Here is a 55,891-nt window from a genome sequence, read left to right on the forward strand (position 1 = left end):
TTGACCTTGTCGAGCTTCGTGACGCCGTCGACCAGCAGCGCCACCTCGCCGCCGAAGTCGGCGCGCATCTGGTCGAGCGTGTACTCCGTGTCCTCGATGGTGTCGTGCAGCAGCGCCGCCACCAGCGTCGTGCTGTCCATCCCCAGGTTGGCCAGGATCGTCGCCACCGCGAGGGGGTGGGTGATGTACGGGTCACCCGACTTCCGGTACTGGCCGGAGTGCCACCGGGCCGCCGTGTCGAAGGCGCGCTGGAGCAGCCGCGCGTCGGCCTTCGGGTGGTTCTCCCGGTGGGTGGCGATCAGCGGCTCCAGCACCTCGCTGACCTGCGAGGACTGCCAGGGCGCGTTGAACCGGGCCAGCCGCGCCCGGACCCGCCGTCCGGTGGGCGCGTTCGACAGCGCGAACCCGCCGCTCGGGGAGGTGTCGGGCGAGGCACCGCGAATCGGGACGACGACACCCTCGCTCCCGGCGGTCGCGCCGGGGCGGATGGCGTCCGTCGTGCCGGAGGCGTTGCCGGGGCCCGTCACCCGGGCGTCACCGTTCCGGTCGGTCACCGAGCCGTCGCCTGTCGGGTGCACCGTGCCCTCCACCGGAGGGGCGACATCGTGGGACACCGGCCTCCTCACCGCTCGCCGGAAATACGCCGGCCGTGCGGCCGACGTCGTGTACAACCGGCCGCCGGGCCGGTGTTGTTCCCCGCCGGCCCCGGGCCGACGTCCGCCGGACGGTCACCCGTCCGGTCAAGCAAAGGGCAATGCTACCCGCACGCACGGTGCCCCGCCGCTCCGCCGGACGGACCGCGCCGGGTCCGCCCGACGGTTGTGGTGCTCAAACAGTCAACAGGGCATGGACCGGACGCGGGGCCAGCCGCTCCCGGCCACCGAGAAAGCCCAGCTCCAGCAGCACCGTGAAGCCGGCCACCGTGCCGCCCGCCCGCTCGACCAGGTCGAGGGTGGCCTCGGCGGTGCCGCCGGTGGCGAGCACGTCGTCCACCACCAGCACCCGGTGCCCCGCGGTGAAGGCGTCCTGATGGACCTCCAGGGTGGCCTCGCCGTACTCCAGGGCGTAGGAGGCCGAGTAGGCGGGGCGGGGCAGCTTGCCCGCCTTGCGCACCGGCACCACGCCGACCCCGGCCGCGTACGCGATGGCCGCCGCGATCACGAACCCGCGCGCCTCGATCCCGACCACCGCGTCGAACGAGTCCCGCCCGTGGTGACGGATGATCCCGTCGATCACCTCGCGGAACACGTCACCGTCGGCGAAGAGCGGCATCAGGTCCTTGAACATGACGCCCGGCTTCGGGAAGTCGGGCACGTCCAGCACCCGGCTGGCCACCAGCTGGGCGACCTCGTGGCCGCTGTCTCCCCGTACCCGGGTGCTGTGGGTCTCCGTCACGGCAGTTTCCGTTCCCTTCCACGACGACGGCGTCCTCCCTGCTGCTCGCACAGCATGAAGGACGCCGTCGGACCGGTCTGCGCCGGGTCAGCGCCGCTTGCCACCCGGACGGTTGCCACCGCCACCGGCGGGACGCCCGCCCCGGGCGCCGGACGGCCGCTTGCCCGCCGGCCGCGCGCCCACCTTCGGTGCCGCGCCGGCCAGAGCCGCCGCCTCCGGGTCGACCGCCGCGTCGGTGCCCTCCACCGACCGCGGTGCGCCCTTCGGCGTGACTTCACCGCGCTCGATCGCCGCCCGGCGAGCCAGGACGCGCTTGTTGTGCGCCTGGATCCGCGGCTCGAAGTTCTTGAGCAGCACCAGCAGCGGGGTGGCCACCAGGATCGAGGTCAGGAACGCCACCGCCATACCGACGAACAGCACCAGGCCGAGGTCCTTCAGGGTGCCCGCGCCGAGCAGGCCGGCACCGATGAACAGCAGACCACCGACCGGGAGCAGCGCGACCACCGACGTGTTCAGCGACCGCATCAGGCTCTGGTTGATCGCCAGGTTGGCCGCCTCGCCGTACGTCTGGTTGTTGTTCGCGGTGATGCCCCGGGTGTTCTCCTGGACCTTGTCGAAGACCACCACGACGTCGTAGAGCGCGAAGCCGAGGATCGTGAGGAAGCCGATCACGGTCGACGGGGTGACCTCGAAGCCGACCAGCGAGTAGATGCCGGCGGTGAGGATCAGGTTGATGACCAGCGAGGCGACCGCGGAGACCGCCATCCGCCACTCGAAGCGCAGGATCAGGTACACCGTCACCAGCGCCACGAAGATCAGCAGACCGAGCAGCGCGCGCTGGGTGACCTGGCTGCCCCACGCCTCGCTGACCTGCGTGTAGCTGATGTCGCTGGTCGGGATGCCGAACTCGGCGGCCAGCTCCCCGGTGACGGCGGTCGCCTCCTCCGGCGAGAGCTGAGTGGTGCGCATCTCGTAGACGGTGCTGCCGGTGCCGCCCACCTGCTGGGCGGAGACCACCTCGGCACCGCCACCCTCGGTGGCGAGCGCCGCTTCGACCTTCTCCTCGGCCTGCTCCAGCGTGCCGACGCTGGCCGGGACCTGGAACGAGTTGCCGCCGGCGAACTCGATACCGAGGCTGAAGCCCCGCACCGCGAAGCTCAGCACCGCGATGAGGATCAGGGTCGCGGCGACCGTGAACCACAGCTTGCGGCGCCCGACGATGTCGAGACCGGCCTCACCACGGTAGAGGCGGCTCGCGAGACCACCACCAGCCATCTCAGGCCTCCTTCACGCGCGGGTTGCGCGGCTTGGCCGGCTCGGCGGTCCGTGCCGGGAGCGCCCGGCCGAGACCGCTGACCCGTGGGGACAGGAACGCCCGGGTGCGGGCGAACATCGTCATGATCGGGTGCCGGAAGAGGAACACCACCACCAGGTCGAGCACCGTGGCGAGGCCCAGCGCGAAGGCGAAGCCCTTCACGGTGCCGACCGAGACGATGTAGAGCACCACCGCCGACATGAGGGTGATCGCGTTGGCCGAGATGATCGTCCGGCGGGCCCGGATCCACGCCCGCGGCACCGCGCTGCGCGGGCTGCGGCCCTCGCGGATCTCGTCCTTGAGGCGTTCGAAGTAGATGACGAACGAGTCCGCCGCCACACCGAGCGAGACGATCATGCCGGCGATGCCGGCGAGGGTGAGGGTGAAGCCGATCTGCCGGCCGAGCACCACCAGCGCACCGAAGACCAGCAGCGCCGACAGCACCAGGCTCAGGAAGATCACCGAACCCAGCAGCCGGTAGTAGAAGAACGAGTAGATGATGACCAGCAGCATGCCGATGCCGGCGGCGAGCAGGCCGGCCCGCAGGTGGCTGGCGCCCAGGGTGGCGGTGACGTTCTGCGACTCCGCCTCCTCGAAGGTCACCGGCAGCGCGCCGTAGCGCAGCGTGCTGGCCAGGTCGCTCGCGTCCCGCTGGGTGAAGTTGCCGGTGATCTGGGAGTTGCCGGTCAGCACACCCTGGATCTCGGGCGAGGAGACCACGTCGTTGTCCAGCACGACGGCGACCCGGCACTTGCCGCTGTCACCGAGCGCGGTGGCGTCGCAGGCCTGGCCCTCGTTGTTGAAGGACTCGCGGGTCAGGTTGGTCCACTTCTCCTGGCCGGGGCCGGTGAAGTCGAGGCTGACCACCCACTGGTTGGTCTGGTCGAGCACCGCGTTGGCGTCGTCGACGTCGGTGCCGAGCACCTTGGCCTGGTCGAGCAGGTACTTGAGGGCGCCGTCCTCGCAGGCGACGACCTGCTGGTCGGGAGCGGAGATCGACGCCGGCGGGCGGTCGTCGAGCTGCGCGCAGGTGATCTGCGGGACGTTGAACTGCATCTGCGCCGGCAGCACCGCGACCTCGCGGCCGCTGAGCGACGCGAACGGCTTGAGCTTCTCACCCAGCGACGGGTCGGTGGTCAGGTCGGCCGGAGCCTGCAGGCCGCTGGCGGCGGCCCACGCGGCCGCACCGACCTTCCGCTCGACCGCCTTGCGCTGCTCCTCGACGCTCGCCGGGACGGGCTGGGCGCTGCCGCTCGGCGACGGCGCGGCGGCGCTCGGCGTGGCCGACGCGGTGGCCGACGGGGTGGCGCTGGCGCTCGGCGCCGGGGCGCCGCCGCCCTGGCCGCCGCTCGGCGACGGGGTCGCCTTCACGCTGGACGACGGGGTCGGCGTCGCGCTGCCCGAGGGGGCGGGTGAGGCGGTGCCGGACGGGGTGACGGTCGGGCTCGGCGCCGGGGCCGCGGCCGCACCGCTGCCGTCGGCGACCTTGAGCACCTTGCGGAAGCGCAGCTCGGCCGCGCTGCCGACCTCGGTCAGGTCCCGGTTCTCGCCGGGCAGGGAGACCACGATGTTCCGGTCGCCCTCGGTGACCACCTCGGCCTCGGCGACACCGAACGCGTTGACCCGGTTCTCGATGATCTGCCGGGCCTCCTCGAGGTTCTCCGCGGTCGGCGGCTGCCCGTTGACCGTGTTCGTCGCCTCAAGCGTGAGCCGGGTGCCGCCGACGAGGTCCAGGCCGAGCTTGGGCTCGAGCCGGTCCTTCCAGCTGCCGCTGGCACCGCCCGCGAAGAACACCAGAAGGTAGAGGACGACGAAGATGAACCCGAGCACGGCCAGTTGCCGTCCGGGGCGCATCTGTCCCTGAGGTGGTGCCACGGCTGTCCTGTCTCCCTGTGGGTCACGCCGCCGCTGCGGGCGGCGGGTGTCGGCCGGCCCTCCCGGCCGATGAGCTGCCCGAGCCGGTACGCGCGACCGGCACACGGGCCACGGCAGCACGCGCCGGCCCAGGCGTACCGGCGCCGCGCGCCGACCCGGCTATCCACTTGTCACGTCGCGAGCGCCGCCCCGGTGCTCACCGGGGCGGGCGACGGTGTCACTCCTTGACGACGTCCGCGTCGTCGGCGGCCGACTCGGCCGGACGCTCCGCCTTGGTGACCACCCGCGCGATCGCGGGGCGGGCGTAGCGGGTCTGCACGCCGGGGGCGACCTCGAGCAGGACGGTGTCGTCGTCCACGCCGGTGACCGTGCCGTAGAGCCCGCCGATGGTCACGACCTCGTCGCCCGGGCCGAGGGTGGACTGCATCGCCTCCGCTTCGCGGCGCCGCTTCTGCTGCGGACGGATCATCATGAAGTACATGACGCCGAAGAGCAGGGCGATCATGAGGATGGGCGTGAAGCCGCCGGCGCCGCCGGCCGATTGTGCGTAAAGCACGGTGGTAGACCTTCCCATTGGCCTCCGGACCGGCACGGGTGCGCCGGAGCGGAGGCGGATTCTCACGTCCTGTACAGACCGCGGCGAGTCTAATCCCTGCACCTGGGAACGCCGAATGCGGCACAGATCACGTTCACATCACGGCTGATCGGGCTCCACGGAGAACAGATCGGGCACGGGAGGGGCATCCGTGCCAAATGTACCATTCGGTGGCGTACGCCCCAGGTGCCGCCAGGCGGCCTCGGTGGCGACCCGCCCCCGGGGCGTACGGGCGAGCAGGCCGGCGCGCACCAGGAACGGCTCGCAGACCTCCTCCACCGTGTCCGGCTGCTCCCCCACCGCCACCGCGAGGGTGGACAGGCCCACCGGCCCACCACGGAACGAGTCGACCAGCGCGGTGAGCACCGCCCGGTCCAGCCGGTCCAGCCCGAGCGCGTCGACGTCGTACACGGTGAGGGCCGCCCGGGCGGTCTCCACGGTGACCACACCGTCGGCCCGGACCTCGGCGAAGTCCCGGACCCGGCGCAGCAGCCGGTTGGCGATCCGCGGGGTGCCCCGGGACCGGCCGGCGATCTCGGCGGCGCCGTCGTCGGTGATCGGCACGCCGAGGATCCGCGCCGAGCGGTGCAGCAGCGCCTCCAGGTCGGCCGGGGCGTAGAAGTCCAGGTGCGCGACGAAGCCGAACCGGTCCCGCATCGGGCCGGTGAGCAGGCCGGACCGGGTGGTCGCGCCGACCAGCGTGAACGGCTCCACGTCGAGCGGGATGGCGGTCGCGCCGGGGCCCTTGCCGACGACCACGTCGACGCGGAAGTCCTCCATCGCGGAGTAGAGCAGCTCCTCCGCCGGCCGGGCGATCCGGTGGATCTCGTCGATGAACAGCACGTCGCCCTCGGCGAGGCTGGTCAGGATGGCGGCCAGGTCGCCCGAGCGCTCGATCGCCGGGCCGCTGGTCACCCGGATGCCGGTGCCCAGCTCCGCGGCGACGATGTTGGCCAACGTGGTGTTGTGCACGACGAAGTCATTGACAGTGAAGGTGTGATCGCCGTCCACCGTCAGACACCGGCACTCGTGCAGACCGGCCTGCTCCACCGATACCACCCGGTCGGCCGCGAGCCGCTCCTCGAAGCGGTCGCGACGTGGCGCCCACTCCGCGAGTCGCATGCCCCGCTCGCCGATGACTGTGATCCGCTCGACGAACCTGGCCACGTCGTCCTGGCTGGTGATGCTCAGCCGCCACGACTCGTGGGATCTGCCCTGGTAACGACCCCGCTTCAGCTTCAACCGCGACTGGATCCCGAGTCGGAGGAGAAGATGCTGCACGTCGGCGAGCAAGTCACGCGAGACGCTGTAGTACTCGACCATGACGTCGTAACGGTCCCGCCCGCGGCGGCTGACCGAACCGTCGCAGGCGAAGTAGGCACCGAGGAAGGCGCCCACCTGCCAGCTGTCACCACGGTAGACGAACTCGGGTACGCGCTTCTGCCAGGCGTTCTTGTCGAGCAGCCCGTGCTCTTCCAGCCAGGGCCGGAGCCCGGAGATTCTGACTAGGGAGCTTCTGGCGCTATTGGGCCTGGTGTTGTGGGTGTATCCAAGCCGATCACACGTCGACCGGAAGTCGGCGAGAACATCCTCGTCGCCACCCGTGAAGGTCACCTGGTTGGTCGTGCACCCATCACCGACGAGATACCCGGCAAGCTTGTACTCATCGAGCGCCTCGGTGCCGTCCACAACGAGATTCGGACCCAAGACGTTGGCAAGGAAGTCCCGTTCCGTCAGGTCCCCCGCCTTGGCCCAGCCGTCTGGTGTCCAGAAGGGGTGATCCGGTGCGGCGACCACCTCGCGACCGCTCGCAGTTCGGATCCGGACGGACTCGAGTTCCCCCTGTTCGTGTACGGCGGTCACGGTGGCGCCGCCGCCGGTACGGGTGATGACACGGTCTCCCACGACGATGTCACCCAGCCGCCGCCGCATGCCGTCCTCGAGCAGAACCAGGGCATCGACGGACACGGGCTTACCGAGGCCAGGTGGCCCGGACAGCAGGATGTGGTCCGGCGGGCTGCCGCGCCGCATCGCGCCCTGCAACAGCAGGTCGAGCTGGTCGCGGACCCGGTGCTGGGCGATGAACTCCCCCAGCCGCTTCGGCCGGACGCTGGCCTCCGCGTCCCGCTCCGCGTCGCTGACGTACGCCGAGACCAGGTTGTCCCCGCTCACCGGGTGCGGCCCAGCAGTCGGATGGCCTGCTTGAGCAGGACCGGCACCGGCGGGACGTCCCCGTCGAGGGTCTCCGCCACCGCGGCGACCGCCTGGTCGGCCTGACCGGCCGTCCACCCGAGACCGACGAGCGCCTGCCGGACCTGCTCCGGCCAGGCGCCGGTGGTGACGCCGGCCGCGCCGTCGACGCCCACCGGGATTGGGCCGATCCGGTCGCGCAGCTCCAGCACCAGCCGCTCGGCACCCTTCCTGCCGATGCCCGGCACGCGGGTCAGCGCGGCGGTGTCGGCGTTGGCGATGGCCTTGCGGACCGCGTCCGGGGTGTGCACGGCGAGCACGGCCTGGGCGAGCCGCGGGCCGACCCCGCTGGCGGTCTGGAGCAGCTCGAACAGGGCCTTGGCGTCGTCGTCGGCGAAGCCGTAGAGGGTCAGCGAATCCTCGCGGACGACCAGGCTGGTGGCGAGCCGGGCCGGCTGGCCGACCCGCAGCTCGGCGATGGTGCCCGGGGCGCACTGCACCGCCAGGCCCACCCCGCCGACCTCGATCACGGCGTGGTCGGGACCGGTCGCGGTCACCACGCCCCGGACGCTGGCGATCATCGAACTCCTCCTCGTCGTACGCGATCGGCCGCGGCGGCCAGCTTGGAACGGGTGCCACCGCGCCACACGTGACAGATGGCCAGGGCCAGCGCGTCGGCGGCGTCGGCCGGGCGGGGCGGCTCGGGCAGCCGCAGCAGCCGGGTCACCATGGCGGTCATCTGGGCCTTGTCGGCCTGACCGGAACCGGTCACCGCCGCCTTCACCTCGCTCGGCGTGTACGTCTGGACCGGCAGGCCGGCGCGGGCGCCCGCGAGCACCGCGATCCCACTGGCCTGCGCGGTGCCCATCACCGTGCGCACGTTGTGCTGGCTGAAGACGCGCTCGACGGCGACGCTGTCCGGACGGTGCTCGGCGACCAGGTCGGTGAGCGACCGGTCCAGGTGCAGCAGCCGCACCGGCAGTTCGTCGGCCGGGTCGGTGTAGACGACGTAGTAGGCGACCAGCGTGCAGGGCCGCCCGGGCACGCCCTCGACCACGCCGACCCCGCAGCGGGTCAGGCCCGGGTCGATGCCGAGCACGCGCACGCCGCCCCCTCCCCGACCGTCAGCAGTACGTGTGTTCGACACCCTACCGATGCCGCCACCGCACCGCGCCACGGGACACGCCGCGCCCACGCGACAGGCAAGCGTCAGCGGCGGGTCGGGTCGACCTCGATCGTCACCGTCACCGGGTCGCCGTCGTCCTTGCCGGCCCGGATCCGGGCGGGCACCGGGAGCAGCCAGCCGGCCTTCCGGTCCCGCCAGACGCTGGTCGACCAGGTGCGGCCGTCCACGGTGGCGGTGACCGGCACCCGGCCGAACGGTCCCGCCGTGGCGGGTGCGTGCTGCGGCGGCACCGGGGCGAACACCCACCCGCCGGCACCCGACCACCGCACCAGCGTCGCCTCGAACGTCCCGTCGACCCGCTCCACCGCCGCCCCCGTCGCACCAACGCGGCGAGCCTCCCACCACCCCCCGACACCTCGGCCGGACGCGGGTCGATCAAACCGGCCGGCGCGCCGCCGCGCGACAGCGTGGTGGACAGGCCAGCACGCGGGATGTCCCGCCGGGCCACACACAGTCCGGGTCGAGTATGTGTCGCCGGCCCATGTGCGCCCGGCCACACAGCTCGTAGTTTCTTGCGCCATGACGGCAGAACCCGTGGCGGTCCCCCACGTCGTACGCGTCGACCTCGCCGGTCGTACCGCCCTGGTGACCGGGGGCGGCAGTGGCATCGGGCGGGCGTGTGCCCTTCGGCTCGGCGCGGCGGGCGCCAAGGTCCTGGTGGTGGACCGCAACGTCGAGGCGGCGAAGGCGGTCGCCGCCGAGGCCGGCGGGCGCGCCGAGGGGATCGACCTGGCCGACCCGGAGGCGGTGGAGCGGCTCGACGCCGACATCGACGTCGTGGTGAACAACGCCGGCCTCCAGCACGTCGCGCCGGTGCAGGAGTTCTCCGTCGAACGCTTCGAGTACCTGCACCGGGTGATGGTGGAGGCACCGTTCCTGATCATCCGGCGGGCCCTGCCGCACATGTACGCCAAGGGCTGGGGCCGCATCGTCAACATCTCGTCCGTGCACGGGCTGCGCGCCTCGCCGTACAAGGCGGCGTACGTGTCGGCGAAGCACGCCCTGGAGGGCCTGTCGAAGGTGGTCGCGCTGGAGGGTGCGCCGCACGGCGTCACCGCCAACTGCATCAACCCGGCGTACGTGCGCACCGCGCTGGTGGAGAGCCAGATCGCCGACCAAGCGGCCACCCACGGCATCCCGGAGACCGAGGTCGTCGAGCGGATCATGCTGGCCCGCGCGGCGATCAAGCGGCTGATCGAGCCGGAGGAGGTCGCCGAACTGGTCGCGTACCTCTGCTCCCCGCCGGCGGCCTTCATCACCGGCGCGTCGATCGCCCTCGACGGGGGCTGGACGGCCAACTAGTGGCCTCGCGCACAATGTCGCTCATGTCGTCGCCGGTGGAGTTCCTGGAGCTGCTCGCGCGGGAGGCGGCCGCGGTCGAGTTCGAGGGCCCGCTGGTCGCCGCGCGCGCCGCCGGCCTGCCCGCCGACCGGCTGGCGGAGCTGGAGCAGGCCAAGACGGTCGCGTTGCGGGTCCGCGCGCTGCTGGAGCGGCGGCGCCGCCGGGAGACCGAGCTCTCCGGCCTGTACGACACGGCCAGCGACCTGGCGGGGCTGCGCGACCTGGACGACGTGCTGCGGGCGATCGTGCACCGGGCCCGGATCCTGCTCGGCACCGACGTGGCGTACATGACGCTCAACGACGAGGAGCACGGCGACACGTACATGCGGGTCACCGACGGCTCGATCTCGGCGCGTTTCCAGCGACTGCGGCTGCCGATGGGAGCCGGCCTGGGCGGGCTGGTGGCCCAGAGCGGCACCCCGTACGCCACCGCGAACTACCCGGAGGACGAGCGGTTCCACCACACCGGGGAGATCGACGCCGGGGTGGGCGAGGAGGGCCTGGTGGCGATCCTCGGGGTGCCGCTGCGGCTCGGGTCGACCTCGATCGGCGTGCTCTACGCGGCCAACCGCTCGGCCCGGCCGTTCGCCCGGGAGGAGGTCGCGCTCCTGGTCTCCCTCGCCGCGCACGCCGCGGTGGCGATCGACACGGCCCGGCTGCTCGCCGAGACCCGCTCGGCGCTGGAGGAGCTGTCCGCGGCCAACACCACCATCCGGGCGCACAGCACCTCGGTGGAGCGGGCCGCGGCGGCGCACGACCGGATGACCGCCCTCGTGCTGCGCGGCGGCGGGGTGGAGGACGTGGCCGCCGCCGTCACGGAGGTGCTCGGCGGCGCCCTGCTGGCGCTGGACGCCGAGGGCCGGCTGCTGGCCCGGGTGGGCGAGATAGAGGAGCCGGACCGGGCGGACATGGTGGAGGCGGTGGCGGCGTCGCGTACGGAGGGGCGCAGCGTCCGGCGGGGTCCCCTCTGGTACGCGGCGGTGGTCGCCGGCGCGGAGAACCTGGGCGCGCTGGTGCTGCGCCCGGACGGGGAGCTCGTCGACGCCGACCAGCGGATCCTGGAGCGGGCGTCCCTGGTGACCGCGCTGCTGCTGCTGTTCCGGCGGACGGTCGCCGAGGCGGAGGGGCGGGTGCGGGGTGAGCTGCTCGACGACCTGATCGCCCGCCCGCTGCGGGACACCGACGCGTTGCGCAGCCGGGCCCGCCGGCTCGGCGTGGACCTGGACGCCCCGCACGTGCTCGTCTGCGTCGGCGACGACGCGATCGCCGCGACCGGCTCGGCCCGGCAGCGGGTGCTGTCCTGGGCCACCACGTACGCCTCGACCCGGGGTGGGCTGGCGGCGGCGCGGGACGGCCGGGTGGTGCTGATGCTGCCCGGCAAGGACGCGGGCGGCGCCGCCCGTGCGGTGGCGCGCGACCTGTCCCGGGTGACCGGGCGGCCGGTGACCGCCGGGGCGAGCGGCCCGTCCACCGGCCCGGCCTCGCTGGCCGGCGCCTTCCGCGAGGCCGACCGCTGCCTGACCGCGTTGGGGGCGCTGGGCCGGGCCGGGCAGGGCGCCAGCACCGACGAGCTGGGCTTCGTCGGGCTGCTGCTGGGCGCGGTGGGCGACGGCGGTGACAAGGACGTTGCCCGGTTCCTGGACGCCACCGTCGGGGCGGTGGTCGACTACGACGCCCGCCGGGGCACCGCGCTGGTGAAGACGCTGGAGGCGTACTTCGGGGTGGGCGGCAGCCTGGCCCGCGCGGCGGAGCAGCTGCACGTGCACGTCAACACGGTCACGCAGCGCCTGGAGCGGGTGGGGCAGCTGCTCGGGGCGGACTGGCAGCGGCCCGAGCGGGCCCTGGAGGTGCAGCTCGCGCTGCGTCTGCACCGCCTGCGCCACCCGGCGGGCTGACCCCCGGCGGCCGCACCGTCAGCGGGGGCGGATGCCCTCCAGGACACCGTCGACGATCTTCTCGGGCAGGGTCGCCTCGTCGAGGTCCGGGTGCCAGCGCAACATCCGCTGGACCAGCATCGGCCCGGTGAGCATCGCCAGGGTGACCTCGATGTCGAGGTCGGCGCGCAGCTCGCCGGCGCGGACCCCGCGCCGCAGCACCTCGCGCATCAGCTCCCGGCGGGGCTCGATGATGTTCTGGTAGAGCTCGTACTGCTCCGGGCTCCGGTTCACCGCGGGCACCAGGCAGGGCATGATGCGCGCGGCTCGGGGGTCGATGTTGTGGCCGACCGCGCCGAGCAGCAGCATCAGGTCGTCGCGGACCGAACGGCCGGAAAGCTCGGGCTGACCACCCTTGAGCGTCCGCAGCGCGTCGCGCAGCAGCGCGTCCTTGCCCGGCCAGCGGCGATAGATCGTCGCCTTGCCGACCCCGGCCCGGGCCGCGATGGCCTCGACGGAGATCGCCTCGATCGTGTTGCCCTCGGCGAGCAGGTCCAGCGTGGCGTCGATGATCGCCTCGTCCGCGCGGACGCTCCGCGGTCGCCCGGGCGACCGCGGAGCGTCGGCGGTGGGAGTCATGGCGGACATTCTCCCCGAACCTAGGCCGCCCCGGCCAACTCGGGTTCGCCGGCCGGCAGCACCGCGGGCGTCTCCGTGCGGCCGGGCATCCAGCGCAGCACCACCAGGATGCCGACCGCGGCGACCACCGCGGCGAGCGCCGCCGCCCAGTGCATGGCCGAGACGAAGGCGTCGTTGGCCACCGCGATCAGCTGCGGCGCCGCCGGCCCGAGCTGGCCGGCCGCGGCGTACGCCCCGGAGATCGACTCACCGGCCGCGTCCCGCGCGCCGCTCGGAAGGTCCCCGAGGGTGGTGGCGACGTCGGCCCGGTAGGCCGCGGAGAGGACCGAACCGAGCACCGCCACGCCGAGCGCGCCCGCCACCTGACGGACGGTGTTGCTCACGGCGGAGCCGACTCCGGCCTTCTCCCGAGGCAGCGCCGACATGATCGACTCGGTGGCCGGCGGCATGATGTTCGCCATTCCGGTGCCCTGGAGGAAGAAGAAGACCAGCACCACCCAGATCGGGGTGGTCTCGTCGACGAACGCGAAGGCGCCCAGCGCCAGCACGGTCAGCGCCAGGCCCACCGCCGAGACGGCCTTGCCGCCGTAGCGGTGGACCATCGCCGCGCTGCGCGGCGCGAAGAACAGCTGGGCCGCCGCGAAGGGCAGGAAGAGCAGGCCGGTCTCCAGCGGGCTGTAGCCGCGGACCAGTTGCAGGTAGAAGGAGCTGAAGAACATGACGCCCATCGCGGCGAAGAAGACCAGCCCGACCACCGCGACCGGCGCGGCGAAGCGCGGCACGCGGAACAGGCGGACGTCCAGCGAGGGGTGGTCGCTGCGCCGCTCGTACGCGACGAACCAGGCCAGCACCACCAGGCCGGCGATGATGGCGGCCCAGACCAGCGGGCGGTCGAACCCGTGCTCACCGCCGTCGATGATGCCGTAGGTCAGGGCGACCAGACCGACCACCGAGAGCAGCACGCCGAGCACGTCGACGCGCCCCGGTCTCGGGTCCCGGGACTCGGGCACCAGCAGCGCCACCAGGACCACGCCGAGCGCCACCACGGGCACGTTGATCAGGAAGACCGAGCCCCACCAGTAGTGCTCGAGCAGCGCGCCGCCGAGGACCGGCCCGATCGCCACCGCCAGGCCGACCGCCCCGGCCCACACGCCGATGGCCCGGCCCCGCTCCCGGGGGTCGAACACGTTGGAGATGATCGAGAGGGTCACCGGCATGATGGCCGCGCCGCCGACCCCCATCAGGGCGCGGGCCGCGATCAGCTGGGCCGGGCTCTGCGCGTACGCCGACAGCAGCGACGCGAGCCCGAAGAGGACCAGCCCGATCAGCAGGAAGCGCCGCCGCCCGGCGCGGTCGCCGAGCACGCCGAAGGTGAAGAGCAGCCCGGCGAAGACGAGCGTGTAGGAGTTGATCGACCACTCCAGCTCGCCCTGGGTGGCGCCGAGCCCGTGCACCGGGTCGGCGAGCGTACGCAGGGCGACGTTCAGGATGGTGTTGTCGAGGACGACCACGAGCAGGCTGATCACCAGCACGCCGAGGATCGCCCACCTCCTCGGGTGTCCGGTGTTCTCGTGTGGTGGCATCTGCGGCTCCCCCGGTTCCCGTTTTCGATACGGGTCAGACTCGTAACTGGGCTCAGCCTAGGCGCCGGATTAACGATACGGAACCGGTCCGTTTCGATTGTGGCGACGGTCACGACCGCGCGCTCGTCGCGAGACAGGCGGCCACGGCGTCGGGGGTCGGTGACGAGCGCGGCGACGCGATTGCCGTCCAGGTCCTCGGCGGCCAGCGCGAGGCGCTTGCGCGCACGGCGTCGGCCGGCATCGGAGCGATCAGCACCTGACGTACCCCCGGGTAGACGGTTCCTACCCGGGGGTACGTCGGGAGGGCGCGGTCCGGATGCGCCCTACGCGGGATTCACCTGCGGCGGGATGCCCACCAGCGCAGGGCCAGCGCGGAGGCCGTCCCCCAGATGCCGCGCCGGAACAGCAGCACGACGAGGACGAAGATGCCGCCGGTCACCAGCCCGATCGCCTCGAAGCCGGAGAACGACAGCCAGTCCTCCAGGCGGACCACGATCGCCGCGCCGAGCACGCCGCCCCACAGCGTGCCGATGCCGCCGAGCACCACGACGATCACCGCCTTGCCGGAGGTGGTCCAGTGCAGGACCTCCAGCGAGACGAAGCGGTGGCCGACGGCGAACAGTCCGCCGCCGAGGCCGGCGATGAAGCCGGAGAGCACCAACACGGTCAGCTTGTAGCGGTGCACCGGGTAGCCGAGCGCGCGGGCGCGGGCCGGGTTGTCCCGGATGCCGACCAGCACCCGGCCGAACGGCGAGTGGACGATCCGCCAGGCGCCGGCCAGGCCGAGCAGCACGATCGGCAGGATCGCGTAGTAGAAGTAGTAGTCGTCGCTGAGGTCCAGCCCGAACAGTTCGCGCGGCACGCCCTGGAGGCCGTTCTCGCCCTGGGTCACCGAGCGCCACTCGTTGGCGACGTAGTAGACCATCTGCGCGAACGCCAGGGTGACCATGGCGAAGTAGATGCCGGTGCGCTTGACCGCCAGGTACCCGATCGGCACGGCGAGGACCGCCGCGGCGAGCGCCCCGGCGAGCACGGCCGCCGGGAACGGCAGGCCGGCGTGGATCGCCACCAGGCCGGTCACGTACGCCGACGCTCCCCAGAACGCGGCGTGCCCGAAAGACATCAGCCCGGTGAAGCCGAGCAGCAGGTCCACCGCGACGGCGAAGAGCGCCCAGCAGAGGATGTCCACCGCGACCGCCGGGTAGAGACCGTTGGGCAGCCAGAGCGCCACCAGCAGGGCCACCGCGAGCAGCGCGTACCGGATCCAGCCGGGGGCGCGGGCGACGGTGACCAGCCCGGACGGTACGGCCGGACGGGAGGCGTCCGCCTTGGTGTCCACGGTGCTCGTCATGCCGGTGCCTCCTCACGGCCGAACAGCCCGGCCGGGCGCCAGAGCAGCACGACGGCCATCACGATGAAGACGATCGTCTGGGACACGATGGGGAACGCGGACAGGTACGCCTCGCCCCACGCCTGCACCAGGCCGATGCCGAAGCCGGCGGCGACCGAGCCGAAGATCGAGCCCAGCCCGCCGATCACCACCACGGCGAAGACCACGATGATGAGGTCGGCGCCCATCAGCGGGTTGACCGCCCGCATCGGCGCGGCCAGCACGCCGGCCAGTCCCGCGAGCCCGATGCCGAAGCCGAACACCGGGGTGACCCAGCGTCCGACGTTGATGCCGAACGCGCGGGTCAGCTCCGGCCGCTCGGTGGACGCGCGGACCACCATGCCGACCCGGGTGCGGGTCAGCGCCCACCACACGCCGACGCAGACCGCCACGGCGAAGCCGAGGATGAACACCCGGTACGTCGGGAAGTCGAAGAGCCCGAAGTCCACCGACCCGCTCAGCGCGGACGGGGTCTCGTACGGGCTGGACTGCACGCCGTACCGGAGCTTCACCAGGTCCTGGAGGATCAGCGTGAGGCCGAAGGTGAGCAGGAAGTTGTAGAGCGGGTCGAGCCGGGTGAGCCGGTGGATGAAGGCCCGTTCGAGGGCCATGCCGAGCAGCGCGAGCCCCAGCGGCATGATCACCAGTGCCGCCCAGAACGGCACCCCCGCCTCGGTCAGCAGCACGTACGCGCCGAACGCCCCGAGCATGTAGAACGCGCCGTGGGCGAAGTTGACCACCCGGAGCATGCCGAAGATGACCGCGAGCCCGAGGGCGAGCAGGGCGTAGAACGCCCCGCTCACCAACCCGTTGAACGTGTTCTGGAGAAAACCGGTCACAGCTTGCAGTCCGGGGACGGGGTGCGGAACGCCTCCGCGGCCGGGATGGTCTTGAGGATCTTCACGTAGTCCCACGGCTCGGTGACCTCGGACTGCGGCTTCACCTGGGCCAGGTACGCGTCGTGGATCACCCGGTGGTCCTCGGCGCGGATCTTGCCGTTACGCAGGAAGACGTCGTTGACCTCCTTGCCCTCCAGTTCCTTGACCACCGTGTCGGCGTCGTCGGTGCCGGCGGCCTGCACGGCCTCCAGGTACTGCATCGCCGCGGAGTAGTTGGCCGCGTGCGCGAACGACGGCCGGGTGCCGGTCTCCTTCTGGAACCGGTCGGCGAACTCGCGGTTCTGCTGGTCGAAATTCCAGTACCAGGCGTCGGTGTACGTGGTGCCGGCCAGCGCCGCCGGGGTGAGCGAGTGGATGTCGGTGATGAACATCAGCCCGACGGCCAGCCCGACGCCCTTGTCCCGGAGCTTGAACTCGTTGTACTGCTTGACCACGTTGACCAGCTCCGCGCCGGCCTGCATGGTGCCGAGCACGTCCGGCTTCGGGTTCAGCGTCGGCGCCTTGAGCAGGAACGTGGAGAAGTCCCCGCTGGTGTTCGGGAACGGCGCGCCGTCCTTGCCGACGACCTTGCCGCCGGCGGCGGTGATCGCGGTGGAGAAGCTCTTCTCCATGTCCTGGCCGAAGGCGTAGTTCGGGTAGAGGATGTACCAGTTCTTGCCGACCTGCTCGGTCGTGGTCTTCCCGGTGCCGTTGGCCAGCATGTAGGTGTCGTACGCGTAGTGGAACGTGTACTTGTTGCAGCTCTTGCCGGTCAGGTCGGTGGTCGCCGCGCCGATGTTGAAGTAGAGCTTCTTCTTCGCCTTCGCCACGTCGGCCACCCGCAGCGCCGCCGACGAGGTGGGCACGTCGAGGATGATGTCGGCGCCCTGGCGGTCGTACATCTCCTGGGCCTTGCTGTTGGCCACGTCCGGCTTGTTCTGGTGGTCGGCGGTCTCCACGGTGATGTCCTTCGCGACCGCCTTGTCGCCGTGCTTGGCCTTGAAGTCGGCGATGGCCATCTCCACGGCCTTGACCGAGTTCTTGCCGGACAGCTCCGAGTACGCGCCGGACTGGTCGTTGAGCACGCCCAGCACGATCTTGCCTCCGGTCAGCTTCTCGTCGCCGCCCGACTGGGGACCACCGCCGCCGCAGCCGGCGACCACCATCATCGCGGCCGCCGACGCGGCGGCCACACCCACCGTCCTACGCATGCTCATCCCTTTCGTCCGCGCGGCGCGCGGGGTCGGTCGTCGGAAGAGAAATCAGATGCCGAGGTACGACAGCAGTTCGCGTTCCCGCGACCGCACCTCGGAGTTGTCCATCGCCTCCGCGATGCGCCCCTCGGCCAGCAGGTAGTGCCGGTCGGCGACGCCGGTGGCGAAGTGCAGGTTCTGCTCGACCAGCAGCACGGTCACGCCGTGCTTCTTGGCCTCGCGCAGGAGGTCGCCGACCTGCTGCACGAGCAGCGGCGAGAGCCCCTCGGTCGGTTCGTCGCAGAGCAGCAGCCGGGCGCCCATCCGCAGCACCCGGGCCAGCGCCAGCATCTGCTGCTCGCCGCCGGAGAGCATGGTGGCGGCCGAGTCGCGCCGCTCGTACAGGGCGGGGAACGCCTCGTACACCCGCTCCAGCGACCACGGGTCCGGCCCCACCGTCGGCGGCAGGGTCAGGTTCTCCGTCACCGTCAGCGTGGCGTAGCTGCCCCGGTCGTCCGGCACCCAGCCGAGCCCGAGCCGCGCCCGCTTGTACGCCGGCAGCTTCCCGACGTCCTTCCCGTCCAGCTCGACGGTCCCCCGTTGACCGCCGTGCAGGCCCATGACGCAGCGCAGCAAGGTGGACTTGCCGGCGCCGTTGCGGCCGACGAGCGTCACCACCTCGCCGGCCTTCACCTCCAGGCCGACCTCCCGCAACACCTGCGCCTCGCCGTACCAGGCGGACAGGTTCTCAATGCGCAGCATCAGCGGCTCCCAGGTAGGCGGTGATCACGCGCTCGTCGGCGCGGACCTGCTCGTACGGCCCCTCGACCAGGACCTTCCCGGCCTGCAGGACGGTCACGGTGTCGGCCAGCCGCCCGACGACGCTCATGTTGTGTTCCACCATGACCACGGTCCGGCCCTGCCGGACCCGGCCGATCAGGTCGACGGTGCGGTCGACGTCCTCCAGGCCCATGCCGGCGGTCGGCTCGTCCAGCAGCAGCACCTTCGGGTCGAGGGCGAGGGCGATCGCGAGCTCCAGAGCCCGCTTGCGCCCGTACGCCAGCGCCTCGGCGGGCGCCTCGGCCAGGTCGGCGAGCCCGACCATGTCCAGCAGTTCGGCGGCCCGGTCGGTGTAGCGGCGCATGAGCTTCGCCGACCGCCAGAACCGCCAGCCCAGCCCGCTCGGGCTCTGCAACGCCAACTCGACGTGCTCGCGGGCGGACAGCTGCGGGAAGAGGCTGGTGATCTGGAACGAGCGCGCCACGCCGAGGCGGGCGACCTGCTCCGGCGCCAGCCCGGTGATGTCCCGGCCGTCCAGCTCGATCCGCCCGCCGCTGGGCGGGAGGAACCCGGTGAGCAGGTTGAACAGGGTCGTCTTGCCCGCGCCGTTCGGGCCGACCAGCGCGTGCACGCTGTCCGGCGCGACGTCGAGGTCGACACCGTCGACCGCCCGGAAACCCCGGAAGTCGCGGGTCAGCCCGCGAGCCGACAGGAGCGCTTGCCCGGCCATCGCCACATCCTCCGCAGTTCTGGCGCGACGTCCGGTTCGGTGACCGTGGTCACAGGGCCGTCGCGTGCAGGAAACCTACGGCCGGGCCGGCGAACGCAGCCATGTTGACGGCCCACATAATCCCCGACCCGGAACCGGGCCCGTCCGCCACCTCGACCACCGACCACGTCATCGAGGGAGGTGACTGTGTGCGCTCCCGGCCCCGCCGGCGTGGGCCGCCCACACCCCGCGCCGGTGACCCGTCACGACGTGCCGGCGGTGCGTCGGCGCTGCGTGACGGCCGAGGGTCACCCCGGCCGCCGGTACGTGGGCGCTGCGTGACGGGCCGGGGGTCACCCCGCGAGGGCGTCGAGGGCCAGGTCGACGTCGTCCGTGGTGGAGTAGAGATGGAAGGACGCCCGGACCCGGCCGGCCCGGACAGCTGCCCGTACGCCGGCACGTTCCAGCTTCTCCTGCGCGCCCGGCACCTCCACGGTGACGATCGCGCTGTCGCCCGGCGGCCGGCCCAGGCCGGTGAGGAACCGGTTGGCCAGCGCCACGTCGTGGGCCTGCACCGCCGGCACCCCGATCTCCGCCAGCAGTTCCAGGGCCGGGGCGGCGCCGACCCAGCTGAACCACGCCGGGGAGATGTCGAAACGCCGGGCGTCCTCGGCCAGCCGCAGCGGCGGCCCGTAGTAGGCGGCGTGCGGGTCGGCACCGGCGTACCAGCAGGCGGCGTCGGGGCGCATCCGGTCGCGCAGCTCCGGCGCGTAGTACGCCAGGGCGACGCCGCGCGGGGCCATCAGCCACTTGTACGCGGCGACCACCACGGCGTCGGCGCGGGAGGCGTCGAACGGGAGCCAGCCGCACGCCTGGGTGGCGTCCACCGCCACGAGGGCGTCGTGCGCGCGGGCGGCGGCCACGATCTCCTCGTACGGGGCAACCGTCCCGTCGGACGACTGCACCAGGCTGAACGCGACGAGGTCGGTCCCGGCGTCGATCGCGTCGACGAGACCGGCCAGCGGGACCGTGCGGACGCGGACCCCCCGCTGCTCCTGCACCAGCCAGGGGAAGAGGTTGGAGGTGAACTCGACCTCGGGGACCACCACGGTCGCACCCGCCGGCAGGGCCGCCGCCACCGGCGCGACCAGCTGCGACGCGGTGCTGCCGACCGCCACGTCCCCGACGGCCACCCCGGCCAGACGGGCGAACGCGGCGCGGGTCCGTGCCGTGGCGATGTCCCAGCTCTCCCACGCCATACGCCCGACGCGCCAGCCGGCCAGCGCCTCCTGCAACGCCTCCCACGCCGGGTCCGGCGGCAACCCGTAGGTCGCCGTGTTCAACCAGCCGGGCTGGGGCTGCCAGAGCTTCTGCGCGTGTTCGATCTCCACACGGCCGACGCTAGCGACCCGGCCGGCGGGACGGGACGGCCAATCCCGGGCTCGCGGCCCGGTTCAGCTCACGTTGGCGGGGCCGAGGACGCTCTTCAGGTCGCCCATCAGCGCGGTGGTGGGCGACACCCGGAACGGGCCGAGCCGCAGCGTGGTCACCTTGCCGCCGTTGAGCAGCTTGACGTGCACCTCGGTGTCACCGGGGTGCAGCACCAGGGTCTCCTTGATGCGTTCCACCAGCGGCGGCGTGCACCGGTGCACCGGGATGGTGAGGGTGACCGGCTTGTTGGCCGGGTTGCTGCTGATGTCCGGCATCGACATGTCCATCGCCATGATCCGCGGGACGTCGTCGCGGCGGTCGACCCGCCCCTTGACCACCACGATCGCGTCCTCGGCGATGTACTGCCCGATCACCTCGTACGTGTTGGGGAAGAAGAGCGTCTCCACGCCGCCGGCCAGGTCCTCCAGGGTGGCGGACGCCCACGCGCGGCCCTGCTTGGTGACCCGGCGTTGCACACCGGAGAGGATCCCGGCCAGCGTGACCACGGCGCCGTCCGGGACGGTGCCCTCCTCGGAGAGCGCGGCGATCGTGCAGTCCGCCGCGGCGCCGAGCACGTGCTCCAGGCCGAACAGCGGGTGGTCGGAGACGTACAGGCCGAGCATCTCGCGTTCGAAGGCGAGCTTGTCCCGCTTGTCCCACTCCCCCTCGGCGATGGTCGGCATCACCGTGGTGCTGGCGGCGGCGTCGGTGTCACCGAACCCGGCGCCGAAGAGGTCGTACTGACCGACGGCCTCCTTGCGCTTCACGTCGGCGTACGCGTCGATGGCGTCGGCGTGCACGGCGAGCAGCCCCTTGCGCGGATGCCCCAGCGAGTCGAACGCGCCGGCCTTGATCAGCGATTCGATGGTCTTCTTGTTGCAGACGACCGCGTCCACCTTGGACAGGAAGTCGTAGAAGTCGGTGTACGCGCCCTTCTCGTCGCGGCAGCGCATGATCGAGCTCACCACGTTGGCGCCGACGTTGCGGATCGCGGCGAGGCCGAAGCGGATGTCCCGACCGACCGGGGTGAACGGCCCGGCCGAGTCGTTGACGTCGGGCGGCAGGACCTGGATGCCCATCCGGCGGCACTCCGACAGGTACAGCGCCATCTTGTCCTTGTCGTCACCGACGGACGTGAGCAGCGCCGCCATGTACTCGGCCGGGTAGTGCGCCTTCAGGTACGCGGTCCAGTACGACACCAGCCCGTACGCGGCGGAGTGCGCCTTGTTGAACGCGTAGCCGGCGAACGGCACCAGGACGTCCCACACCGCCTGGATCGCCTCGTCGGAGTAGCCGCGCTCGCGGCAGCCGTCCCGGAACGGGATGAACTCCTTGTCGAGGATCTCCTTCTTCTTCTTGCCCATCGCCCGGCGCAGCAGGTCGGCCTGGCCCAGGCTGTAGCCGGCGAGGATCTGCGCGGCGCGCTGCACCTGCTCCTGGTAGACGATCAGGCCGTACGTGGGGGCCAGGATCTCCCGCAGCGGCTCCTCCAGCTCCGGGTGGATCGGGGTGATCTCCTGGAGACCGTTCTTGCGCAGGGCGTAGTTGGTGTGCGAGTCGACGCCCATCGGGCCGGGCCGGTAGAGCGCCAGCACGGCCGAGATGTCCTCGAAGTTGTCCGGCTTCATCAGCCGCAGCAGCGAGCGCATCGGCCCGCCGTCGAGCTGGAACACGCCCAGCGTGTCGCCGCGGGCCAGCAGCTCGTAGGCGGGCTTGTCGTCCAGGGGCAGGGCCAGCAGGTCGAGCTTGGTGCCGTGGTTGAGCTCGATGTTCTTGACGGCGTCGTCGATGATGGTCAGGTTGCGCAGGCCGAGGAAGTCCATCTTCAGCAGCCCGAGCGACTCGCAGGTCGGGTAGTCGAACTGCGTGATGATCGTCCCGTCGGCGTCCCGCCGCATGAGCGGGATGTGCTCGATGATCGGCTCGGCGGACATGATGACGCCGGCGGCGTGCACACCGGTCTGCCGGATCAGCCCCTCGATGCCGCGCGCGGTGTCGATGACCTTCTTGACGTCCGGGTCCGACTCGTACAGCCCACGGATCTCGCCGGCCTCGGCGTAGCGGGGATGCTTCGGGTCGAAGATGCCGGTCAGCGGGATGTCCTTGCCCATGACGGCCGGCGGCATCGCCTTGGTGATGCGGTCGCCGACCGCGTACGGGTAGCCGAGCACCCGCGCCGAGTCCTTGATCGCGGCCTTCGCCTTGATCGTGCCGAAGGTGGCGATCTGCGCGACCTTGTCCTCGCCGTACTTCTCGGTGACGTACTGGATGACCTCGCCGCGGCGCCGGTCGTCGAAGTCGATGTCGACATCCGGCATCGAGACACGCTCGGGGTTGAGGAACCGCTCGAAGATCAGCCCGTGCGGGATCGGGTCCAGGTCGGTGATGCCGAGGGCGTACGCGACGAGCGAGCCGGCGGCCGAGCCACGGCCCGGACCGACGGCGATGCCCTGGCTCTTGGCCCACTGGATGAAGTCGGCGACCACGAGGAAGTACGACGGGAAGCCCATCTGGATGATGACGCCCAGCTCGTACTCGGCCTGCTTGACGTGCCCCTCCGGGATGCCCTGCGGGTAGCGGCGGGCCAGGCCGGCGAACGTCTCCTTGCGGAACCAGGACTCCTCGGTCTCCCCCTCGGGCACCGGGAAGCGCGGCATCAGGTTGTGGAACTCGAACATGCCGGCCGGGTCGACCTTCTCGGCGACCAGCAGGGTGTTGCGGCAGCCCTCCAGCCAGATGTCGGAGGTGTCGACGCCACGCATCTCGTCGGCGGACTTGATGTAGTAGCCGCTGCCGTCGAACCTGAACCGGTTGGGGTCGGCGACGTTCGCGGCGGTCTGCACGCAGAGCAGCACGTCGTGCGCCTCGGCCTGCGCCTCGTGGGTGTAGTGCGAGTCGTTGGTGACCACCGGCGGGATGTCCAGCTTGCGGGAGATCTCCATCAGCTCCTGGCGGACCCGGCGCTCGATGCTGATGCCGTGATCCATGATCTCCAGGAAGTAGTTGTCCTTCCCGAAGATCTCCTGGTACCTGGCCGCGGCCTTCAGCGCCTCGTCGTACTGGCCCAGCCGCAACCGGGTCTGCACCTCGCCGGAGGGGCAGCCGGTGGTGGCCATCAGCCCGTCGGCGTGCTCGGCGAGCAGTTCCGCGTCCATCCGCGGCCACTTGACGAAGAAGCCCTCGGTGTACGACCGGCTGGTGAGCTTGAACAGGTTGTGCAGGCCGACCTTGTTCCGCGCCCAGATCGTCATGTGCGTGTAGCCGCCGCTGCCGGAGACGTCGTCGCTCTTCTGCTCCGGGCGGCCCCACCGCACCCGCTGCTTGTGGAACCGCGACTCCGGCGCCACGTACGCCTCGATGCCCAGGATCGGCTTCACGCCGGCGGCCATCGCCTGCTTGTAGAAGTCGTTCGCGCCGTGCATGTTGCCGTGGTCGGTCATCGCGACCGCCGGCATCCCCTGGCGGCTGACCTCGGCGAAGAGGTCCTTGAGCCGGGCGGCACCGTCGAGCATCGAGTACTCCGTGTGCACGTGCAGATGCGCGAACGAATCGCCCATGCGTGGCGCCCCCCGGGTCGGCTTCGTGGATGGTGAGAAGTCGGTCGGCCCACCCTATCCCCGCCCAGGAAGGCACCTCCAGCAGCCGCGCGGACAGATCACCGTCGGGTGGTGTGGATCTCCACGGACGGGTTTCGCGGGCCCGAGGACAGCGTCGTGACACAGCACGTTGTTTTGTCAACCGGCCCGGCACTCACGGGGGTGCCGGGCCGGCGCACGTCCGGTCCGGGCCGGGCGCCACATGATCCACTCGACATCCTGGAAGTCGCGGTGTCCGTACCGCCCGGACAGCCCGACCTCCATGAAGTCGGGTCCCCGCAAGACCGGCGCCGACCGGGTGAGGACTGGCGGCGGGCCGGGACCGACGCCTCGCCCGGCGGCTGCGGATCATCGGCACGGCCTGGCGCTCCCGGGAGACGCTGGGCTGACGCGGACGCGAGACGGGCCCGGCACCACCGATCGGGTGGGGCCGGGCCCGGCGCGGATCGCTGTCGCCGACAGCTCAGCCGACGGCGGCCATGATCTCGTCGCTGACGTCGAAGTTCGCGTAGACGTTCTGCACGTCGTCGCAGTCCTCCAGGACGTCGATCAGCTTGAAGATCTTCCGGGCGCCCTCCTCGTCCAGCGGGACGTTGACGCTCGGGATCAGCGAGGACTCGGCCGACTCGTACTCGATGCCGGCGTCCTGCAGCGCCGTGCGGACCGCGATCAGGTCACCCGGCTCGGACACCACCTCGAACGCCTCGCCGAGGTCGTTGACCTCCTCGGCGCCCGCGTCCAGGACGGCCATCATCACGTCGTCCTCGGTGGTGTCGGCCTTGGGCACGATCACCACGCCCTTGCGGGAGAACATGTACGACACGGAGCCGGCGTCGGCGAACGAACCGCCGTTGCGGGTCAGCGCGGTGCGCACCTCGGTGGCGGCGCGGTTGCGGTTGTCGGTGAGGCACTCGATCAGCAGCGCGACGCCGTTCGGGCCGTAGCCCTCGTACATGATCGTCTGGTAGTCGGCGCCGCCGGCCTCCAGGCCGGAGCCCCGCTTGACCGCACGATCGATGTTGTCGTTGGGGACCGAGTTCTTCTTGGCCTTCTGGATGGCGTCGTAGAGGGTCGGGTTGCCGGCCGGGTCGCCGCCGCCGGTGCGCGCCGCCACCTCGACGTTCTTGATCAGCTTGGCGAACATCTTGCCGCGCTTGGCGTCGATGACCGCCTTCTTGTGCTTGGTCGTCGCCCACTTTGAGTGGCCGGACATCAGTTACCTCCGTTGCTACCCGCCGTCTGCATCGACCGCACCGCACTCGCCCCCGCTCCCGCCGGCGCACGCGGAGAGTGCCGGTCAGCTCTGGTGGAAGCCGTGGCGGGCAGATGGCCCTGCCGAATCTCGGCAATCCTACCGGTGAGAGACGGGCGAGCGTCAGCACCGCACGGCACCGGCCCGCCCCGAGCGGCCCGAACAGGCACAACGGGACGGGCCGGGCGGTCATTCCCCGAAGCCGTACGATCCGACCTCGGTGAATCCGGAGGTGCTCCGTTCCGCACAGCGGTCCTCGAGGCCGGCGCGGTACCGGCGGAACGACTCGAGCCGCGGCAACGGGCCGGGCAGCTCCGGCGCCAGGGCGATGTCGACGAAGCTGCGCCCGTCGTCCAGTTGCAGCGTCACGAAGCGCAGCCCCGCCGGCCGGGTCCGGGCCAGCTCCGCGTAGACGGCACGCAGGAGGGCCAGGTGCGTGCCGACCTGCTCGGGACGGACCCGGTACTGGATGACGATCGTCTCCACCGCGTCACCCCACCAGCTCGGGACGGCGGTCCGCGGCGGCCCCGGCGGCACGGAGCGCGGCCGTCCACGTCACGATCTCGGTCAGCATCGTCGTGAGCGACTGCTCCCGCCCGTCCTCCGGCTTGAGCCGGGCCGGGTGGGTCGGGTCCCCCGGCGGCGCGTCGGCGAAGTCGAAATCGGTGAAGAGCCCCAGCGCCAGCCGCGTCGGTACGACCACGACCCGCACCTCGCCGAGGACGGCCTGGAGGTGGTCGCCGGCCCGGGTGCCGCCCTGCACGCCGTACGTCAGCAACCCGGCGACCTTGCCGTTCCACTCGGCGTACAGGTAGTCGACGGCGTTCTTCAGGGCGGCCGGGATCGACCGGTTGTAGTCCGGGGTGACGAACAGGAATGCGTCGTATCCGCCGATCACGCCCGCCCAGCGCCGGGTGTGCGGGTTGCGGTAGTCCCCGAACAGCGCCGGCACCGGCTCGTCGAGCAGCGGCAGGTCCTGCTCGGCCAGGTCCACCAGCTCGACGACGCCCTCGCCGTCGCGAACAGCCGGGTGCCGGGACGCGACCTGGGTCACCCAGCCGGCGACGGCGGTGCTGCGCCGGCCCGGTCGGGTGCTGCCCACGATCACGCCGATCCGGACCGGCCCGGAGGTCTGTGTGTTCTGCATGGCCTGAGCCTCGCGCCGCGCCGGGTGGGTGGGGAGGCCGTCGTGAGGGTGGCCCCGGCAGGGACACCCTTCATCGGATGTCCGGTGTCAGACTGGGCCGGTGATGGACGGCGAGCTCGGCGCGTTCCTGCGCAGCCGGCGGGAGGCGCTTCCGCCCGGGCGGGTCGGCCTGCCCGAGGGGCCCCGACGCCGGACGCCGGGGCTGCGCCGCGCCGAGCTGGCGACGCTCGCGCAGGTGAGCGTGGAGTACCTCACCCGCCTCGAGCAGGGCCGTGACACCCGCCCGTCGCCGGAGATCCTCGCCGCGCTCGCCGACGCGTTGCAGTTGACGGACGCCGATCGCGAGCACCTACGGCAGCTCGCCGCCGCCAATCACAGCCGGCAGCTCTGCCCGCGCGGGACGCCTGCGGTCGCGCGTACGGTCCGGCCGTCCGTCCGCGCACTGCTGGACGCCGTACGGGACACCCCGGCGCACGTGACCAACCGGCTCGGGGACCTGCTGGCGTGGAACGACCCCTTCGACCGGCTCGCCCGGCCGCTGGGCCTGCTCGACGGCTCCCGCCCCAACCTGCCCTGGTGGCTGTTCACCGATGAACGGGCGCGGGAGGCGTTCGCCGACTGGGCCGAGATGGCCGACCATCAGGTCGCCGAGCTGCACCGGCTGCGCCAGGGCGACCCGGCGACCGACGAGTTCGCCGACCGGCTGGCCCGGACGGTGGGCCTGCCCTTCGCCGACCGGTGGCGACGACGCCCGGTGCCGGCGGCACAGCACGGAATCCGCGCACTGCGCCACCCGCAGGCCGGGCCGCTCCGACTCGCCTTCGAAACGCTGACGGTCGGCGACGCAGGCGACCAGTGGCTGGTCGCGCACCTGCCCGCTGACCCGGCGACGGCCACCCGGCTGGACCAGCTCCTGGGCCGCGCACCCGGCCGGCTGCGCGCCGTCGCCGGCTGACCGAACCCCGCTCGGCGGCTCCCCGCTCCCCCGGCTCCCCTGGCGATCAAGAGGTTTGCGGGTGGGAGAAGGCTCTCCCGTCCCGCAAACCTCTTGATCGACTCCTGATCGCCGGTCGGACGCACCCGGGGTCAGCGCACGCCGCGGACGAGGTTCACGAAGTACGCGTGCAGGCGCCGGTCGCCGGTCAGCTCGGGGTGGAACGAGGTGGCCAGCAGGTTGCCCTGCCGGACCGCGACGATCCGCCCGGCCGCCGGGCCCTCGGTCACCGTGCCGAGCACCTCGACGCCCGCGCCGACGCGCTCCACCCACGGCGCCCGGATGAACACCGCGTGGAACGGGCCGCCGTCGACGCCGGTGACGTCCACCGGCGCCTCGAACGAGTCGACCTGGCGCCCGAACGCGTTGCGCCGGACGGTCATGTCGATGCCGGCGAAGCCGCGCTGGTCGGGCCGGCCGTCGAGCACCTCACCGGCCAGCATGATCATGCCGGCGCAGGACCCGTAGACGGGCATGCCGCCGGCGATGCGCTTGTCGATCGGCTCGCGCAGCTCGAAGATGTCGGCCAGCTTGCTGATCGTGGTGGACTCGCCGCCCGGGATCACCAGACCGTCGACCGCGTCCAACTCCTCGCGGCGGCGGACCGGTCGGACGTCCGCTCCGGCGGCGGCCAGGGCGGCGGCGTGCTCGCGGACGTCGCCCTGAAGGGCGAGCACACCGATCACCGGTGCCGTCACGTGCGCTCCTTTCCAGGGGTGCGGAAGGGGCCCCGGCTGAAGAGGCCCCTTCCTGCACGTCACCAGCCGCGCTCGGCCAGCCGGTGCGGCTGCGGGATCTCGTCGACGTTGATGCCGACCATCGCCTCGCCGAGGCCGCGGGAGACCTTGGCCAGCACGTCCGGGTCGTCGTGGAAGGTGGTGGCCTTGACGATCGCGGCGGCGCGCTGCGCCGGGTTGCCGGACTTGAAGATGCCGGAGCCGACGAAGACGCCCTCGGCGCCGAGCTGCATCATCATGGCGGCGTCGGCCGGGGTGGCGATACCACCGGCGGTGAACAGCACCACCGGCAGCTTGCCGGTATCGGCGACCTCCTTGACCAGCTCGTACGGCGCCTGGAGCTCCTTGGCGGCGACGTACAGCTCGTCGGCCGGAAGCGACTGGAGCCGGCGGATCTCCTTGCGGATCTTGCGCATGTGGGTGGTGGCGTTGGAGACGTCACCGGTACCGGCCTCGCCCTTGGAGCGGATCATGGCCGCGCCCTCGGTGATCCGGCGCAGCGCCTCACCCAGGTTGGTGGCACCGCAGACGAAGGGGACCGTGAAGGCCCACTTGTCGATGTGGTTCTCGTAGTCGGCCGGGGTCAGCACCTCGGACTCGTCGACGTAGTCGACGCCGAGGGACTGGAGGATCCGCGCCTCGACGAAGTGGCCGATCCGGGCCTTGGCCATCACCGGGATGGAGACGGCGTTGATGATGCCGTCGATCATGTCCGGGTCGCTCATCCGGGAGACGCCGCCCTGGGCGCGGATGTCGGCGGGCACCCGCTCCAGCGCCATCACGGCGACGGCGCCGGCGTCCTCAGCGATCTTGGCCTGCTCGGGGGTGACCACGTCCATGATCACGCCGCCCTTGAGCATCTCGGCCATGCCGCGCTTGACGCGAGCGGTACCGGTGACGGGGGTGGCAGTGGTGTTCGGGGAGGTGGTTTCGGGCACGGGTCATCGCTCCTAGAGACGTGCTCGGGGGTGGCTGCGGAAAGGCTACGACGGGGTGAACGCGCGTCCGACAGCCAATCAGACCCACGGTGGCCTGCTCTGTGGCAGCCGTCACGGGGTCGGGCGGGGCCGCGCGCTCAGCCGGCGGGGACGTCGGCGGGTGCGGTCAGCGTCGGGTCGTCGATGTCGAAGTACTGCGGCCAGGGCTTCCGTCGCCCCATCCGCAACAGGCGCACCAGTGGTCGGCCACGTGCCGCGCGGGCGTCGCGCACCAGGTCGGTGTGCACCTGCCGGGCCAACGCAAGCCGCCGGCTCGCGGCGATCACGGCCTCGGCGTCCGGATCGCCCGGATCGAGCTGCACCGCGCGCAGCTGGCGCGTGAGGTCGTTCTCGGCCGCCTCACGCTCGTCGGGGCGGGCGTCCAGCGCGATCCGCGCCGCCGCGTACAGCTCGACACCGTAGCGGCGCTCGGCCAGGACCGCGGCGGCCGCCGCGCGGCGCAGCAGGTGGGCGTCGAGCGCGCGGGCAGCCGACTCCGCCCGCGCCTGCAGCCGCTCGACCCGCCCGGCGGTCCACCCGAGGTACGCCGCCAGCAGCCCGACGACCAGCGTCGCGCCCACCGCCCACCACATGCCCGGCATCGTAGTGTCGCTCCGTTTCCGTCTCCGCCGGCCACGGCCGGCCGACCGCCGGCCTCCCCCGCACCACCGGCCCCGCGGGTCAGCCCAGCCCCACCCACTCCTGGTCGATGACCCGACCGTCGGTGGCCTCGATCGCCGCTGCGTATACCTCCAGAACCCGGCGGGCAACCACGGGCCAGTCGAAATTCGCCACCACCTGGTCGCCGCAGGCGGTCAGCGTGGCCCGCGCGGCAGCGTCGTCGAGCAGGTCGGCCAGGGCGGTCCGCAGGGCCGACGGGTCGCCGGTGCGGAACAGCCGGCCGGCCCGGCCGCCGTCGAGCACCCGGCGGAACGCGTCGAGGTCGCTCGCGACGACCGTGGTCCCCGCCGCGAGGGCCTCGGTGAGGATCATCCCGAACGACTCGCCGCCGGTGTTCGGCGCCACGTAGAGGTGGACGCTGCGCAGCATCCGGGCCTTGTCCGCCTCGGAGACCAGGCCGAGGAAGGTGACCCGGTCGCGCAGCTCGGCCGGGAACTTCTCGTACAGGTCGTCGGAGTCACCCGGCCCCGCGACCAGCAGTCGCAGCCCGGGGCGTTCGGGCGCGAGGTGCACGAACGCGTCCCGGAGCACCGGGAAACCCTTCCGGGCCTCGGTGAACCGGCCGAGGAAGCCGATCGTGCCGCCCCGGCCCGGTGTGCACTCCCCCGGCCAGCCGGGCAGCGGCTCGGCGTCGGTGAACTTCGCGACGGCCACCCCGTTCGGGATCTCCACCGCCCCGCCGTCCATGTGCTCGACCTGCACCTTGCGGGCCAGGGCGCTGACCGCGATCCGGGCGGTGATGCGTTCCAGCACGATCTGGAGCACGCCCTGGGCGGCGGCGAGCACCCGGGAGCGGGTCATCGCGGTGTGGAACGTGGCCACCACCGGCCCCCGCGCGGAGAGCACGGCGAGCATGGACAGGCTCAGCGTCAGCGGCTCGTGCACGTGCAGCACGTCGAAGTCGCCCCGGATGATCCACCGGCGGACCCGGGCGGTGGAGACCGGGCCGAAGGCGATCCGGGCCACCGAGCCGTTGTACGGCAGCGGCACCGCCCGACCGGCCGGCACCACGTACGGCGGCAGCGGCGAGTCCTCGTCGGCCGGGGCGAGGACGCTCACCTCGTGCCCGAGGCCGATCAGCGCCTCGGCCAGGTCCATCACGTGGTTCTGCACGCCGCCCGGCACGTCGAAGGAGTACGGGCACACGATGCCGATCCGCACGTTGGCGCCCTTTCCCTCAGACCTGTCCGGTGGCTGGCGAGGGCTGAGCCGCGCCGTCCGCTGTGGCGTGCCGCTGGTCCAACCACATCCGCTGCAACATGTGCCAGTCTTCCGGATGGCGGGCGATGCCCGCCGCCAGACCGTCGGCGATCCGCTGGGTCAGCGCCCGCGCCCGCACGTCCAGCGGGCCCTCCTCGGGACCGGGCACCGGCAGCGGCCCCTCGATCGAGGCGCGCGCGACCCCCGGCTCGTACCACAACGAGGCGACGTAGAGAGGCGCGCCGGTGCGCAACGCCAGCAGCGCCGGACCGGGCGGCATCCGGGTGCGGCCGCCGAAGAAGTCGACCTCCACGCCGCGGGCCGAGAGGTCCCGGTCGGCCAGCAACGGGACGACGAAACCGGCGCGCAGCCGGTCGACCAGCACGTCGAAGGCCGGCCGCTCGCCGCCGTGGGTGGGCAGGATCTCCATGCCCAGGCCCCGCCGGAAGGCCAGGAACCGCTGGTAGACGCCCTCGGGCTTGAGCCGCTCGGCAACCGTGGCGATCGGCCACCCCATCGCGGCGACCCAGGCGCCGGCGGCGTCCCAGTTGCCGGCGTGCGGCAGGGCCACCACCGCGCCCCGGCCGGCGGCGACGTCGGCGGCGAGCAGCTCCTCGCGGTCGAGGCGGAAGCCGGCGAGGATCTCCGCCCGGCTGAGCGAGGGCAGCCGGAACGCCTCCATCCAGTACCGGGCGTACGAGCGCAGGCCGGCCCGGACCAGCCGGTCCAGCTCGGCCTCGGGAACGTCGGCGCCGACCACCCGGCGCAGGTTGGCGCGCAGTCGGGCCGTACCGGCGCCACCGCGACGGTGGGCGCGGTCGGCGCCCACCTGGAAGGCGGCGGCCGCGACGGGCCGGGGCAGCGCGCGGACGGCGCGCCACCCGGCGAGGTAGGCCAGCTCGGTGAGGGTCACCGGTGCCGGCCCCGCGCCGCCCTCACCCCTGGCCGCCCGGGGCGGTGGGGAGCCGCTGGGCCTGCCGGTACACGTGGGCCATCCGCTGGCCGACCGTGAAGATCGACACGGCGGCGAGGAGCCAGAGCGCGATCTCCAGGGCCGGATCGACGCCGACGCCGGTGAGCAGGCCGCCGACGCCGACGATGAGCAGGCGCTCGGTGCGTTCGGCGATACCCACGTCGCAGGTCATGCCGAGCCCTTCGGCGCGGGCCTTCACGTAGGAGACGAGACTGCCCGCGGCCAGGCAGAGCAGGGCCGCCGCGACACCGGAGTGGTCGCCCTCGGTGGCCAGGTAGTAGGCCACGGCGCCGAAGACGGCGCTGTCGGCGATCCGGTCCATGCTCGAGTCGAGGAACGCCCCGAACCGGGTGGAGCCGCCGCTCATGCGGGCCATCGTCCCGTCGAGCAGGTCGGTCAGCGCGAAGACCGTCACGATCAACGCTCCGGCGACGAGGTGGCCGCGGGCGCCGAAGCCGAGCGCGCCGACGAGCACCCCGAGGGTGCCCGTCACGGTGACCGCGTTGGGAGTGACGCCCGCGCGCAGCAGTCGACGCGCGAGCGGTTCGACGACGCGGGTCATGCCCGCGCGGGCAGTCACTTGGAAGATCTTCGCCATGGCGGTCCCACCCTAACGGTCCCCGGGCCAGCGGCGATACGGCCGGTCAGGTGACCCGCGCGGCGAGGCTTGTGCGGCCCGGGCATCGGGTGTCTGATCGACCCAGGGAAAGGTGAGCCAGCTCACCGGTCCGCCCGTCCCGTTCCCGCTTGGCAGCAGTCCACCGGAGGATATCGCCGCGCACCCGCCCCGGGCCGCTCCCCGTCGCGCGCGGCGGTCGCCACCAACCACCGGCTGAGGGAGGTGCGCCGCATGGCGCAGAAGAGTCAGGAGAAGGGGGTCACCGGCGGCGCGCCGGTGGTGACCGACCCCGGCAGGGTCCGCAACGTGGTGCTCGTCGGCCACTCCGGGGCCGGCAAGACGACCCTGGTCGAGGCGTTGCTCGCCGCGACCGGCACGATCGGCCGCGCCGGAAGCGTCACCGACGGCACCACGGTCTGCGACCACGACCCCGCCGCCGTACGTCAGCAGCGCTCGGTGAGCCTGGCCTGCGCGCCCCTGATGCACAACGGGACCAAGGTCAACCTGCTGGACAGCCCGGGGTACGCCGACTTCGTCGGTGAGCTGCGGGCCGGGCTGCGGGCCGCCGACGCCGCGCTCTTCGTCGTCTCCGCCGTCGACGGGATGGACGCCGCCACCGCCGCGCTGTGGGAGGAGTGCGCCGCCGTCGACATGCCCCGGGCGGTCGCCGTCTCCCGGCTGGACCACCCGCGCGCGGACTTCGACGAGGCGGTGGCGCTCTGCCAGCGGGTCTTCGGCGACAACGTGCTCCCGCTCTACCTGCCGATGCTCGGCGACGACGGCATCTCCACCGTCGGCCTGCTCGGGCTCATCACGCGGCGGGTCTTCGACTACACCGGCGGCCTGCCGGCGGAGGTACGCGAGCCGGACCCGGAGCACCTGCCGGCGATCGCCGAGTCCCGCAACGAGCTGATCGAGGGGATCATCGCCGAGAGCGAGGACGAGACCCTCATGGACCGGTACCTCGAGGGCGAGGAGATCGGCATCGACATCCTCGTCGAGGACCTGGAGAAGGCGGTCGCGCGCGGCCACTTCTACCCCGTGGTGCCGGTCTGCGCGGAGACCGGGGTGGGGCTGGACGCGCTGCTGGAGGTGCTCACCGCCGGCTTCCCGTCGCCGCTGGAGCACGACGTGCCGGCGGTGACCGGCGTGGACGGAGCACCCCGGCCGCCGCTCACCTGCGATCCGGACGGTCCGCTGGTCGCCGAGGTCGTCAAGACCACCATCGACCGGCACGTCGGTCGGGTCTCGCTGGTACGGGTGTTCTCCGGCACGCTGCGCCCCGAGCAGACCGTGCACGTCTCCGGGCACGGCATGGCCGACCGCGGGCATCCCGACCACGACGCCGACGAGCGGGTGGGGCACATCTACTCGCCGCTCGGCGCGACGTTGCGGGAGGTGGGCCTCTGCGTGGCCGGCGACATCTGCGCGATCACCAAGTCGGGCAGCGCGGAGACCGGCGACACCATCTCCGCCAAGGAGGACCCGCTGCTGATCGCGCCGTGGGAGATGCCGGAGCCGCTGCTGCCGGTGGCGATCGTGGCCCGCAGCCGCTCCGACGAGGACGCGCTCGCCCGCAACCTGGCCCGGCTGGTGGCCGGCGACCCCACCCTCCGGCTGGACCGCAACCCCGAGACCCACCAGCTGGTGCTGTGGTGCATGGGCGAGGCGCACGCGGACGTGGTGCTGGAGCGGCTGCGGACCGGCGGCGTGGAGCTGGACACCGAGCCGGTGCGGGTGGCCCTGCGCGAGACGTTCACCGTGCCGGCCAAGGGGCACGGACGGCACGTCAAGCAGTCCGGCGGGCACGGCCAGTACGCGGTCTGCGACATCGAGGTGGCGCCGCTGCCGCGCGGCGCCGGTTTCGAGTTCGTCGACCGGGTGGTGGGTGGCGCGGTGCCGCACAACTACATCCCGTCGGTGGAGAAGGGCGTCCGCGCCCAGATGGAGCGCGGCCTGGTCGCCGGCTACCCGGTGGTGGACCTGCGGGTGACGCTGTTCGACGGCAAGGCGCACAGCGTGGACTCCTCCGACGCGGCGTTCCAGACCGCCGGGGCACTCGCGCTGAAGGACGCGGCCGAGAAGGGCCAGCCGGCGCTGCTGGAACCGGTCGACGAGGTGGTCATCCGGGTGCCCGACTCGTCGGTGGGCGCGGTGATGGGTGACCTGTCCGGCCGGCGCGGCCGGGTGCTCGGCACCGAACCGGACACCACCGCCGAGGGCCGCACGCTGGTCCGCGCCGAGGTGCCGGCGACCGAGCTCCTCCGGTACGCGGTGGAGCTGCGCTCGATGACCTCCGGCACCGGCACCTTCCGCCGGCAGTTCGTCCGCTACGAACCCATGCCCACCCACCTGGCCGACCAGATCCGCAAGGAACACACCTGACCCACCCAGCCCTTCAAGGTTGATCATGAGGTTGGCGGGCGGGAGACGGGCATTTCTCCCCGCTAACCTCATGATCGACGCCGACGGGACGGCCGAGGGGCGGCGGGCGTCGGTCAGGGGCGGGCGGTGGGGAGGGTGGGGCTGGGCCAGTAGGGGCGGTCGGCTTCCCGGAGCGCCGCCGCCCGCAGGGCCGCCAACTGGCGCTCGACCTCGGCGAACTGGTCCGGCGGGAGCGGGCCCCGGGCCAGCGCCGCCGCGTTCTCCTCGACCTGCGCGACGGTACGGCAGCCCGGGATCGGGACGCTGCGCTCGCTGCGCGCCCAGATCCAGCCCAGTGCGCCCTGGGCCAGGGTGCGGCCGTCGGCGGTGAGCGCGGCGCGGACGGCGCTCACCCGGCGCAGCCACTCCGGTGCCGGCCGGCCGCCCCGGAACCACTCCAGCCAACCGGGAGCGTGCCCGCGCAGGTCGTCCCGGGGCAGCGTGGAGCCCGTCGTGTACTTGCCGGTGAGCAGGCCCATCCCGAGCGGGCCCCGGGCGACGCTGGCGAGGTCGTACTTGTCGCAGACGGCCAGCAGCTCGGGGGCGTCCCGCAGCACCGACAGGGTGTGCTGCACGGCGGTGGCGCCCCGGGCGGCCTGCCCCCACGCGGCGGCCCGGTCCGCCCGGTCGGTGCTCCACCCGTACGCGCGCACCAGGCCGTCGGCCACCAGGTCCTCCAGCGTGGCGATCAGGGCCTCCGCGCGCGGCACCGGGAGGTCGCCCAGGTGCAGCTGGTAGAGGTCGATGCGGTCGGTGCCGAGCCGGCGCAGCGAGTCGGTCACCGCCCGCCGCAGGTACGCCGGGGACGCGTCCTCCCCCGTCGCCTGGCGGGCCGCCTCGTCGAACGTGTAACCCCACTTCGTGGCGACGACCGCCTCGTCCCGCCGGCCGGCGAGGGCCCGCCCGAGGATCCGCTCCGAGTGCCCCGCGCCGTACGTGTCGGCGGTGTCGAAGAAGGTCACGCCGAGGTCGAGCGCGCGGCGGACCGCCCGGACGGACTCGTCGTCGTCGACGACGCCCCAGCCCAGCGGCTGGACGCCCTCGGCCCAGGGGCCACCGATCGCCCAGCACCCCATGCCCAGGGCGCTCACCTCGATGCCGCTGCGACCCAGTGTCCGCGTCATGACTGCCATCGACGCATCCTGTCACCCCCGGCCGACCGGAGGGGGGTGATCGCTTCGGGTGTCAGGACGGCCAGGCGCGCGCGAGCAACTCGCGCGTGTCGCCAAGCAACTGCGGCAGGACCTTGGTGCGCCCGATCACCGGCATGAAGTTGGCGTCCCCGCCCCACCGGGGCACCACGTGCTGGTGCAGGTGCGCGGCGATCCCGGCGCCGGCCACGCCGCCCTGGTTCATCCCGAGGTTGAAGCCGTGCGCGCTGCTGACCTTGCGGATCACCCGCATGGCGGTCTGCGTGAACACGGCCAGCTCACCCGTCTCGGGGCCGTCGAGGTCGGTGTAGTCGGCGACGTGCCGGTAGGGGCAGACCAGCAGGTGCCCCGGGTTGTACGGGTAGAGGTTGAGCACCACGAAGACGTGCTCGCCGCGCGCCACGACGAGGCTCTCCGACTCGGGTCGGCCGGGCGCGAGGCAGAACGGGCAGCCGCTGGGCTTCTCGTACCCGCCCTCGGGCCGGTCCTCGCCCGAGATGTAGGTCATCCGGTGGGGTGTCCAGAGCCGATCCAGGCCGTCCGTCATGGCGTCGCTGCTGTCGGTGTGTCCGTCCGCCCCAGTCACAGCAGCGATCCTACGACCCGGTGCGGGGCGTCACCGAACCGCGCCGGCCACCCGTGGTACGGCGGACCGGCGCGGCCCAGGGTCGACACGGCACCGTCTGCCGGAGGGATCCCTTCCTCACGCCTCCGCGGCGGACGGGCCGATGTTGCTGCGCGAGGACACCACGTCGACGACGTGGTTGACCGCCTCGGCCATCGGTACGCCGTTGCGCTGCGAGCCGTCCCGGTAGCGGAACGACACGGTGCCCGCCGCGACGTCGTCGTCGCCGGCGATCACCATGAAGGGGATCTTCTGCTGCTGGGCGGTGCGGATCTTCTTCTGCATCCGGTCGTCACCGGCGTCGACCTGGGCGCGGATGCCCTCGGCGCGCAGCGCGGCGACGAAGCCGTGCAGGTAGTCGGTGTGGTCCTCGCGGATCGGGATGCCGACCACCTGCACCGGGGCGAGCCAGGCCGGGAACGCACCGGCGTAGTGCTCGGTCAGCACGCCGATGAACCGCTCGATCGACCCGAACTTCGCGCAGTGGATCATGACGGGCTGCTGCCGGGTGCCGTCGGCCGCCTGGTACTCCAGCCCGAAGCCCTTCGGCTGGTTGAAGTCGTACTGGATGGTGGACATCTGCCAGGTGCGGCCGATGGCGTCCTTGGCCTGGACGGAGATCTTCGGGCCGTAGAAGGCCGCGCCACCCGGGTCGGGCACGAGCTCCAGCCCGGTGTCCCGGGCACACTGATCGAGCACGGCGGTCGCCGTCGCCCAGTCCTCGTCGGAGCCGACGAACTTGTCCGGCTTGGACTCGTCGCGGGTCGACAGCTCCAGGTAGAAGTCGGTGATGCCGAAGTCCTGCAGCAGGCCGAGCACGAAGGCCAGCAGGTGCTTGACCTCGGCCGGCGCCTGCTCCTTCGTGCAGTACGAGTGCGAGTCGTCCTGGGTGAAGCCGCGCACCCGGGTCAGCCCGTGGATGACGCCCGACTTCTCGTACCGGTAGACCGACCCGAACTCGAACAGCCGCATCGGCAGCTCGCGGTAGGACCGCCCGCGCGACCGGTAGATCAGGTTGTGCATCGGGCAGTTCATCGCCTTGAGGTAGTAGTCCGCCCCCTCGAACTGCATGGGCGGGAACATCCCGTCGGCGTAGTACGGCAGGTGACCCGAGGTGTGGAAGAGGCCTTCCTTCGAGATGTGCGGGGTACCGACGTACTCGAAGCCCTCCTCGATGTGGCGGGCCCGGACGTAGTCCTCCATCACCCGCTTGAGCACGCCGCCCTTGGGGTGGAAGACCGGCAGGCCGGAGCCGATCTCGTCGGGGAAGCTGAACAGGTCGAGGTCCGCGCCGAGCTTGCGGTGGTCGCGCCGCGCGGCCTCCTCGAGGAGCTTCAGGTACGCCTTCAGCTCGTCGCGGGTCGGCCACGCGGTGCCGTACACCCGCTGGAGCTGCGGGTTCTTCTCCGAACCCCGCCAGTACGCGGCGGCCGAGCGCATCAGCTTGAACGCGCCGATCAGCCGGGTGTTCGGCAGGTGCGGCCCCCGGCACAGGTCCGACCAGCAGACCTTGTCCTCGCTGGCCGCGAGGTTGTCGTAGATGGTCAGCTCGCCGCCGCCGACCTCCATGACCTCGTCCGAGTCCAGGCCCTCGCCCTTGACGTCGACGAGTTCCAGCTTGAACGGCTCGGCGGCCAGTTCGGCCTTCGCCTCGTCGAGGCTGTTGAAGCGCCGCCGCCGGAACCGCTGGCCGGACTTGACGATCTCCTGCATCCGCTTCTCGAGCTTGGCGAGGTCCTCCGGCTGGAACGGCTTGTCGACCGCGAAGTCGTAGTAGAAGCCGTTCTCGATCGGCGGGCCGATGCCGAGCTTCGCCTCGGGGAAGACGTCCTGCACGGCCTGGGCGAGCACGTGCGCGGTGGAGTGCCGCAGCACGTTCAGCCCGTCCGGGGTGTCGATGGCCACCGGCTCGACCTCGGTGTCGGCCTCCGGCCGCCAGTCCAGGTCACGCAGCTGACCCTGGGCGTCGCGGACCACCACGATCGCCTTGGGCCCGGTCGTCGGCAGGCCGGCCGTCGCCACCGCGTCGGCCGCCGTCGTCCCGGCGGCCACGACGACGGGGTCGGCCACGACGGGGATACGGGGTGCGGACACGGTGACTCCTCACGGGCAGGCGGTACGGATGCTGCCGATGCTATCGGTCGTCCCGGCCGTCACCCGCTGCGGTGTGCGGAAGGGACCGTTCTCCGGACGACGCGCCCGCGTTGAACCTTTCCGTCCCCGCGTCCGAACTACCAGGTGCGGCCGGAGCCGGTTCCGGCCACGTGGACACGGATGGGGACGACGATGGCGAGGACGCGCGAGGGGCGCGGCCGCCGGGCCGGGGCGGTGACCGCCCTGGTCGCGGGCGCGCTGCTGGCCTGGCCCGGCACGGCGTACGCGGCGGACGTGACGGTCCAGCCGACGCGGGCCCGGCAGGGCGAGGCGGTGAAGCTGGAGTTCGTGGTGCCGGAGGAGCGGGCCGGCACCCGCACCGAGCGGATCGAGGTCCGGCTGCCCGCGGACGCCCCGATCGCCGAGGTCTACCCGATGTCGGTGACCGGCTGGGCGCCCCGCATCGCCACCCGCGAGCTCGACCGGCCGGTCGCCGGCATCCACTCCTCGCGCGTGACCATGGTGACCAGCGCCGTGACCTGGTTCCGCATGCCGGGGTCGGCGGCCGGGCCGGCCCGGCTGACGCTGGCGGTCGGCCCGCTGCCGCAGGTGGAGCGGCTGAGTTTCGAGGTGCTCCAGACGTACGCCGACGGCACGGTCGTCCGCTGGTCGGGCCCGGCGGGCGAGAAGGCGGCGCCCGCGCTCACCCTGCTGCCGCCGGCACCGGGCGCGGCCGGGGGCGGGCACGGCCACGGCGCGGCGCCGGGTACGCCCGGCGCGGGCAACCCGGCGGGTACGGCGGACGCCTCGGAGCCGGACGGCGGCAACACCAACGGGCTGCTCGCCGCCGGCCTGCTCGCGGGCCTGGGCGGCGGCGTCGTGGGCGGCTGGCTGCTCAGCCGCTGGCGCCGCCGGGAGCCGTCAGGCGAGCGGAACGACCTGCGCGCGGTCCTCGACGGCGACCCGCCGGGCGACGAGGTCCGACCGGCGGAGCGGACCACCGCGACGGACGAGGCGGCGCGGACGGACACGGCCGAGGAGGCGGAGCGGACGGACACGGTGGCGCGGAAGGGTGCGGTGGCGGCCCCGACACGCTGACCTCGCTCCACCGGCCCACACTCTCGCCCCCTTTGCTCTGCTTCAACGGACGCACCAGTTCCGGCCGGAATCCATCGCGTGGGTTGAAGCAGAGCAAAGGGGCGAAGGGCCCTGGGTGCTGGCCAACGGGCACGGCCGGCACCCGGCGCACCGCCGGCACCCGCGCACGGCCGGCACCGGCGCACGGCCGGCATCGGCACGGCCGGCACCCGGGCACGACGAGCAGCAGGCCGGAGCCGCGACCATGACGCCTCGGCGTCCGCCGGCGGCGCCACGGTCCGCAGGCCGGCCGGCGCGGCAGTCAGGGGAGCCAGTCGGGCAGCGGCTCGCGGGCGTCGAGCCATTCGGTCGGCACCCCGCCCGGGGTGCCGACCCCGGTGTACGCGGCGACCACCGCCCCGACGATCGCGGCGGTGGTGTCCACGTCACCGCCCGCCTCGACGCAGGCGCGGACCGCCGCCGGGTAGTCGTCCAGGTGGCCGGCGGCGACCCAGCAGGTGAAGGCGACGGTGTCCTGGGCGGTGACCCGGGAACCGTTGCCGAGGGCGGCCACGACCTCCGCCAGCGGCCGGCCGAGCAGGCCGGCGGCCCGCCGTACGCCCCGGTGCACCTCGGTGGCCGGGTCGAGCGTGGCGGCCACGCCGGCGAGCAACCGGCCCGGTTCCGGGCGGTGCCCGTCCAAGCGACCGCGGGCGGACAGCGACGCGGCCACCGCGACCGCGACCGCGCCGGCGACGCCCTCCGGGTGGGCGTGGGTCACCTCGGCCGAGGCCCGGGCCTGCGCCGCCGCCCGGGCGGTCGAGTCGGCGAAGTACGCCCCCAGCGGCCCGACCCGCATGGCGGCGCCGTTGCCGCACGAGCCCTGCCCGTCGAAGGCCGACGCGGCGGCGACCGGCCACGGGGTGCCGGTACGGATCAGCCGCAGGATGGCGACCGCCCCCGGGCCGTATCCCCGGTACGGCTCGCACCGCTCGGCGAACGCGAGGGCGAGCGCGTCCCGGTCGATGCGGCCGCCCTCGGCGAGGGCGGCGACGACGGAGCACGCCATCTCGGTGTCGTCGGTCCACGCCCACGGCGGGGGCGGGAGCCGGCCGGCGGCCAGATCGGCCGGGCGCCGGCCCGGAACGAAGAACTGGGAGCCGAGCGCGTCGCCGACCGAGAGGCCGGCGAGCGAGTCCCGGGCGAGCGCGAGTCGGGTGTCGGCGAAGAGCGTGAAGGACATCGTTGTACCAGCTTGCCGGTTTTGCGGGGGCGCCGCAACGCGATCAACTTGCCACGCCGAGTACCGTCTTGGCGTGGCCACCGTGCTCCTGGTCGAAGACGACCACGTCGTCCGCGGCGCGATGCTGCGTTCCCTCGCCGACCGGGGGCACGCCGTGCACGCGGTGGGCACCGCGCTCGACGCGCTGCGCCGGGTGGCGGCCGAGACACCCGACCTCGTGGTGCTCGACCTGGGGCTGCCCGACCTCGACGGCTCGGACGCGCTGCGCATGCTGCGGGGCATCACCGACGTGCCGATCATCATCGCCACCGCCCGCGACGACGAGCAGTCCGTGGTCCGGCTGCTGCGGGCGGGCGCCGACGACTACATGGTGAAGCCGTTCACCGGCGCGCACCTGGACGCCCGGATCACCACCGTGCTGCGGCGCGCCGGCCGGGCCAGCCGGAGCGTACAGCCGGCGGTGCACGAGGTCGGCGGGCTGCGCGTCGACGTCGGGGAGCGCAGCGCCCACCTCGACGGTGAACCGCTGGCGCTGACCCGCAAGGAGTTCGACCTGCTGGCGTATCTCGCCGCACGACCCGGCCGGGTAGTGTCCCGCCGCGAGCTCTTGGAGGAGGTATGGCGGCAACCGTCGGTCGGCGAGGACCAGACCATCGACGTTCACCTGTACTGGCTGCGTCGCAAAATGGGCGAGTCCGCGGCGAAGCCACGCTACCTGCGCACCGTGCGGGGGGTGGGCTTCCGACTGGTGCCGCCGGACTGAGGCGGACGCTGGCCCTGGTCACGGCCGGCATGTGCACCCTGGTGGCACTCGCGTTCCTGGTGCCGCTCACCTCGAGCCTCGGCGACCGCGCCCGCGAGGAGGCGATCGCCGACGCGGCCCGGCGCAGTGCGCTGGTCACCGGAGCGCTCGCCGTGAGCACCGCCCCGGAGGTGGTCGAGCGGGCGGTCGCGGCCAGCGGGGACGACCCGGCCACCCGGCCGGTGGTCCACGGGCTGGACGTCGACGCGTCCGCGGGCCGGGCCGCCGCCGCGGATCTGGAGCGGGCCCGGGCCGAGGGGCGCTCGCTCGTCGTCGACGTCGACGGTGGTGTGGTACGCCTCGACCCGGTGCTGCTCGGCGACCGGACGGCGGTGGTCGAGGTCTTCGTGCCCGGGTCCGAGCTCGACGGGGGCTCCGGCGACCGGTGGCTCCTGCTGCTCGGCGTGACCGTCGCCCTGGTCGGCGCGGCGGTGCTCATGGTGGACCGGGTGGCGGCCCGCGCCGTGGACGCGGCGCGCGGCCTGGTCCGCGCCGCGGGCGCCCTCGGCGGCGGCGACCTCAACGTCCGCGTGGAGCCGACCGGCCCGCGGGAGCTGGCCGAGGCCGGGTACGCGTTCAACCGGATGGTCGAGCGGCTGGTCGACGCCCGCGCCGACGAGCGGGAGCTGGTCGCCGACCTGTCGCACCGGCTGCGGACGCCCCTGACCGCGCTCCGGCTCGACGCCGAGGCGCTGGAGTCCGACGACACGAGCATCGGGACGTTCAGCGAGGCCGAGCTGGACCGGCGACGCGGGATCCGGCGGATCCGGCAGGCGATCGTCACCCTGGAGGGCGAGGTCGACCAGCTCATCAAGACCACCCGCAAGGCGGTCACCCAGGAGACCGCGCCGGCGACGTGCGACGTGAGCGAGGTGGTCCGGGAGCGGATGGTGTTCTGGTCCGCACTGGCGGGCGACCAGAACCGGCCGCACCGGGTCATCGGCGCGCAGCTGCGCATCCCGGCGCCGGTGCCCCGGGCGGAACTGGCCGCCGCGCTGGACGCGGTGATCGGCAACGTCTTCCGGTACACGCCGCAGGGCACCGCGTTCGAGGTGGCCGTCTCCCGGCGGGACGGGTACGTGGCGATCCGCGTCGACGACGCCGGGCCGGGCATCGCGGACCCGGACCGGGCGCTGCGCCGGGGTGCGAGCGACCGCGGTTCGACCGGTCTCGGGCTGGACATCGCCAAGCGGGTGGCGTTGCAGGCGAACGGGTCGGTCAGCATCGACCGGGCCCGGCTGGGCGGGGCGAGCGTGGTCATGCTGCTGGCCGACCCGGAGGCGACACCCCGCCAGGTGAGCCGGTTCGGTCTGGTGGGCCGGATGGCCCGGGACGTCCGCGACCAGAAGGCCAGCGGCCGCCGGTGGCCGCGGCAGCGCGACACCGGCTGACCCGGGGCGGGCTGTGGGCCGGCGCAAGTCTTGCTTAGATCCGGGTTAACACCGGCGCCGTCCCGACGCGCAGCTGCCAGGATCAAAGGCACGAACCCATCAGTTCCGCCGGCCACCTGCCCCGCGCACCTTCGGCCGGTGGGGCCGTGCGCGCGGCGGGAGAATCGGTCCCCCCACACCGCCTCCCGCCGCGCGCCACTCCCGACACGACGCCGTGATCCGCATGATCAGGCTCGAACATGGAAGTAGTGGCCTTCCCCGCGGCGGGGAGGCCACTACTTCATGGATCGAGCACGATCTCGGCGACACGTACCGGCCGGCGGCCGGGGTCAGCGCGGGGCGGTCGCCAGGTACGCGTCGATCTCGCCGGCGAGGCGCTGCTTCGCGGTCGGGTCGAGGAAGGACGCGGTCACCGCGTTGCGCGCCAGCGCGGCCAGTCCGTCCGGGCCCACGCCGAGGAGGCGGGCCGCCACCGCGTACTCGTCGTTCAGCGTCGTGCCGAACATCGGCGGGTCGTCGGAGTTGATCGTCACCAGGACGCCGGCCGCCACCAGCCGGGGCAGCGGGTGGTCCTCGATCCGCGCCACGGCCCGGGTGCGCACGTTGGAGGTCGGGCAGACCTCCAGGGCGATCTGCCGCTCGGCGAGGTACGCGAGCAGCTGCGGGTCGTCGGCGGCGGAGATGCCGTGCCCGATCCGCTCGGCGCCGAGGTCGCGCAGCGCGTCCCAGACCGTCTGCGGGCCGGTGGTCTCCCCCGCGTGCGGGACCGACCGCAGGCCGGCCGCCCGGGCCTGGTCGAAGTACGGCTTGAACTGCGGCCGGGGTACGCCGATCTCCGGGCCGCCCAGCCCGAAGCTGACCAGCCCGTCGGGGCGCTCCTCCAGGCAGATCCGCAGGGTCTCCTCGGCCGCCGGCAACCCGGCCTCACCCGGGATGTCGAAGCACCAGCGCAGCTCGATGCCGAAGTCGGCCTCGGCACGCTTGCGGGCGTCCTCGATCGCCTCGCAGAACGCCGGCGCCGGGATGCCCCGGTGCACGTGCGAGTACGGGGTGACGGTCAGCTCGGCGTAGCGGACCTGCTGTCGGGCCAGCTCACGGGCGACCTCGTGGGTGAGGATCCAGACGTCCTCCGGATCCCGGATCAGGTCCACCACGCTCAGGTAGACCTCGATGAAGTGCGCGAAGTCGCGGAAGGCGAAGTAGTCGGCGAGAGCGGCCGGGTCGGCCGGGACCGGGCTGCGACCCTCGTGGCGGGCGGCCAGCTCGGCGACGATCCGGGGCGAGGCGGAGCCGACGTGGTGCACGTGGAGCTCCACCTTGGGCAGTCCCGCGATGAAGGTGGGCAGGTCGGTCACAGGTTCTCCTCTGCACGGGCGCCGGTTCGGGCGACGAAGAAGACGCGTCGGAATGGGAAGTACACCTGGCCCTCGCGGGGCGGGTACGCCTCGGCGAGGCGTACGCCCAGCTCGGTCCGGAAGGCGGACCAGCCGGCGGCGTCCAGCGCCGCCCGGACCGGGCGCAGCGCCGTCCCCTCCATCCACGTGAGGACGGGGTGGTCCCCGTCGGCCGGGGCCGGGAGCAGGTGCACGTAGGTAGTCTCCCAGGCGTCCACGGCGCAGCCGGCGGCGACCAGCAGGTGCGTGTAGCCGACCGGATCGTCGACGGGTGCCTCCCGCAGCAGCGGGCCGAGCAGGTCGCGCCAGGCGGGACGGGCGGCGACCGCGCGGAGGGCCCGGTGCGAGGGCGCGTCGAAGTTGCCCGGCACCTGCACCGCGATCACGGCGCCGGCGGGCAGCTCGCGGGCCCAGCGGGTGAGCAGGTCCTGGTGGCCGGGCACCCACTGGAGCACGGCGTTGCTGACGACGACGTCGGTGTCCGGGCCGGGGCGCCAGTCGCGGACGTCGGCGACGGCGAAGTCGACCGGGGCGGCCAGGGCGGCGGCGCGGTGCACCATCTCCGGGGAGGAGTCGAGGCCGGTCACCCGGCTGCCCGGCCACCGGTCGGCGAGGGTGGCGGTCAGTGTGCCGGGCCCGCAGCCGAGGTCGACCACGGCCCGCGGCCGGTCGGCGGGGACGCGGGCGAGCAGGTCGTGGAACGGCCGGGACCGTTCGTCGCCGTAGCGCAGGTACGCCGTCGGATCCCACACGCGAGCCTCCCAAACCGTACGTCCGTCTTGTTAACCGTACGGCCCGACGCGCGGCCCGGCAAGCGGATCACAGTGCGGCGTCCAGGGACGTTGCCAGTGTCGCGGCGAGGTCCAGGCGGCGAGCCGGCAAGGCGGAGTCCGGCCCGGATACCGGTGTTGTATCCGGGCCCGACTCCAACGCCGCCGGTCGTTGTCTGGGCCCGCCGGGGCGCGGCGAACGTTCCTGGACGCCGCACTAGGCTTGGGGCATGGAGCAGCGCACCTTCCCCCGGCTGGGCCGGACCGTCGGCGTGATCGGGCTCGGTGCCTGGCAGCTCGGCGCCGACTGGGGCACCGTCAGCGAGGACGACGCGATGGCGGTCCTCGCCGCCGCCGTCGACTCGGGAGTCTCCTTCCTGGACACCGCCGACGTCTACGGGGACGGCCGCAGCGAGCAGTTGATCGGGCGGTTCCTGCGCACCCGGCCCGACGCGGGGCTCACGGTGGCCACCAAGATGGGCCGCCGGGTCGCCCAGACGCCGGAGGCGTACACCCTCGCGCACTTCCGGGAGTGGACCGACCGGTCCCGGAAGAACCTCGGTGTCGACACCCTCGACCTGGTGCAGCTGCACTGCCCGCCGACGCCGGTCTTCGCCGACGACGCGGTGTTCGACGCCCTCGACACGCTGGTCGCCGAGGAGCGGATCGCCGGGTACGGGGTGAGCGTGGAGACCTGCGACGAGGCGCTCACGGCGATCGCCCGTCCGGGCGTGGCCAGCGTGCAGATCATCCTCAACGCCCTGCGCCTCAAGCCCCTCGAACGGGTGCTGCCGGCCGCGGCCGCCGCCGGCGTCGGGATCATCGCGCGGGTGCCGCTCGCCAGCGGCCTGCTCTCCGGCCGGTACGACGAGCACACCACCTTCGCCCCCGACGACCACCGCACCTACAACCGGCACGGCGAGGCGTTCGACGTCGGCGAGACGTTCTCCGGCGTCGACTTCACGGTGGGCCTGGAGGCCGTCCGCCGCCTCGCGCCGCTGGTCGGCCCGGACCGCACGATGGCGCAGTTCGCGCTGCGTTGGGTCGCCGACCAGCCCGGCGTGACCGTGGTGATCCCCGGCGCCCGGGACGCGGCCCAGGCCCGGGCCAACGCCGCCGTGGCCGACCAGCCGCCACTGTCCGAGCAGGACCGGGCGACCGTCACCGAGGTGTACGACGAGCTGATCCGACCGCAGGTGCACGACCGGTGGTGAACGGGACGGACCCCGGGCGGGGACGGGAGAACGTGATGAAGGGCTGGCTGACGCTCACGGTGGGCCTGGTGGCCGTGGTCCTCGGTGCGCTCTGGACGGTGCAGGGGCTCGGGCACGTCGAGGGCAGCGTGATGACCGGTGTGGACCTGTGGGTCGTCGTCGGCCCGGTCGTCGCGCTCGCCGGGCTGGTCCTGCTCTGGCTCGGCCTGCGCGCCCGCGACCGGCGCTGACGCTCCCGCCCGCGCCACCCCCGTGACACCGCGCCCCGGGGCGACCGACGCCGACGCTCCCGCCGGATCACGGCGCGCCGCGCGCATCCTGACCGGACACAGGGAAAGCCCCGCATCCCGGACGGGATACGGGGCTTCGCGTCGATCCGGGGGGCCGGATCGCCCACTGGCCGGGCTGCCGGCCGGCACCACTCAGAGGGGGCGGACCTGCTCGGCCTGCGGACCCTTCTGACCCTGGGCGATCTCGAACTCCACCCGCTGGTTCTCCTCCAGCGTGCGGTAGCCGCTGGTCTGGATGGCCGAGAAGTGGACGAACACGTCAGCACCCCCGCCGTCGACGGTGATGAAGCCGAAGCCCTTGTCAGCGTTGAACCACTTCACGGTTCCCTGCGCCATGTGTATCTCCTTCTAAAACTGGCGGCCGAGCACGCCGTGCGGCCGGTTGGCCGTTTTCGAGCAGCGGCGCCTGAGGCGGCCCCCGTTGAAGGAGACTTCTCTCAACCCACGCCATCTCTACAACAGCGTGGAACAGCAAACCACGTACGCAAAAACTCTGCACAGCCTACCGGACGAAATTCTCCGACATGTGACCTGTCGGATGCCAGAGATCAGTCCGGTGGGTACCTTCCGACCGGCGAAAGGCCCCCTCGCCGCTGGAGAAATGGCAAGGGGGCCCAGGTCGAGCGCCGCGTCAGTCCGGCCACCGGCCGGTCAACCGGCGTACGCCGATCGCGCCGCCCCGGTCGACGGCGGCCCGCACCACCGCGAAGATGGCCCCCTGCAGCGCCGCCGCCGCGAGGATCTCGCCCCAGCGGCGGTCCTCGTCGGTCGCGCTCGGCGCCTCGCCGTCGCCCGCGGTCACCTTCCACACCTGCCGGAAGATGACGCCCGCGACGGTGCCGGCGGCGATACCCATCAGGACGCCGACCGGCTTGTACGCGGCCTTTCCGATACCCCGGCTCACCGGCGCCTCCCTCGGACGATCATCAGCACGACGGCAGCGGCCAGCGCGCCCGCCGCGAGCGCGGCGAACGGCGCCGGGTTGCCCCGCACCCGCTCACCCCGTTGCCGGGCCTGCCCGCGCACCCGGGCGACCGTCATCGCGGCCTGCTCCCGCATCCGCTCCTTCGCCTGCTCGGTGGAGGACTTGAGGCGCTTCTTCACGTCGGCCTTGGCCGCCAGCGCCTCCACGGTCTCGCCCAACTCGACCCGGGTCCGCCGGATCTCCTCCCGGAGGGCCTCGGTGTCGCTGCCCCGCCCGTTGCCCGTCATGCCCGTCTCCCGTCCTTCACCGCCGCGGTGACGGTGTCGAGGTCCGCGCGGACACTGCGCACCGTGGCCGCCGGGACCGGCGGGACCGCCTGGCTGACCTGCTTCTTGCCGATCAGGGCGAGGATGCCCGCGACCAGGAAGAGCACCACCGCGACGATCAGCGCGGCCGCCCAGGCGGGCAGGACCAGGTCCAGCAGCAGGATCGCGGTCGCGACCAGGGCACCGAGGCCGTAGAGCGCCAGCGCGCCGCCGCCACCGAAGAGACCGATACCGATACCGGCGTGTTTGCCCTTCTGGGTCAGCTCCGCACGCGCGAGGGCCAGCTCGTCGCGGACCAGGCGGGAGACCTGCTCCGTGGCCCGCTGCACGAGCTCGGCGGTGGACGGCTCGCTCCCGGTCCGGGTCGTGCGGGCATTCGCCACGTCAGCCATGCTGTCCTCCTTTCATCATCACCGCGCTGTATGCCCGGAGTCGCCGCCCGTCAATCCTTCCCGGCCGTCCGACCGCCGCGTCCCCGCGACCTACCGGAAGGCGCGGGGTGTCGGGCAGCACGTCCCCGAATATGCGGAAACCAAACCTTCGTGCTCCCCTGCCCGCCCAACGCCGGCCTCGACGCGAGGTCACGCCATGCCGCCCCTTTCCCGCTCGCGATCATGCACATTCGGCCCCCCTTTGGCCCTTTCCGCACTGTTTCGTCCGGGCAGGACGTGCATGATCGGCGCGGATGGCGTCGGGGTGCCGACACGAACGAGCCCCCGGGCGCCGGAGGCGACCGGGGGCTCGTTCGGACCGGGGTCGGGTCAGCGGCGGGCGTCCACCGGTTCGTCGGGGCCGACGAAGGCCTCGCTGCGGGCGTCGCCGTCGTCGCTGCCGCCGAAGACCCGGGCGTCGTCGGGCACGTCGCCGTCGGCGAGCCGGCGGGCGGGGCGCCGGGGCTGCACCCACTGCCACGCCAGGTTGCTGTCGGCGTCGCCCACCTCGGCGCGCATCCGCGGCATGGCGGTCGGTCGCTGGTCCCGGACCCAGGCGACCAGGTGCTCGCGGACCAGACAGCGCAGGTCCCACAGGCTGCCGGCGTCCGCCGCGCTGACCAGGGCGCGGACCTTGATCATGCCGCCGGTCGCGTCGGTGACCTGGAGTACGCAGACCCGGCCGTCCCACAGCTCGCTGCTCTCCACCAGGCGGCGCAGTTCCTCCCGCATCGCCTGCACCGGCACCGACCAGTCCACGTCGAACTCGGCGGTGCCGAGCACCGCCGCCTCGGTACGGGTCCAGTTCTGGAACGGCGTGCTGGTGAAGTACGACGTGGGCAGGATCAACCGGCGGTCGTCCCAGATCTGCACCACCACGTAGCTGAGGGTCAGCTCCTCGATCCGGCCCCACTCCCCCTCGACCACGACGACGTCGTCGAGGCGTACGGCGTCGCTGAACGCGAGCTGGAGGCCGGCGAACACGTTGCCGAGCAGGCTCTGCGCGGCCAGCGCGGCCACCACACCGACCACACCGGCGCTGGTCAGCACACCGGCGCCGATGCCCCGCACGGCCGGGAAGGTCATCAGCATCACGCCGAGGGTCAGCACCACGATCACCGCGATGGTCAGCCGGCGGAGCATGACCACCTGCGTGCGTACGCGCCGGGCGTGCCGGTTGTCCGGCACGTCGACCCGGAACCGGGCGAGCGCCGTGTCCTCCGCGACCACCAGGAGCGCGGCGACCAGCCAGGCGGCGGTGGCGATCACGGCGAGCACCAGCACGTGCAGGAGGACCTGCCGCCACGCGCTGCCGACCGCGTACCCGGTGGTGAACCGGACGGCGAAGTGGACGGCGAGGACGGTGGCCGCGACCTGGAACGAGCGGTGCGCGTGCTGGGTCAGCTCCGTCATGAGCAGCGACCGCCGACCGAGTCGCCGGATCATCCGGTGGACGACCTCCACCACGAACAGGGCGATCGCCGCCGCAGCGAACACGGCGACGATCGTCCCGAGGTAGCTCTGCACAGGTAGTTCCCCTCTTCAACCGGACGTCGAGCGCATCGGGCAAAACCCCAATGGTGCCGGTGGACGGCGGAATCGACCAGTTCAGACCTTCCGGTAGCGGGACTGGAGGAAGCAGAACACGCCGAACGCCGCGATGCCGAGGGCGACCACGGTGAGCAGCACCTGCCCGTACGCCTGCTCGCGCAGCGTCCGCAGCGCGGCGTCGAGGCCGCGGGCCTTCTCCGGGTCGTAGTTGACGGCCGCGACGACCACCAGCAGGCCGGCGATCCCGTACGCGATGCCCTTGGCGACGTAGCCGGCGACGCCGAGCCGGCGGGTGAGCTGGCGGGTCCGCGGGCTCATCTCGCCGGTCCTCAGGTGCTTCTCGAAGCGCTTGACCAGCCCGTAGATCACCAGGCCGACGCCGATCGCGGCGAGGACGAGGCCGGCCAGGCCGACGAGCCAGCGACCGCCGGCGGACTCCATGGCCCGGCCGGTCAGGGCCTCCTGCTGGTCCGCGCTGTTGGCGGAGGCGTCCCTGAAGACCTTGAACGCGGTCCAGGCGAAGTAGAGGTAGACGAGGGTCCGCCCGAGCGAGGCGAGCCGTTCCCAGACCCGTTCCCTGCCCTGCTCGGCACGGTGGCCGACGGCGGCCTCGAGGGCCTGCCAGCTCGCCATGGCCGCCAGGCCGACCGCGATCGTGACGACGAGGACCTTGCCGAGGGGCTGGGCGGCGATGGTCCGCAGCGCGCCGGACTGGTCACCGCCGGCGGCGGGCTTCCCGAACGCGATCTGCAGCGCCAGCCAGGCGAAGAGGAGGTGCACAACCCCGTAGCCGATGAAGCCGGCCCGGGCGAGGAGTTCCAGCCACTTGCTGTTCGCCGTGCGGGCGGCGGTGGCTTCGGCGTTCCGGGTGAGAGACATGGCGGCTCAATCTCCGGACGCGAAGATTTCCAAACGTGGCCCCACCGCCGCCGCCCGGGCTCAGCCGGCGTTGGCCGCCACCTGGATCTTGACCTCCTGGTCGGTCACGCTCTCCAGCGTGACCGCGAAGTCGCCGACCTGGGCGGCCTGCTGGCCGGTGGTCAGCGTCACCTGCTCGCCGGCGATCTCGACGGTCACCTGGTCGCCCTCAGCGCCGACCAGCTTGGCCTCGACGCCGAGGATGTTGGCCGAGGCGTCGACACCCCGGTCGAAGGTGACCGTGCAGGAGCCGGCCAGCGAGCAGTCGGTGGAGGCGCCCTCGGAGCTGCAACCGGCCAGCACGGCCACACCGAGTGCCAGGCCGGCGAGCAGGCCGGCGGCCCGGCGGGCGGGGGTCAGGGGGAGCTTGCGTCGGTTCGTCACGGCGCCAAGAGTACGAGACGCCGGCGACCCGGCCATGATCGTCGGCGGCCGCTAGGGTCCGGTCATGCCGTTCGACATCGCCCGCACCCGGGCCGCGTACCCCGCCCTGACCGAGGGCCACGTCCACCTCGACGGTGCCGGCGGCACCCAGACCGCCGGAGCGGTGATCGAGGCGGTTGCCGACTCGATGCGGACGGCGCTCGGCAACCGCAGCGCCGCCAACCTGCCGGGCCGCCGGTCGCTGGACCTGGTGGACGCCGCCCGGGCGGCGGTGGCGGACCTGGTCGGGGCGGCGCCGGAGGGCGTCGTGCTGGGCCCGAGCGCGACCGCGCTGACGTACACGCTGGCCCGGACGCTCGGCGCGACCTGGCGGCCCGGCGACGAGGTGGTGGTGTCCCGGCTCGACCACGACGCCAACGTCCGGCCGTGGATCCAGGCCGCCGAGGCGGCCGGCGCGACGGTGCGCTGGGCCGAGTTCGACGGGCGCACCGGTGAGCTGTCCGCCGGCCAGTACGCCGACCTGGTCGGCGAGCGGACCCGGCTGGTCGCGGTGACGGCCGGCAGCAACGCGATCGGCACGGTGCCGGACGTGCCGGCGATCGCCAAGACCGCCCACGCGGCCGGTGCGCTGGTCTGCGTGGACGGCGTGCACTCGGTCCCACACGGGCCGACCGACCTCACCACGCTCGGCGCGGACTTCCTGGTCACCAGCGCCTACAAGTGGTCCGGGCCGCACCTGGCCGCCATGGTCGCCGATCCGGCGCGCTGGGAGCGGCTGCGCCCGGCGAAGCTGCGCCCCTCCTCCGACGCGGTACCCGACCGGTTCGAGTACGGCACGCCGAGCTTCCCGCTGCTGGCGGGCGTGGCCGCCGCGGTCGACCACCTCGCGGGCCTGGACCCGACGGCGACCGGGAGCCGGCGGGAGCGGCTGCGGACCAGCCTGGCCGCCGCCCAGGCGTACGAGGAGTCGCTGCTGGCGCGGCTGCTCGACGGCCTCGCCGCGCTGCCCGGCCTGACCGTGCTCGGCTCGCCCACGCGGCGCTGCCCGACGGTGTCGTTCCGGCTGGCGAACCTGTCCCCGGCGGCGACGCAGGAGGCCCTCGGCGCGGCCGGGCTCTGCCTCTCCTCCGGCGACTACTACGCCTACGAGTACTTCCAGACGATGGGGCTGCGGGACAGCGGCGGGGCGGTCCGCGCCAGCATCTACCACTACAACACCGACGCGGAGGTGGACCGCCTCCTCACCGAACTGGACACCCTGACCCGCGCCGGGGGCAGAATGGCCGGGTGAGCACCCTGGTCGAGGACAATCCCGCCAAGCACCGTTTCGAGATCCTGGTCGACGACGCCCTCGCGGGCTTCACCGCGTACGTGCCCCGGGACGGGTACCTGGTCTTCACGCACACCGAGGTGAACGAGAAGTTCCAGAACATGGGCGTCGGCGCGGCGCTGGTCCGGGGCACCCTCGACCAACTGCGCGAGCGCGGCACGAAGATCGTCCCCCAATGCCCCTTCGTGGCGGCCTTCATCAAGCGCCACCCCGAGTACGCCGACCTGGTGGCCCAGGGGACCTGACGCCCGCACCCGGCGCCAGGCGCCCCGACGACGCCGGGCCGGCGCCCGTCAGGCGGCGCCGGTGAGGATCTCGGCGGCGGCGACGCCGGCGGCACGGGTGGCGCCGTGGGTGGCGAGATGCACCCGGCCGGTGACCAGCTCGGGCACGCCCAGCTCGACGACGACCGCGTCCGGACGGGCGGCCAGGGCGCGGTCGACGGCCGCCCGCATCCACCGGTGCCGGTGCAGGTCGCGCACCACCAGGACGACGTGGCGGCCGGCGGCACCGGCCGTCGGATCCCGGGGCACGTCGGCCTCGGCGTACCGGACGGCGGTGGTGCCCGGCAGCAGGTCGGCCAGCGGGGCGGCGACGCCCCACGGCGTCTCCGAGCCGATCGCGATGTTGCGCGGCGGCTCGAACTCGACCACGTGCGCCGGGCCGGCCAGGGGCAGCAGGCCGAGCCCGCCCCGGGCCGTGGTGACCCGCACGGCACGCCGGGCGGCGGCGAAGCCGACGCCGGAGCCCTCGTCCGGCAGCCGGACCGGCCGGTCGGCGCGGGCGGCGACCGTCCAGGCGGCGAGCTGGCCGACCCGCTTCGCGGCCTCGGCGAGCCGTTCCTCCGGCAGGTCCCCGGAGACGACCGCGGCCACGATCGCGTCCCGCAGGTGCCGCGCCGACTCCTCGTCGGCGCGCTCGCCGCCGACGCAGATCGCGTCGGCGCCGGCCGTCAGGGCCCGCACCGCCGCGCCGGCGAAGCCGTACCGGTCGGCGACCGCCCGCATCTCCACCGCGTCGGTGACGATCACGCCGGAGAACCCGAACTCGTCGCGGAGGAGTCCGGTGAGGATCCGGCCGCTGAGGGTGGCCGGCAGTTCCGGGTCCAGCGCAGGTACGAGCAGGTGCCCGGTCATCACCGCCTGGACCCCGGCGGCCACGGCCGCGCGAAAGGGGGCCAGCTCCACGGCGTCCAGCCGCGGCCGGTCACCGGTGATGCGGGGCAGGTCGTGGTGCGAGTCGACCCGGGTGTCCCCGTGGCCGGGGAAGTGCTTGGCGCACGCCGCCACGCCGCCGGTCTGGAGGCCGCGTACCCAGGCGGCGGTGTGCCGGGCGACCAGGGCCGGGTCGGCGCCGAACGAGCGGACGCCGATCACCGGGTTGTCCGCGTTCGAGTTGACGTCGGCGTCCGGCGCGTAGTTCAGGGTGACGCCGAGGGCGGCGAGTTCCGCGCCGAGGTCGCGGGCGACCTCCTCGGTCAGCGCCGGGTCGTCCACCGCGCCGAGCGCGAAGTTGCCCGGCCGCGAGCTGCCCCGGCCGGACTCGATCCGGGTGACGTCGCCGGCCTCCTCGTCGATGGCGACGACGACGTCCGGGCGCTCGGCGCGCAGGGTCGCGGTCAGCGCGGCGACCTGCTCCGGGTCGACGACGTTGCGGGCGAAGAGGACCACCGAGCCGAGCCCCTCGCCGAGCCAGCGGCAGACCCAGGGCGGCGGCGTGGTGCCGACGAAACCGGGCTGCAGGACGGCGGCGGCCAGGGACGCGAGATTCCCCTCGGGCATGGTCACGCTCCCACTCCGGCCTGCTCCTCGATCACATCGCTCATGCGGTCGTCGTCCCCCGTCTCTGCGCGGCCCGGCACCCCCGCGACCGGCGGCGGTGCTGCCATGGTCACACCGCGCGATCAAATAGTCAATAAACCTTACAGTTGCCGTCCCCACATCTGGCGGCGACAGTGCGGGGATGGACACCGTGCTGCTGGCCGAGGCGACGAGCCCGGCCGACGTCCCCGGCGTACGCCTGCTCGGCGTGGTGGTGGGCGGCCTGCTGCTGCTCGCCGCGATCCGCGCAATGTTCCGCCGCTGAACACCCGGACCGCACCGCCGCTCCCGCCCGGCACCGCACGTCGCTCACGCCCACCCTCCGCGCGGGCGCGGCGAACCGCCGCCGAAGCCGGTGCCGCCCGGCGCGTTCTCACGGCGCTCCTCCGGGTACCGACCCGTCGACGGCTTTCCGGCGAGGGGGACGACCATGAGGATCGGCTACTTCCTGTCCACCGAGGAGTTCACGCCGGCCGAACTGCTGGCGCAGGCACGCGGCGCCGAGCGGGCCGGCTTCGAGGCGCTGTGGATCTCCGACCACTACCACCCGTGGACCGACGCGCAGGGGCAGAGCCCCTTCGTCTGGTCGGTCATCGGGGCGCTGAGCCAGGTGTGCCGGCTGCCGGTCACCACCGCGGTCACCTGCCCCACCGTCCGGATCCACCCGGCCGTGGTGGCGCAGGCGGCCGCGACGAGCGCGGTGCTGCACGAGGGGCGCTTCGTGCTCGGCGTCGGCACCGGCGAGGCGCTCAACGAGCACATCCTCGGCGACGTGTGGCCGCACACCGACACCCGGCTGGAGATGCTCGAGGAGGCCGTCGCCGTGATGCGCGAGCTGTGGCAGGGCGGCTTCGTCAGCCACCGCGGCCAGCACTACACCGTCGACCACGCCCGGATCTACACGCTGCCCGACACGCCCCCGAAGGTGTACGTGTCCGGCTTCGGCCCGAAGGCGGTCGACGTCGCCGCGCGCATCGGCGACGGCTACATCAACACCTCACCCGACGCCGAGCTGGTGCAGCGCTTCCGCTCCGCGGGGGGTGGCGACAAGCCGGTCCAGGCCGGCTTCAAGGCGGCGTACGCGGACAGCGAGGACGAGGGCGCGCGGATCGCGTACGAGCGCTGGCCGAACGCGGGCGTACCCGGCGAGCTGTCCCAGGTGCTCTCCTCCCCGCGCCACT

54 protein-coding genes and 2 pseudogenes (2 of these 56 only partly in view) are annotated in these 55,891 nt (G+C 73.0%); 13 read left to right on the top strand and 43 right to left on the bottom strand.

The genetic code is table 11. The annotated features are described in order from the left end of the window. The 11 genes and pseudogenes from HCJ94_RS18190 to HCJ94_RS31215 form a co-directional block, all read right to left on the bottom strand. Positions 1–590 carry the beginning of a RelA/SpoT family protein gene (locus HCJ94_RS18190; RefSeq protein ID WP_309227335.1) on the bottom strand. The gene continues 1,864 nt to the left of window position 1, outside the view, so the window shows 590 of its 2,454 coding nt (coding positions 1–590); it begins with the start codon at positions 588–590; its stop codon lies off the left edge, out of view. A gap of 238 nt (positions 591–828) precedes the next feature. Then, positions 829–1,395: an adenine phosphoribosyltransferase gene (locus HCJ94_RS18195; protein WP_168002221.1), complete on the bottom strand. Its 567-nt coding sequence runs from the start codon at positions 1,393–1,395 to the stop codon at positions 829–831. Between the two features lie 87 nt (positions 1,396–1,482). Beyond that, positions 1,483–2,670, bottom strand: a complete 1,188-nt coding sequence (secF, locus tag HCJ94_RS18200) for a protein translocase subunit SecF (RefSeq protein WP_168002222.1) — start codon at positions 2,668–2,670, stop codon at positions 1,483–1,485. 1 nt (position 2,671) lies between these two features. Continuing rightward, complete coding sequence (gene secD / locus HCJ94_RS18205; RefSeq protein ID WP_168002223.1) at positions 2,672–4,585, bottom strand: protein translocase subunit SecD; 1,914 nt, start codon at positions 4,583–4,585, stop codon at positions 2,672–2,674. A gap of 217 nt (positions 4,586–4,802) precedes the next feature. After that, positions 4,803–5,141 carry a preprotein translocase subunit YajC gene (gene yajC, locus HCJ94_RS18210; protein WP_168002224.1) on the bottom strand — a complete coding sequence of 113 codons (339 nt, stop codon included), beginning with the start codon at positions 5,139–5,141 and terminating at the stop codon, positions 4,803–4,805. 138 nt (positions 5,142–5,279) lie between these two features. Next, positions 5,280–6,302, bottom strand: coding sequence for a Holliday junction branch migration DNA helicase RuvB (ruvB, locus tag HCJ94_RS30315; protein WP_240944323.1), 1,023 nt, complete (start codon positions 6,300–6,302; stop codon positions 5,280–5,282). Between the two features lie 33 nt (positions 6,303–6,335). Continuing rightward, a pseudogene (locus tag HCJ94_RS30320) lies at positions 6,336–7,112 on the bottom strand (LAGLIDADG family homing endonuclease); the annotation flags it as partial. Positions 7,113–7,141: 29 nt separating this feature from the next. Continuing rightward, positions 7,142–7,352, bottom strand: a pseudogene (locus HCJ94_RS18220) (Holliday junction branch migration DNA helicase RuvB); the annotation flags it as partial. Next, positions 7,349–7,951, bottom strand: coding sequence for a Holliday junction branch migration protein RuvA (gene ruvA / locus HCJ94_RS18225; RefSeq protein ID WP_168002225.1), 603 nt, complete (start codon positions 7,949–7,951; stop codon positions 7,349–7,351). The gene ruvA and the pseudogene HCJ94_RS18220, both read right to left, overlap by 4 nt. Further along, positions 7,948–8,475, bottom strand: a complete 528-nt coding sequence (ruvC, locus tag HCJ94_RS18230; protein ID WP_168002226.1) for a crossover junction endodeoxyribonuclease RuvC — start codon at positions 8,473–8,475, stop codon at positions 7,948–7,950. Before ruvC ends, ruvA begins: the two co-directional genes overlap by 4 nt. Positions 8,476–8,579: 104 nt before the next feature. Beyond that, on the bottom strand, positions 8,580–8,861 hold the full coding sequence (locus tag HCJ94_RS31215) for a DUF1905 domain-containing protein (RefSeq protein WP_168002227.1): 282 nt from the start codon (positions 8,859–8,861) through the stop codon (positions 8,580–8,582). A 214-nt stretch (positions 8,862–9,075) separates the two neighbouring features. Here HCJ94_RS31215 and HCJ94_RS18240 point away from each other — a divergent pair, with 214 nt between their 5' ends. Further along, positions 9,076–9,858, top strand: a complete 783-nt coding sequence (locus HCJ94_RS18240; RefSeq protein WP_168002228.1) for a 3-hydroxybutyrate dehydrogenase — start codon at positions 9,076–9,078, stop codon at positions 9,856–9,858. A 14-nt stretch (positions 9,859–9,872) separates the two neighbouring features. Next, the gene (locus HCJ94_RS18245; protein WP_168002229.1) at positions 9,873–11,792 is read left to right on the top strand and encodes a helix-turn-helix domain-containing protein; all 1,920 of its coding nucleotides are present in this window, start codon (positions 9,873–9,875) and stop codon (positions 11,790–11,792) included. Between the two features lie 18 nt (positions 11,793–11,810). On the opposite strand, the gene HCJ94_RS18250 is transcribed toward HCJ94_RS18245, so the two are convergent. The 12 genes from HCJ94_RS18250 to HCJ94_RS18305 all read right to left on the bottom strand — a co-directional run bounded on the left by HCJ94_RS18250 (position 11,811) and on the right by HCJ94_RS18305 (position 26,369). Beyond that, positions 11,811–12,419 carry a TetR/AcrR family transcriptional regulator gene (locus HCJ94_RS18250; protein ID WP_168002230.1) on the bottom strand — a complete coding sequence of 203 codons (609 nt, stop codon included), beginning with the start codon at positions 12,417–12,419 and terminating at the stop codon, positions 11,811–11,813. Between the two features lie 11 nt (positions 12,420–12,430). Further along, positions 12,431–13,993, bottom strand: coding sequence for an MFS transporter (locus HCJ94_RS18255; RefSeq protein ID WP_168002231.1), 1,563 nt, complete (start codon positions 13,991–13,993; stop codon positions 12,431–12,433). 334 nt (positions 13,994–14,327) lie between these two features. Beyond that, complete coding sequence (locus HCJ94_RS18260; protein ID WP_168002232.1) at positions 14,328–15,344, bottom strand: branched-chain amino acid ABC transporter permease; 1,017 nt, start codon at positions 15,342–15,344, stop codon at positions 14,328–14,330. Then, positions 15,341–16,222, bottom strand: a complete 882-nt coding sequence (locus HCJ94_RS18265; RefSeq protein ID WP_168002233.1) for a branched-chain amino acid ABC transporter permease — start codon at positions 16,220–16,222, stop codon at positions 15,341–15,343. The genes HCJ94_RS18260 and HCJ94_RS18265 overlap by 4 nt, the downstream gene beginning before the upstream one ends. Beyond that, the gene (locus HCJ94_RS18270; RefSeq protein ID WP_155332791.1) at positions 16,219–17,478 is read right to left on the bottom strand and encodes an ABC transporter substrate-binding protein; all 1,260 of its coding nucleotides are present in this window, start codon (positions 17,476–17,478) and stop codon (positions 16,219–16,221) included. The genes HCJ94_RS18265 and HCJ94_RS18270 overlap by 4 nt, the downstream gene beginning before the upstream one ends. A 45-nt stretch (positions 17,479–17,523) precedes the next feature. Then, positions 17,524–18,216: an ABC transporter ATP-binding protein gene (locus HCJ94_RS18275; protein WP_168002234.1), complete on the bottom strand. Its 693-nt coding sequence runs from the start codon at positions 18,214–18,216 to the stop codon at positions 17,524–17,526. Next, positions 18,203–18,964, bottom strand: a complete 762-nt coding sequence (locus tag HCJ94_RS18280; RefSeq protein WP_168002235.1) for an ABC transporter ATP-binding protein — start codon at positions 18,962–18,964, stop codon at positions 18,203–18,205. The genes HCJ94_RS18275 and HCJ94_RS18280 overlap by 14 nt, the downstream gene beginning before the upstream one ends. A gap of 332 nt (positions 18,965–19,296) precedes the next feature. Further along, complete coding sequence (locus tag HCJ94_RS18285) at positions 19,297–20,334, bottom strand: aminotransferase class V-fold PLP-dependent enzyme (protein WP_168002236.1); 1,038 nt, start codon at positions 20,332–20,334, stop codon at positions 19,297–19,299. Between the two features lie 63 nt (positions 20,335–20,397). Beyond that, positions 20,398–23,931 (bottom strand): DNA polymerase III subunit alpha, encoded by a 3,534-nt coding sequence (dnaE, locus tag HCJ94_RS18290; protein WP_168002237.1) that lies wholly within the window; start codon positions 23,929–23,931, stop codon positions 20,398–20,400. A gap of 502 nt (positions 23,932–24,433) precedes the next feature. Further along, entirely contained in the window at positions 24,434–25,183 is a 750-nt protein-coding gene (locus HCJ94_RS18295; protein ID WP_168002238.1) for a YebC/PmpR family DNA-binding transcriptional regulator, read from the bottom strand. Positions 25,184–25,411: 228 nt separating this feature from the next. Beyond that, positions 25,412–25,708, bottom strand: a complete 297-nt coding sequence (locus HCJ94_RS18300; protein ID WP_168002239.1) for a hypothetical protein — start codon at positions 25,706–25,708, stop codon at positions 25,412–25,414. A gap of 4 nt (positions 25,709–25,712) precedes the next feature. Beyond that, positions 25,713–26,369, bottom strand: coding sequence for an NADPH-dependent FMN reductase (locus HCJ94_RS18305; RefSeq protein ID WP_168002240.1), 657 nt, complete (start codon positions 26,367–26,369; stop codon positions 25,713–25,715). Between the two features lie 103 nt (positions 26,370–26,472). Here HCJ94_RS18305 and HCJ94_RS18310 point away from each other — a divergent pair, with 103 nt between their 5' ends. Continuing rightward, entirely contained in the window at positions 26,473–27,324 is an 852-nt protein-coding gene (locus tag HCJ94_RS18310; RefSeq protein WP_205801499.1) for a helix-turn-helix transcriptional regulator, read from the top strand. 131 nt (positions 27,325–27,455) lie between these two features. On the opposite strand, the gene pdxT is transcribed toward HCJ94_RS18310, so the two are convergent. The 6 genes from pdxT to pgsA form a co-directional block, all read right to left on the bottom strand. Then, on the bottom strand, positions 27,456–28,061 hold the full coding sequence (pdxT, locus tag HCJ94_RS18315) for a pyridoxal 5'-phosphate synthase glutaminase subunit PdxT (RefSeq protein ID WP_168002242.1): 606 nt from the start codon (positions 28,059–28,061) through the stop codon (positions 27,456–27,458). A 59-nt stretch (positions 28,062–28,120) separates the two neighbouring features. After that, complete coding sequence (gene pdxS, locus HCJ94_RS18320) at positions 28,121–29,038, bottom strand: pyridoxal 5'-phosphate synthase lyase subunit PdxS (protein WP_168002243.1); 918 nt, start codon at positions 29,036–29,038, stop codon at positions 28,121–28,123. 137 nt (positions 29,039–29,175) lie between these two features. Beyond that, the gene (locus tag HCJ94_RS18325) at positions 29,176–29,670 is read right to left on the bottom strand and encodes a hypothetical protein (protein WP_205801477.1); all 495 of its coding nucleotides are present in this window, start codon (positions 29,668–29,670) and stop codon (positions 29,176–29,178) included. Between the two features lie 88 nt (positions 29,671–29,758). After that, positions 29,759–30,919 carry a glycosyltransferase family 4 protein gene (locus tag HCJ94_RS18330; protein ID WP_168002245.1) on the bottom strand — a complete coding sequence of 387 codons (1,161 nt, stop codon included), beginning with the start codon at positions 30,917–30,919 and terminating at the stop codon, positions 29,759–29,761. Positions 30,920–30,935: 16 nt separating this feature from the next. After that, positions 30,936–31,871 carry a phosphatidylinositol mannoside acyltransferase gene (locus HCJ94_RS18335; RefSeq protein WP_168002246.1) on the bottom strand — a complete coding sequence of 312 codons (936 nt, stop codon included), beginning with the start codon at positions 31,869–31,871 and terminating at the stop codon, positions 30,936–30,938. 22 nt (positions 31,872–31,893) lie between these two features. Beyond that, positions 31,894–32,529: a phosphatidylinositol phosphate synthase gene (gene pgsA, locus HCJ94_RS18340; RefSeq protein WP_168002247.1), complete on the bottom strand. Its 636-nt coding sequence runs from the start codon at positions 32,527–32,529 to the stop codon at positions 31,894–31,896. 252 nt (positions 32,530–32,781) lie between these two features. Between pgsA and HCJ94_RS18345 the strand changes: the two genes are divergently transcribed. Beyond that, on the top strand, positions 32,782–34,935 hold the full coding sequence (locus tag HCJ94_RS18345) for an elongation factor G-like protein EF-G2 (protein WP_168002248.1): 2,154 nt from the start codon (positions 32,782–32,784) through the stop codon (positions 34,933–34,935). 113 nt (positions 34,936–35,048) lie between these two features. On the opposite strand, the gene HCJ94_RS18350 is transcribed toward HCJ94_RS18345, so the two are convergent. From HCJ94_RS18350 to thrS, 3 genes are all read right to left on the bottom strand, one after another. After that, positions 35,049–36,107, bottom strand: coding sequence for an aldo/keto reductase (locus HCJ94_RS18350; RefSeq protein ID WP_168002249.1), 1,059 nt, complete (start codon positions 36,105–36,107; stop codon positions 35,049–35,051). 52 nt (positions 36,108–36,159) lie between these two features. Further along, entirely contained in the window at positions 36,160–36,672 is a 513-nt protein-coding gene (locus tag HCJ94_RS18355; protein WP_205801503.1) for an HIT family protein, read from the bottom strand. A gap of 156 nt (positions 36,673–36,828) precedes the next feature. Next, positions 36,829–38,844 (bottom strand): threonine--tRNA ligase, encoded by a 2,016-nt coding sequence (thrS, locus tag HCJ94_RS18360; RefSeq protein ID WP_168002251.1) that lies wholly within the window; start codon positions 38,842–38,844, stop codon positions 36,829–36,831. 192 nt (positions 38,845–39,036) lie between these two features. On the opposite strand from thrS, the gene HCJ94_RS18365 reads away from it, so the two are divergent. Next, positions 39,037–39,942, top strand: coding sequence for a DUF1775 domain-containing protein (locus HCJ94_RS18365; RefSeq protein ID WP_168002252.1), 906 nt, complete (start codon positions 39,037–39,039; stop codon positions 39,940–39,942). 301 nt (positions 39,943–40,243) lie between these two features. Here HCJ94_RS18365 and HCJ94_RS18370 read toward each other — a convergent pair whose 3' ends face one another. After that, positions 40,244–41,164 carry an ADP-ribosylglycohydrolase family protein gene (locus HCJ94_RS18370; RefSeq protein WP_168002253.1) on the bottom strand — a complete coding sequence of 307 codons (921 nt, stop codon included), beginning with the start codon at positions 41,162–41,164 and terminating at the stop codon, positions 40,244–40,246. Positions 41,165–41,237: 73 nt separating this feature from the next. Here HCJ94_RS18370 and HCJ94_RS18375 point away from each other — a divergent pair, with 73 nt between their 5' ends. Both HCJ94_RS18375 and HCJ94_RS18380 read left to right on the top strand, forming a co-directional pair. Beyond that, positions 41,238–41,927: a response regulator transcription factor gene (locus HCJ94_RS18375; RefSeq protein WP_155332820.1), complete on the top strand. Its 690-nt coding sequence runs from the start codon at positions 41,238–41,240 to the stop codon at positions 41,925–41,927. Positions 41,928–41,956: 29 nt separating this feature from the next. Then, positions 41,957–43,357 (top strand): HAMP domain-containing sensor histidine kinase, encoded by a 1,401-nt coding sequence (locus tag HCJ94_RS18380; protein WP_168002254.1) that lies wholly within the window; start codon positions 41,957–41,959, stop codon positions 43,355–43,357. A gap of 329 nt (positions 43,358–43,686) precedes the next feature. Here the strand turns inward: HCJ94_RS18380 and HCJ94_RS18385 are convergent, their stop codons facing one another. Further along, positions 43,687–44,712 carry an adenosine deaminase gene (locus tag HCJ94_RS18385; protein ID WP_168002255.1) on the bottom strand — a complete coding sequence of 342 codons (1,026 nt, stop codon included), beginning with the start codon at positions 44,710–44,712 and terminating at the stop codon, positions 43,687–43,689. Beyond that, complete coding sequence (locus HCJ94_RS18390; protein ID WP_168002256.1) at positions 44,709–45,503, bottom strand: trans-aconitate 2-methyltransferase; 795 nt, start codon at positions 45,501–45,503, stop codon at positions 44,709–44,711. Before HCJ94_RS18390 ends, HCJ94_RS18385 begins: the two co-directional genes overlap by 4 nt. Positions 45,504–45,751: 248 nt before the next feature. Here HCJ94_RS18390 and HCJ94_RS18395 point away from each other — a divergent pair, with 248 nt between their 5' ends. Beyond that, on the top strand, positions 45,752–46,735 hold the full coding sequence (locus HCJ94_RS18395) for an aldo/keto reductase (protein WP_168002257.1): 984 nt from the start codon (positions 45,752–45,754) through the stop codon (positions 46,733–46,735). Beyond that, entirely contained in the window at positions 46,729–46,965 is a 237-nt protein-coding gene (locus tag HCJ94_RS18400) for a hypothetical protein (RefSeq protein WP_168002258.1), read from the top strand. The genes HCJ94_RS18395 and HCJ94_RS18400 overlap by 7 nt, the downstream gene beginning before the upstream one ends. 192 nt (positions 46,966–47,157) lie before the next feature. On the opposite strand, the gene HCJ94_RS18405 is transcribed toward HCJ94_RS18400, so the two are convergent. From HCJ94_RS18405 to HCJ94_RS18435, 7 genes are all read right to left on the bottom strand, one after another. Next, positions 47,158–47,361: a cold-shock protein gene (locus tag HCJ94_RS18405; RefSeq protein WP_011905669.1), complete on the bottom strand. Its 204-nt coding sequence runs from the start codon at positions 47,359–47,361 to the stop codon at positions 47,158–47,160. 295 nt (positions 47,362–47,656) lie between these two features. Further along, complete coding sequence (locus HCJ94_RS18410; protein ID WP_168002259.1) at positions 47,657–47,929, bottom strand: DUF4235 domain-containing protein; 273 nt, start codon at positions 47,927–47,929, stop codon at positions 47,657–47,659. Further along, positions 47,926–48,237: a DUF3618 domain-containing protein gene (locus HCJ94_RS18415; protein WP_168002260.1), complete on the bottom strand. Its 312-nt coding sequence runs from the start codon at positions 48,235–48,237 to the stop codon at positions 47,926–47,928. The genes HCJ94_RS18410 and HCJ94_RS18415 overlap by 4 nt, the downstream gene beginning before the upstream one ends. Continuing rightward, complete coding sequence (locus HCJ94_RS18420; protein ID WP_168002261.1) at positions 48,234–48,668, bottom strand: phage holin family protein; 435 nt, start codon at positions 48,666–48,668, stop codon at positions 48,234–48,236. Before HCJ94_RS18420 ends, HCJ94_RS18415 begins: the two co-directional genes overlap by 4 nt. Before the next feature lie 369 nt (positions 48,669–49,037). Then, positions 49,038–50,234, bottom strand: a complete 1,197-nt coding sequence (locus tag HCJ94_RS18425; RefSeq protein WP_168002262.1) for a mechanosensitive ion channel family protein — start codon at positions 50,232–50,234, stop codon at positions 49,038–49,040. Between the two features lie 81 nt (positions 50,235–50,315). Then, complete coding sequence (locus HCJ94_RS18430; protein ID WP_168002263.1) at positions 50,316–51,137, bottom strand: DUF1206 domain-containing protein; 822 nt, start codon at positions 51,135–51,137, stop codon at positions 50,316–50,318. 60 nt (positions 51,138–51,197) lie between these two features. Continuing rightward, the gene (locus HCJ94_RS18435) at positions 51,198–51,560 is read right to left on the bottom strand and encodes a hypothetical protein (RefSeq protein ID WP_168002264.1); all 363 of its coding nucleotides are present in this window, start codon (positions 51,558–51,560) and stop codon (positions 51,198–51,200) included. 64 nt (positions 51,561–51,624) lie between these two features. Between HCJ94_RS18435 and HCJ94_RS18440 the strand changes: the two genes are divergently transcribed. Both HCJ94_RS18440 and HCJ94_RS18445 read left to right on the top strand, forming a co-directional pair. Next, a complete protein-coding gene (locus tag HCJ94_RS18440) occupies positions 51,625–52,851 on the top strand; it encodes a cysteine desulfurase-like protein (RefSeq protein ID WP_168002265.1) in 1,227 nt (408 codons plus the stop codon). Further along, complete coding sequence (locus HCJ94_RS18445; RefSeq protein WP_168002266.1) at positions 52,848–53,135, top strand: GNAT family N-acetyltransferase; 288 nt, start codon at positions 52,848–52,850, stop codon at positions 53,133–53,135. Before HCJ94_RS18440 ends, HCJ94_RS18445 begins: the two co-directional genes overlap by 4 nt. Before the next feature lie 48 nt (positions 53,136–53,183). Here HCJ94_RS18445 and HCJ94_RS18450 read toward each other — a convergent pair whose 3' ends face one another. After that, on the bottom strand, positions 53,184–54,677 hold the full coding sequence (locus HCJ94_RS18450; RefSeq protein ID WP_309227333.1) for a glycoside hydrolase family 3 protein: 1,494 nt from the start codon (positions 54,675–54,677) through the stop codon (positions 53,184–53,186). A gap of 175 nt (positions 54,678–54,852) precedes the next feature. Between HCJ94_RS18450 and HCJ94_RS30795 the strand changes: the two genes are divergently transcribed. Both HCJ94_RS30795 and HCJ94_RS18455 read left to right on the top strand, forming a co-directional pair. After that, entirely contained in the window at positions 54,853–54,975 is a 123-nt protein-coding gene (locus HCJ94_RS30795) for a hypothetical protein (protein ID WP_255481084.1), read from the top strand. Positions 54,976–55,140: 165 nt separating this feature from the next. After that, positions 55,141–55,891, top strand: partial view of a TIGR03557 family F420-dependent LLM class oxidoreductase gene (locus tag HCJ94_RS18455; RefSeq protein WP_168002268.1) — the 5' portion only. It continues 200 nt past the right edge of the window; only the first 751 of its 951 coding nucleotides appear in the window; it begins with the start codon at positions 55,141–55,143; its stop codon lies beyond the right edge, outside the window.

This window comes from Micromonospora thermarum (assembly GCF_012034245.1).
GTDB lineage: Bacteria > Actinomycetota > Actinomycetes > Mycobacteriales > Micromonosporaceae > Micromonospora > Micromonospora thermarum.

Bases quoted from the DNA above. Each gene is read 5' to 3' on its own strand.
- HCJ94_RS18240 (WP_168002228.1), top strand. From the start codon at position 9,076: ATGACGGCAGAACCCGTGGCGGTCCCCCACGTCGTACGCGTCGACCTC.
- ruvA (WP_168002225.1), bottom strand. From the start codon at position 7,951: ATGATCGCCAGCGTCCGGGGCGTGGTGACCGCGACCGGTCCCGACCAC.
- HCJ94_RS18440 (WP_168002265.1), top strand. From the start codon at position 51,625: ATGCCGTTCGACATCGCCCGCACCCGGGCCGCGTACCCCGCCCTGACC.
- HCJ94_RS18405 (WP_011905669.1), bottom strand. From the start codon at position 47,361: ATGGCGCAGGGAACCGTGAAGTGGTTCAACGCTGACAAGGGCTTCGGC.
- HCJ94_RS18305 (WP_168002240.1), bottom strand. From the start codon at position 26,369: ATGCAGAACACACAGACCTCCGGGCCGGTCCGGATCGGCGTGATCGTG.
- HCJ94_RS18250 (WP_168002230.1), bottom strand. From the start codon at position 12,419: ATGTCCGCCATGACTCCCACCGCCGACGCTCCGCGGTCGCCCGGGCGA.
- HCJ94_RS18415 (WP_168002260.1), bottom strand. From the start codon at position 48,237: ATGACGGGCAACGGGCGGGGCAGCGACACCGAGGCCCTCCGGGAGGAG.
- HCJ94_RS18345 (WP_168002248.1), top strand. From the start codon at position 32,782: ATGGCGCAGAAGAGTCAGGAGAAGGGGGTCACCGGCGGCGCGCCGGTG.
- HCJ94_RS18280 (WP_168002235.1), bottom strand. From the start codon at position 18,964: ATGGCCGGGCAAGCGCTCCTGTCGGCTCGCGGGCTGACCCGCGACTTC.
- HCJ94_RS18245 (WP_168002229.1), top strand. From the start codon at position 9,873: ATGTCGCTCATGTCGTCGCCGGTGGAGTTCCTGGAGCTGCTCGCGCGG.
- HCJ94_RS18310 (WP_205801499.1), top strand. From the start codon at position 26,473: ATGGACGGCGAGCTCGGCGCGTTCCTGCGCAGCCGGCGGGAGGCGCTT.
- HCJ94_RS18270 (WP_155332791.1), bottom strand. From the start codon at position 17,478: ATGAGCATGCGTAGGACGGTGGGTGTGGCCGCCGCGTCGGCGGCCGCG.
- HCJ94_RS18365 (WP_168002252.1), top strand. From the start codon at position 39,037: ATGGCGAGGACGCGCGAGGGGCGCGGCCGCCGGGCCGGGGCGGTGACC.
- HCJ94_RS18370 (WP_168002253.1), bottom strand. From the start codon at position 41,164: ATGTCCTTCACGCTCTTCGCCGACACCCGACTCGCGCTCGCCCGGGAC.
- HCJ94_RS18275 (WP_168002234.1), bottom strand. From the start codon at position 18,216: ATGCTGCGCATTGAGAACCTGTCCGCCTGGTACGGCGAGGCGCAGGTG.
- ruvB (WP_240944323.1), bottom strand. From the start codon at position 6,302: ATGCGACTCGCGGAGTGGGCGCCACGTCGCGACCGCTTCGAGGAGCGG.
- HCJ94_RS18255 (WP_168002231.1), bottom strand. From the start codon at position 13,993: ATGCCACCACACGAGAACACCGGACACCCGAGGAGGTGGGCGATCCTC.
- HCJ94_RS18355 (WP_205801503.1), bottom strand. From the start codon at position 36,672: ATGACGGACGGCCTGGATCGGCTCTGGACACCCCACCGGATGACCTAC.
- pgsA (WP_168002247.1), bottom strand. From the start codon at position 32,529: ATGGCGAAGATCTTCCAAGTGACTGCCCGCGCGGGCATGACCCGCGTC.
- HCJ94_RS18260 (WP_168002232.1), bottom strand. From the start codon at position 15,344: ATGACGAGCACCGTGGACACCAAGGCGGACGCCTCCCGTCCGGCCGTA.
- HCJ94_RS18420 (WP_168002261.1), bottom strand. From the start codon at position 48,668: ATGGCTGACGTGGCGAATGCCCGCACGACCCGGACCGGGAGCGAGCCG.
- HCJ94_RS18325 (WP_205801477.1), bottom strand. From the start codon at position 29,670: ATGTGGTGGGCGGTGGGCGCGACGCTGGTCGTCGGGCTGCTGGCGGCG.
- secF (WP_168002222.1), bottom strand. From the start codon at position 2,670: ATGGCTGGTGGTGGTCTCGCGAGCCGCCTCTACCGTGGTGAGGCCGGT.
- dnaE (WP_168002237.1), bottom strand. From the start codon at position 23,931: ATGGGCGATTCGTTCGCGCATCTGCACGTGCACACGGAGTACTCGATG.
- HCJ94_RS30795 (WP_255481084.1), top strand. From the start codon at position 54,853: ATGGACACCGTGCTGCTGGCCGAGGCGACGAGCCCGGCCGACGTCCCC.
- HCJ94_RS18380 (WP_168002254.1), top strand. From the start codon at position 41,957: ATGTGCACCCTGGTGGCACTCGCGTTCCTGGTGCCGCTCACCTCGAGC.
- HCJ94_RS18350 (WP_168002249.1), bottom strand. From the start codon at position 36,107: ATGGCAGTCATGACGCGGACACTGGGTCGCAGCGGCATCGAGGTGAGC.
- HCJ94_RS18295 (WP_168002238.1), bottom strand. From the start codon at position 25,183: ATGTCCGGCCACTCAAAGTGGGCGACGACCAAGCACAAGAAGGCGGTC.
- HCJ94_RS18430 (WP_168002263.1), bottom strand. From the start codon at position 51,137: ATGTCTCTCACCCGGAACGCCGAAGCCACCGCCGCCCGCACGGCGAAC.
- HCJ94_RS18395 (WP_168002257.1), top strand. From the start codon at position 45,752: ATGGAGCAGCGCACCTTCCCCCGGCTGGGCCGGACCGTCGGCGTGATC.